The organism is Gordonia sp. C13 (genome assembly GCF_023218005.1).
GTDB lineage: Bacteria > Actinomycetota > Actinomycetes > Mycobacteriales > Mycobacteriaceae > Gordonia > Gordonia namibiensis.
The window spans coordinates 171,450-219,839 of the sequence record NZ_JALPSY010000005.1 but is presented as its reverse complement, the minus strand read 5'-3'; the positions used below and the strand labels follow the sequence as shown (position 1 = coordinate 219,839).

General features: G+C 68.4%; 38 protein-coding genes and 2 pseudogenes (1 of these 40 cut by a window edge). 24 read left to right on the top strand and 16 right to left on the bottom strand.

All coding sequences use genetic code 11. The annotated features are described in order from the left end of the window. Window positions 1-235 precede the first annotated feature (235 nt). Entirely contained in the window at window positions 236-511 is a 276-nt protein-coding gene (locus tag M1L58_RS06975) for a DUF7218 family protein (protein WP_006868395.1), read from the bottom strand. 255 nt (window positions 512-766) lie between these two features. Here M1L58_RS06975 and M1L58_RS06970 point away from each other — a divergent pair, with 255 nt between their 5' ends. Next, the gene (locus M1L58_RS06970; RefSeq protein ID WP_006868394.1) at window positions 767-1,855 is read left to right on the top strand and encodes an S-(hydroxymethyl)mycothiol dehydrogenase; all 1,089 of its coding nucleotides are present in this window, start codon (window positions 767-769) and stop codon (window positions 1,853-1,855) included. Continuing rightward, the gene (locus M1L58_RS06965; RefSeq protein ID WP_248658322.1) at window positions 1,855-2,484 is read left to right on the top strand and encodes an MBL fold metallo-hydrolase; all 630 of its coding nucleotides are present in this window, start codon (window positions 1,855-1,857) and stop codon (window positions 2,482-2,484) included. The genes M1L58_RS06970 and M1L58_RS06965 overlap by 1 nt, the downstream gene beginning before the upstream one ends. Window positions 2,485-2,555: 71 nt before the next feature. Here the strand turns inward: M1L58_RS06965 and M1L58_RS06960 are convergent, their stop codons facing one another. Continuing rightward, the gene (locus M1L58_RS06960) at window positions 2,556-3,161 is read right to left on the bottom strand and encodes a hypothetical protein (RefSeq protein ID WP_248658321.1); all 606 of its coding nucleotides are present in this window, start codon (window positions 3,159-3,161) and stop codon (window positions 2,556-2,558) included. A 131-nt stretch (window positions 3,162-3,292) separates the two neighbouring features. On the opposite strand from M1L58_RS06960, the gene M1L58_RS06955 reads away from it, so the two are divergent. Next, on the top strand, window positions 3,293-4,660 hold the full coding sequence (locus M1L58_RS06955) for an MFS transporter (protein ID WP_248658320.1): 1,368 nt from the start codon (window positions 3,293-3,295) through the stop codon (window positions 4,658-4,660). On the opposite strand, the gene M1L58_RS06950 is transcribed toward M1L58_RS06955, so the two are convergent. Beyond that, on the bottom strand, window positions 4,617-5,189 hold the full coding sequence (locus tag M1L58_RS06950; RefSeq protein WP_248658319.1) for a DUF3592 domain-containing protein: 573 nt from the start codon (window positions 5,187-5,189) through the stop codon (window positions 4,617-4,619). The two genes, M1L58_RS06955 and M1L58_RS06950, sit on opposite strands and share 44 nt — an antisense overlap. Before the next feature lie 227 nt (window positions 5,190-5,416). Between M1L58_RS06950 and M1L58_RS06945 the strand changes: the two genes are divergently transcribed. Further along, window positions 5,417-6,934, top strand: coding sequence for an ATP-dependent DNA ligase (locus M1L58_RS06945; protein WP_248658318.1), 1,518 nt, complete (start codon window positions 5,417-5,419; stop codon window positions 6,932-6,934). A 12-nt stretch (window positions 6,935-6,946) separates the two neighbouring features. Here the strand turns inward: M1L58_RS06945 and M1L58_RS06940 are convergent, their stop codons facing one another. Together M1L58_RS06940 and M1L58_RS06935 are read right to left on the bottom strand one after the other, a co-directional pair. Next, window positions 6,947-7,822, bottom strand: coding sequence for an anti-sigma factor (locus M1L58_RS06940; RefSeq protein WP_248658317.1), 876 nt, complete (start codon window positions 7,820-7,822; stop codon window positions 6,947-6,949). A gap of 178 nt (window positions 7,823-8,000) precedes the next feature. Beyond that, on the bottom strand, window positions 8,001-8,408 hold the full coding sequence (locus tag M1L58_RS06935) for a YccF domain-containing protein (protein WP_006868387.1): 408 nt from the start codon (window positions 8,406-8,408) through the stop codon (window positions 8,001-8,003). A gap of 96 nt (window positions 8,409-8,504) precedes the next feature. On the opposite strand from M1L58_RS06935, the gene M1L58_RS06930 reads away from it, so the two are divergent. Beyond that, on the top strand, window positions 8,505-8,759 hold the full coding sequence (locus tag M1L58_RS06930) for a hypothetical protein (protein ID WP_040536976.1): 255 nt from the start codon (window positions 8,505-8,507) through the stop codon (window positions 8,757-8,759). Here the strand turns inward: M1L58_RS06930 and M1L58_RS06925 are convergent. Then, window positions 8,756-9,319 carry a maleylpyruvate isomerase family mycothiol-dependent enzyme gene (locus M1L58_RS06925; RefSeq protein WP_248658316.1) on the bottom strand — a complete coding sequence of 188 codons (564 nt, stop codon included), beginning with the start codon at window positions 9,317-9,319 and terminating at the stop codon, window positions 8,756-8,758. The genes M1L58_RS06930 and M1L58_RS06925 overlap by 4 nt on opposite strands. A 37-nt stretch (window positions 9,320-9,356) precedes the next feature. On the opposite strand from M1L58_RS06925, the gene M1L58_RS06920 reads away from it, so the two are divergent. From M1L58_RS06920 to M1L58_RS06900, 5 genes are all read left to right on the top strand, one after another. Continuing rightward, window positions 9,357-10,190, top strand: coding sequence for a helix-turn-helix domain-containing protein (locus M1L58_RS06920; RefSeq protein ID WP_248658315.1), 834 nt, complete (start codon window positions 9,357-9,359; stop codon window positions 10,188-10,190). Window positions 10,191-10,290: 100 nt separating this feature from the next. Beyond that, window positions 10,291-11,598, top strand: coding sequence for a GAF domain-containing protein (locus M1L58_RS06915; protein WP_248658314.1), 1,308 nt, complete (start codon window positions 10,291-10,293; stop codon window positions 11,596-11,598). Between the two features lie 296 nt (window positions 11,599-11,894). Beyond that, window positions 11,895-13,418 carry an acetaldehyde dehydrogenase ExaC gene (exaC, locus tag M1L58_RS06910; RefSeq protein ID WP_006868382.1) on the top strand — a complete coding sequence of 508 codons (1,524 nt, stop codon included), beginning with the start codon at window positions 11,895-11,897 and terminating at the stop codon, window positions 13,416-13,418. A gap of 155 nt (window positions 13,419-13,573) precedes the next feature. Then, complete coding sequence (locus tag M1L58_RS06905) at window positions 13,574-13,999, top strand: DUF779 domain-containing protein (protein WP_006868381.1); 426 nt, start codon at window positions 13,574-13,576, stop codon at window positions 13,997-13,999. 102 nt (window positions 14,000-14,101) lie between these two features. Beyond that, window positions 14,102-14,644 (top strand): hypothetical protein, encoded by a 543-nt coding sequence (locus tag M1L58_RS06900; protein ID WP_040536968.1) that lies wholly within the window; start codon window positions 14,102-14,104, stop codon window positions 14,642-14,644. Here M1L58_RS06900 and M1L58_RS06895 read toward each other — a convergent pair. From M1L58_RS06895 to M1L58_RS23310, 3 genes are all read right to left on the bottom strand, one after another. Further along, window positions 14,613-16,145, bottom strand: coding sequence for a dynamin family protein (locus tag M1L58_RS06895; RefSeq protein WP_248658313.1), 1,533 nt, complete (start codon window positions 16,143-16,145; stop codon window positions 14,613-14,615). The genes M1L58_RS06900 and M1L58_RS06895 overlap by 32 nt on opposite strands. Beyond that, window positions 16,145-18,082, bottom strand: a complete 1,938-nt coding sequence (locus tag M1L58_RS06890) for a dynamin family protein (protein ID WP_248658312.1) — start codon at window positions 18,080-18,082, stop codon at window positions 16,145-16,147. Before M1L58_RS06890 ends, M1L58_RS06895 begins: the two co-directional genes overlap by 1 nt. Before the next feature lie 152 nt (window positions 18,083-18,234). Then, window positions 18,235-21,351 (bottom strand): IniB N-terminal domain-containing protein, encoded by a 3,117-nt coding sequence (locus M1L58_RS23310; RefSeq protein WP_282578402.1) that lies wholly within the window; start codon window positions 21,349-21,351, stop codon window positions 18,235-18,237. A gap of 344 nt (window positions 21,352-21,695) precedes the next feature. Here M1L58_RS23310 and M1L58_RS06880 point away from each other — a divergent pair, with 344 nt between their 5' ends. The 4 genes from M1L58_RS06880 (at window position 21,696) to M1L58_RS06865 (ending at window position 27,483) form a co-directional block, all read left to right on the top strand. After that, on the top strand, window positions 21,696-23,414 hold the full coding sequence (locus M1L58_RS06880; RefSeq protein WP_248658311.1) for an Hsp70 family protein: 1,719 nt from the start codon (window positions 21,696-21,698) through the stop codon (window positions 23,412-23,414). Next, a complete protein-coding gene (locus tag M1L58_RS06875; protein WP_248658310.1) occupies window positions 23,401-25,899 on the top strand; it encodes a LuxR C-terminal-related transcriptional regulator in 2,499 nt (832 codons plus the stop codon). The genes M1L58_RS06880 and M1L58_RS06875 overlap by 14 nt, the downstream gene beginning before the upstream one ends. A gap of 244 nt (window positions 25,900-26,143) precedes the next feature. Continuing rightward, window positions 26,144-26,833: a hypothetical protein gene (locus M1L58_RS06870; protein WP_248658309.1), complete on the top strand. Its 690-nt coding sequence runs from the start codon at window positions 26,144-26,146 to the stop codon at window positions 26,831-26,833. 152 nt (window positions 26,834-26,985) lie between these two features. Then, window positions 26,986-27,483, top strand: a complete 498-nt coding sequence (locus M1L58_RS06865; protein WP_006867997.1) for a DUF421 domain-containing protein — start codon at window positions 26,986-26,988, stop codon at window positions 27,481-27,483. 120 nt (window positions 27,484-27,603) lie between these two features. On the opposite strand, the gene M1L58_RS06860 is transcribed toward M1L58_RS06865, so the two are convergent. From M1L58_RS06860 to M1L58_RS06850, 3 genes are all read right to left on the bottom strand, one after another. Then, the gene (locus M1L58_RS06860) at window positions 27,604-28,068 is read right to left on the bottom strand and encodes a hypothetical protein (RefSeq protein ID WP_040536789.1); all 465 of its coding nucleotides are present in this window, start codon (window positions 28,066-28,068) and stop codon (window positions 27,604-27,606) included. Window positions 28,069-28,354: 286 nt separating this feature from the next. Further along, window positions 28,355-29,644 (bottom strand): sensor histidine kinase, encoded by a 1,290-nt coding sequence (locus M1L58_RS06855; RefSeq protein ID WP_248658330.1) that lies wholly within the window; start codon window positions 29,642-29,644, stop codon window positions 28,355-28,357. Window positions 29,645-29,654: 10 nt separating this feature from the next. Then, window positions 29,655-30,293 (bottom strand): response regulator, encoded by a 639-nt coding sequence (locus tag M1L58_RS06850; protein ID WP_006358886.1) that lies wholly within the window; start codon window positions 30,291-30,293, stop codon window positions 29,655-29,657. A 66-nt stretch (window positions 30,294-30,359) separates the two neighbouring features. Here M1L58_RS06850 and M1L58_RS06845 point away from each other — a divergent pair, with 66 nt between their 5' ends. The 4 genes and pseudogenes from M1L58_RS06845 to M1L58_RS06830 all read left to right on the top strand — a co-directional run. Then, window positions 30,360-31,361, top strand: coding sequence for a CoA transferase (locus M1L58_RS06845; RefSeq protein WP_248658308.1), 1,002 nt, complete (start codon window positions 30,360-30,362; stop codon window positions 31,359-31,361). Beyond that, complete coding sequence (locus M1L58_RS06840; RefSeq protein ID WP_248658307.1) at window positions 31,361-31,525, top strand: hypothetical protein; 165 nt, start codon at window positions 31,361-31,363, stop codon at window positions 31,523-31,525. The genes M1L58_RS06845 and M1L58_RS06840 overlap by 1 nt, the downstream gene beginning before the upstream one ends. A gap of 46 nt (window positions 31,526-31,571) precedes the next feature. After that, window positions 31,572-32,609 (top strand): ABC transporter permease, encoded by a 1,038-nt coding sequence (locus M1L58_RS06835; RefSeq protein WP_006868010.1) that lies wholly within the window; start codon window positions 31,572-31,574, stop codon window positions 32,607-32,609. A 111-nt stretch (window positions 32,610-32,720) separates the two neighbouring features. After that, window positions 32,721-33,128: pseudogene (locus tag M1L58_RS06830) on the top strand (ATP-binding cassette domain-containing protein); the annotation flags it as partial. 29 nt (window positions 33,129-33,157) lie between these two features. Here the strand turns inward: M1L58_RS06830 and M1L58_RS06825 are convergent. Together M1L58_RS06825 and M1L58_RS06820 are read right to left on the bottom strand one after the other, a co-directional pair. Beyond that, window positions 33,158-33,343: a hypothetical protein gene (locus M1L58_RS06825; RefSeq protein WP_248658332.1), complete on the bottom strand. Its 186-nt coding sequence runs from the start codon at window positions 33,341-33,343 to the stop codon at window positions 33,158-33,160. 390 nt (window positions 33,344-33,733) lie between these two features. After that, window positions 33,734-34,795: an alpha/beta hydrolase gene (locus M1L58_RS06820; protein WP_006868013.1), complete on the bottom strand. Its 1,062-nt coding sequence runs from the start codon at window positions 34,793-34,795 to the stop codon at window positions 33,734-33,736. Between the two features lie 564 nt (window positions 34,796-35,359). Here M1L58_RS06820 and gltB point away from each other — a divergent pair. The 3 genes from gltB to M1L58_RS06805 all read left to right on the top strand — a co-directional run bounded on the left by gltB (window position 35,360) and on the right by M1L58_RS06805 (window position 42,411). Continuing rightward, window positions 35,360-39,943: a glutamate synthase large subunit gene (gltB, locus tag M1L58_RS06815; protein ID WP_248658306.1), complete on the top strand. Its 4,584-nt coding sequence runs from the start codon at window positions 35,360-35,362 to the stop codon at window positions 39,941-39,943. Further along, entirely contained in the window at window positions 39,936-41,390 is a 1,455-nt protein-coding gene (locus M1L58_RS06810; protein ID WP_248658305.1) for a glutamate synthase subunit beta, read from the top strand. Before gltB ends, M1L58_RS06810 begins: the two co-directional genes overlap by 8 nt. Before the next feature lie 133 nt (window positions 41,391-41,523). Then, window positions 41,524-42,411 (top strand): cutinase family protein, encoded by an 888-nt coding sequence (locus M1L58_RS06805; RefSeq protein WP_248658304.1) that lies wholly within the window; start codon window positions 41,524-41,526, stop codon window positions 42,409-42,411. 1 nt (window position 42,412) lies between these two features. Here M1L58_RS06805 and M1L58_RS06800 read toward each other — a convergent pair. Together M1L58_RS06800 and M1L58_RS06795 are read right to left on the bottom strand one after the other, a co-directional pair. Further along, window positions 42,413-42,891: pseudogene (locus M1L58_RS06800) on the bottom strand (DUF937 domain-containing protein). Window positions 42,892-43,504: 613 nt separating this feature from the next. Further along, window positions 43,505-43,735 (bottom strand): RNA-binding S4 domain-containing protein, encoded by a 231-nt coding sequence (locus tag M1L58_RS06795; protein WP_248658303.1) that lies wholly within the window; start codon window positions 43,733-43,735, stop codon window positions 43,505-43,507. 129 nt (window positions 43,736-43,864) lie between these two features. Here M1L58_RS06795 and lysX point away from each other — a divergent pair, with 129 nt between their 5' ends. The 3 genes in view from lysX to rraA are tightly spaced (at most 34 nt apart) and all read left to right on the top strand, a layout consistent with a single transcriptional unit that may run on beyond the window. After that, window positions 43,865-47,278, top strand: coding sequence for a bifunctional lysylphosphatidylglycerol synthetase/lysine--tRNA ligase LysX (gene lysX / locus M1L58_RS06790; protein ID WP_248658302.1), 3,414 nt, complete (start codon window positions 43,865-43,867; stop codon window positions 47,276-47,278). Between the two features lie 28 nt (window positions 47,279-47,306). Beyond that, window positions 47,307-48,224: an alpha/beta fold hydrolase gene (locus M1L58_RS06785; RefSeq protein WP_248658301.1), complete on the top strand. Its 918-nt coding sequence runs from the start codon at window positions 47,307-47,309 to the stop codon at window positions 48,222-48,224. Window positions 48,225-48,258: 34 nt separating this feature from the next. Continuing rightward, a protein-coding gene (rraA, locus tag M1L58_RS06780; RefSeq protein WP_040536790.1) for a ribonuclease E activity regulator RraA crosses the window boundary here: on the top strand, window positions 48,259-48,390 show its 5' portion. It continues 357 nt past the right edge of the window; 132 of the gene's 489 nt are visible here — the first part of the coding sequence; it begins with the start codon at window positions 48,259-48,261; its stop codon lies beyond the right edge, outside the window.

The following is a 48,390-nucleotide window of genomic DNA, read 5'->3' as shown; positions in this document are numbered from 1 at the left end:
ATAGCGCGCATTCGCTCTACGTTTTGCCGTGGCGGAGGTCACGGTCAGCAGGTCGGAATAGATCGGGGAGGGTCGCAGTTGAACAGCTCGACGGTGACGGATTCAAGCCCCGGGCCTCAACCCTTTGCCGCTTCGAGCGGCCACTCGCCGAGAGGCGCATTGACCGGCATCGTCCATCAACACGCCGAAGCCGCCGACCCTTCTGGGCCGGCGGCTTCGGTGCTGTCCAGGTGTCTCAGTGGTTGCGCAGCTTCTCGATCAGCTCGTCCTTCTTCAGGTCGGAGTAGCCGCTGATGTCGAGTTCTTTCGCGCGGTCCTTGAGCTCGTCGACGGTCCAGTCCTCATAGGACCCGGACTTGCCGCCGCTCTTGCCCACATCCGACCGGGAACTGTTGGCCGCGGCGTTGGCGATGCGCGCGGACTTCTCCTTGGAGTTGCCCTCGTCGCGCAGCTTCTCGTACAGCTCGTCGTCCTTGACCGACGGTCCCGGGTCGCGCTTCTTCTCCGCCATGGTCTGCCTCCTGGTGGTCGACACGAACGGTTCTCCCACGAGGCGTGCCCGGTCGCGGGTACAACCAAACCTGGACCGTCACCGACTGCATGACCGACCACCTGTGGTTAACAGCGTTGAACACGAGTGGACGGCCATGGCGGGTACGGATAAGGTTGTGACGATGTGTCCGGTAAGGGCGGATCCTGTCGCCACGGCTGGGAACACAGACGAGCACGAACGCCGGCAACGCAGTTTCGGAAGGAACCAGAACGCATGTCTCAGACAGTCAAGGGAGTCATCTCGCGCAGCAAGAAGTCGCCGACGGAGGTCGTCGACATCGTGATCCCGGACCCGGGTGCGCGTGATGTCGTTGTGGCGATCAAGGCCTGCGGCGTCTGCCACACCGACCTCGCCTACCGCGAGGGCGGCATCAACGACGAGTACCCCTTCCTGCTGGGCCACGAGGCAGCCGGCGTCGTCGAGTCGGTCGGCTCGGACGTCACCCACGTCGAGGTCGGCGACTTCGTCGTCCTGAACTGGCGCGCCGTCTGCGGTGAGTGCCGCGCCTGTAAGCGCGGTCGTCCGTGGTACTGCTTCGACACCTTCAACGCCAGCGTCCCGATGACCCTCACCGACGGCACCGAGCTGACCCCGGCCCTGGGTATCGGCGCCTTCGCGGAGAAGACCCTCATCCACGAATTGCAGTGCACCAAGGTCAATCCCGAGACCGACCCGGCCGTCGCCGGTCTACTCGGTTGCGGTGTCATGGCCGGCATCGGTGCCGCCATGAACACCGGCAACGTCGGCCGCGGCGACTCGGTCGCCGTCATCGGTTGCGGCGGTGTGGGTGACGCCGCGATCGCCGGCGCCAAGCTGGCCGGCGCGACCAAGATCATCGCCATCGACCGCGACCCGGGCAAGCTCGAGTGGGCCAAGGATCTCGGCGCAACCCACACCATCGACGGCACGAAGGTCGACGACGTGGTCACCGCGGTCCAAGACCTCACCGACGGCAACGGCGCCGACGTCGTCATCGACGCGGTCGGCCGCCCGGAGACCTACAAGCAGGCCTTCTACGCACGGGACCTCGCCGGCGTCGTCGTCCTCGTCGGTGTGCCGACGCCGGAGATGACCCTGGAGATGCCGCTCGTCGACTTCTTCTCGCGCGGTGGCGCTCTGAAGTCCTCGTGGTACGGCGACTGCCTGCCCGAGCGCGACTTCCCGATGCTGATCGACCTGTACGAGCAGGGACGCCTCCCGCTCGACAAGTTCGTCACCGAACGCATCGGCATCAACGACGTCGAGGCAGCGTTCTCGGCGATGGAGGCCGGCAAGGTCCTGCGATCGGTGGTGGAACTCTGATGTCGGCGCTGCGTATCGACAACGTCGTCACCTCGGGCACCTTCAGCCTCGACGGCGGCACCTGGGATGTCGACAACAACGTGTGGCTGGTCGGCAACGACGACGAGGTCATCATCATCGACGCCGCGCACTCGGCGGCACCGATCCTCGAGGGCGTCGGCGACCGCACGGTGAAGGCGATCGTGCTGACCCACGGTCACAACGACCACGTCACCGTCGCACCGGAACTGTCCGAGGCAACGGGCGCGCCGATCCTGCTGCATCCCGGCGACGACATGCTGTGGAACGACACCCATCCCGACGTCTCGCACCAGGATCTCGAAGACGGGCAGAAGATGACCATCGCCGGCACCGAGCTGACGATCATCAACACCCCCGGCCATTCGCCGGGCTCGTCGGTGATCCACCTGCCCGAGGCAGGCGTGCTGTTCTCCGGCGACACCTTGTTCCAGGGCGGACCGGGCGCGACGGGCCGCTCGTACTCGAGCTTCCCGACGATCATCGCCTCGATCACCGAGAAGATCTTCACTCTCGACCCCGAGACCAAGGTCTACACCGGTCACGGCGACGGCACGACAGTCGCCGCGGAGGCTCCGCATCTCGAGGAATGGATCAAGCGCGGTAGCTGATCCGCGTACTGAACGGACAAATCCGGCGCGGGTGGCCATCGGGCCGCCCGCGCCGGGTTCGTCATGTCACGTCAGGGTTGACGCGGTTGCCCCGGCTGACTGCCGCCGGGCAGATGTTGACCGGATTCGTGCCTGCCGGAATGGGTTTCGGGCTTGTGGACGCCCGTACCCGGGGTCCCGGTACCCGCATGTCCGGGGCCGGCGGTCCCGGCGCCGGACGTTCCCGCACCGGGGGTCCCATGTCCGTGCGTGCCCGCGCCGGGCGTTCCGTGGCCCGGGTTTCCGGCGGGGTCACGGTGCTCGTTGCCGAGCGGTCCGCGGTCGCCGCGGTCCCCTCGGACATCGGGATCGAGCTCGTCGGCCCGGGCGAAGGTGCTCTCGACCTCGTCGCGCTTCTCCGCGGCCTGCGTGCCGTGGGCCCGCGCCTGTTCGTTGAGACGCTTGGCCTCGGCGGCCTTGGCGTCGGCCTCGGCCTGGGCCTTGCGTGCCCGCGCTTCGGACTCCTCGGCGATCGCCTCGCGCTGACGCATCTCCGACACCTGGCCGGTCGCGTTCTCGCGGATTTGGTGAGCCTTCGTCCGGCGGACGTCCTGACGCTTACGCAGGAACAACACCAGAAGGGCGAGCAGGACGATCACGACGACGACGGCGACGATTATCCATACTGCGGTATCCATGGGGGCCTCCTCGATTCGTGGCCTCGCACGGGTACCCACAAAGTCCGCCGGCCAACCGGCGCGGCGCGGTGCGGGGCGATGTCGGGACTACCTCATCATGTGACGGAGTCGTCTGGCGTAGCCTGCCACGAATGAGCGAGTCCGCGGTCCGCAACATCGACCATCCCGAACAGCCACCGGTACCCCGGCGTCGAATCGTCATCGCGTCGATGGTCGGTACGAGTGTCGAGTTCTTCGACTTCTACATCTATGCCACCGCCGCGGTGCTGGTGTTCCCGGTGTTGTTCTTCCCGAAGGGCGACGACACGGCCGCGCTGCTGTCGTCGTTCGCGACGTTCGGGCTCGCGTTCGTCGCCCGACCGATCGGCTCGGTCCTGTTCGGCCACTTCGGAGACCGCATCGGTCGCAAGGCGACTCTTGTCGGGTCATTGCTCACGATGGGTATAGCCACCTTCGTGATCGGGCTCCTGCCGACCTTCGACCAGGTGGGTTATCTCGCGCCGGCCCTGCTCGCGCTGATGCGCTTCTGCCAGGGCCTCGGACTCGGCGGAGAGTGGTCCGGCGCAGCACTTCTCGCGACCGAAACCGCGGAGAAGGGCAAGCGTGCCTGGGCGGCGATGTGGCCGCAGCTCGGTGCACCGATCGGGTTCTTCTTCGCCAACGGCATGTTCCTGCTGCTGATCTTCGGTCTCGACTTCGACGCGAAGACCGCGGCCTCCAACCACTCGTTCATGACCTGGGGATGGCGAATTCCGTTCCTCGCCAGTGCGATCATGGTCATCATCGGCCTGTACGTGCGTCTCAAGCTCACCGAGACCCCGGTGTTCGCCAAGGCCGTGGAAGAGGGCAAGAAGGTCAAGACCCCGCTCGCCGAGGTCGTCAAGACCAGCTGGCGTCAGCTGATCGCCGGCACGTTCATCATGGTCGCGACGTACACGCTCTTCTACATCGTGACGACGTGGATCGTCTCGTACGGCACCGGCAAGGTGACCGATGCGTCGGGTGTGAAACTGTCGTTCAGCTACGCCGACTTCCTCGAGCTGCAGATCGTCGCCGTGCTCTTCTTCGCCGGATTCGTGATGGTCTCCGGACGGCTCGCCGACAAGTACGGCCGTCGCGCGTTCCTCCTCGTGATCACGGCGATGATCATCGTCTTCGGTCTGTTCTTCGCGCTGATCCTCGATCCGACGTCGATGAACAACGGGCGGATGCTGTTCTTCTTGATCCTCGGTATGACGCTGATGGGCCTCACCTTCGGGCCGATGAGCGCGATCCTGCCGGAGCTCTTCCCGACCAACGTCCGTTACACGGGTTCGGGTATCTCCTACAACGTCTCCTCGATCATCGGCGCCGCGGTGGCGCCGTTCATCGCGACGTGGATCGTGGCCGACTTCGGCGTCGGCTGGGTCGGTGTCTACCTCGCGGTCGCCGCGTGCACGACGCTGATCGCACTGCTCAGCGTCCGGGAGACCAAGACCGTGGATCTCGCGAAGGTCTGATCACCACGGCGCGGCCGGGGTGATCGGGAAGGTACCTCACCCCGACACGTGCGCCCATCCGCGGTTTGTGGTCGAACAGGTGCTTCGTCGTGTAGGTCGTGCCGTCTGGAACGGCGAACGAGACCGTCGCCCACCAGACGTCGCGGTCGTCGTGAACGGCCGAGCTCAGGTGGGTCACCGTCCCCTCGACGTCCACCCCGGAGATCGCGGCCCTCTCGCGTATCCGACGTCTGCGCCACAACCGACGGGCGAGCATCTCGGCCACCGCGGCGATCGCGGCACCGACACCGATCAAGATGAACGAGGTCGCGCCGACGACGGAAGGCTCGTTCGTCACGGTGTAGGCGAGCGCCCCGAGCCCGTCGGCGATCAGACATCCGGCGACCGGCCACCCGATGATCCGAGGTTCGTGTTCGTCGTCGCCGTGCGACAACACGAGCAGGCCGGTGCAGGCGATCAGGAGCGCGAGCCCCAGGGAACGGATTCGGGGATCGCCGACTCGGACGGGCTGCCGGCCGACTGGGACCATCCGATGTGGAAGAACACCGCCAGCCCACCCGCCCCGCAGATGGCAGCGAGGACGACGCAGATCCGGCCGATGACCCGATCCGAGACCGTCCGGCTCGGCCGGTTAACCCTGTCTCTCGTCATGTCTGCCCCCGATCGGTCATGCCCGTGATCCGTGTACGGTTCGCCCGAGTTTAGTGTCGGCGGCTCGGGGTACCGTCGACCTCGGACGAGGCGGGAGGGTGTGACGTGAGACTGGTCGATGTGGTTCGGACCTCCTCCGATGTCGCACGCGATCGTTCCCGCACCCGTAAGACCGAGGTGCTCGCCGGTCTCCTGGCCACCGCCGCCGACGCCGAGCTGCCCATCGTGGTCGCCTGGCTGTCCGGTGAGATCCCGCAGGGCCGTCTCGGGGTCGGCTGGCGATCGCTGTCGAAGCTGGTCTCCGAACCGGCCGAGGAGCCGTCGCTCGAGGTCGCCGAGGTCGACGCCGCATTCGGTGAACTCGCCGCCGCGAGCGGACCCGGTTCGACGACCCGCCGCGCCGAGATCCTCACCGCGATGTTCGGCGCCGCCACCGAACCCGAGCAGAAGTTCCTGATCGCCTTGCTGACCGGAGAGTTGCGGCAGGGCGCGCTGGCGGGGGTGATGACCGATGCGATCGCCAAGGTCACCGGTGAACCGCTGACCGCGGTGCGTCGTGCGCACATGCTCACCGGTTCGCTCCCGGAGACCGCTGCCCTCGCGCGGTTCGGGGCCGAGGCGCTCGCCGGTGTGGGCCTCGAAGTGGGGCGCGGTGTCGAACCGATGCTCGCCACGCCCGCCGACAACCTCGACGCCGCCCTGGAACTCCTGGGCCCCGACTGCGTCGTCGATTATAAACTCGACGGCGCGCGAATCCAGGTGCACCGCAAGGGTTCCGATATCTCGGTCTACACCCGCACGCTCCGCGACGTCACAGACAACGTGCCCGACCTCGTCGAGGTGATCGCCGGATTGCCCTGCGACGCGGTGATCCTCGACGGTGAGACCCTCATGCTCAGCGACGACGGACGTCCGCGATCGTTTCAGGACACGATGAGCCGCTTCGGCTCCGGGCCGACTGCAGCCGGCGAGCCGGAGCGTCTACTCAAGCCGTTCTTCTTCGACTGCCTGCACCTCGACGGCACCGACCTCATCGACCGTCCGCTGTCCGAGCGTCTCGCCGCCATCGATTCGATCGCACCGCAGCTGCGGATACCCGCGGTGACCCGACCGACCGCCGACGAGGCCAAGCGCCATTTCGACGCCGCGATGGCCGACGGTCACGAAGGTGTGATGGTCAAGTCCCTCGACGGTCTCTACGTCGCCGGGCGCCGCGGAAAGGCCTGGCAGAAGGTCAAACCCACGCACACCTTCGATCTCGTCGTGCTCGGCGCCGAGTGGGGATCGGGCCGCCGGACCGGTTGGCTTTCCAACCTGCACCTGGGTGCCCGCGACCCCGAGACCGGCGAGCTCGTCATGGTGGGTAAGACCTTCAAGGGTCTCACCGACGAGATCCTCCGGTGGCAGACCGAGGAGTTCCCGAAGCACGAGACCCGTCGGGACGCACACACCGTCTACCTCCGGCCGGAGATCGTCGTCGAGATCGAACTCGATGGGGCGCAGCGTAGTTCGCGCTATCCGGGAGGCGTTGCACTCCGGTTCGCACGGGTGGTCCGATACCGACCCGACAAGACGCCCGACCTCGCCGACAGCATCGAGGCCATCCGGGCGCTCCTCAAGTAGCAGTGCGGACGGTCAGCTCAACGACAGCTGCGCGACCGGCGAACTGGTCGGTTGCGTCGAGCCGCCGGGCGGTTCGACGGTGAACGCCAATGCGTCGGCGCTGTTGATCCCGGCCAGCACGGCGGTGGTGACGGGTTCGACGTCCTCGTCGGTCATGGTGCCGGCGGAACGCGTGCCCCCGGGGCCGACGAGCCACATCTGGTAGACCGTGCCGGGTTCGGGCGGCGGCACCGAATTCATCACCAGCACAGCGGTATCCGTGGACTCGGCGACGTAGACGGTGGCGCTGCCGGTGGCGACCGGCGCGCTCGTCGAGCGCAGATCCTCGGCGGAGAACACCTGCTGGGCCGGTACTGCGACGGGTGCGGGGGAGCCCGACTCATCGGAGCTCGACAAGCCGATGGCCCAACCGAGCGCGCCGGCCGCGATCGCGACGACGGCGGCCGCGGTCAGATAGGTGAATCGACGCGAGCGACGGGGCCGACGGGCATCGAGTTCCGCGAGGGGTTCGTCGGGCTCCGACCGAACGGGCTCGGGTACCTCGACCCCGAGATCCCCGTCGGACGGCATCGCAGGCTCGTACGGAACAGACGGAGCCGGTGGGACGTTGCGCGCCGGTGGTTCGTCGAGCCCTGCTTCGGCGCGCGCGGCGGCGAGGACCCGCTCGCGCAACGACGGCGGTGGAGGGGTCGCGGTGGCGGCGCTGACCGCGGCCATCGCCTCCCGCGTCGCCCGGACCTGTTTGGCGAACAGTTCGCGGAAATCCGCGGGAGCGGCGGCGACCCGGGCCTCGATGTCGCGCAGCTCGTCGGAGGTCAATGCGTTGAGCCCGACCACCGGCGCGAGTTCGAGCAGTTCTGCTGATTCGGGATCGAGATGATCAGTCATGGCACACCTCCTTCCCTCGGTGTCGTACCGCGTTCACCTTCTGCTGCTGTCCTTCCGATGGCCGGCAGATATCCGCCCGCATCTGCGGACGCAGGGCCCCGATGCTCGAAGGGGTCCGGTCGTGAACCTCATGCCCCATTCTTCGGACTCGACGCCGTGGTCGGATGGGTCGGGCGACTCAGATGCGTGCGGGGGCGCCACCGGGCATCGGCTGGCCGGTGGGAACGATCTCCGCGCCGAGCGGGAGCAGTGAGACCGGCACCATCTTGAAACTGGCGATACCCAGCGGGATACCGATGATGGTGATGCAGAGGGCGAGGCCGGTGGCGATGTGACCGATCGCCAGCCAGACGCCGGCGACGATGAGCCAGATGATGTTGCCGATCAACGACGCCGCCCCGGCGGACGGCTTGCGCACAACGGTGCGCCCGAACGGCCACAGAGCGTAATTGGCCATCCGGAACGACGCGATGCCGAACGGGATGGTGATGATCAGGATGCAGCAGATGATGCCGGCGACGACGTAGCCGATCGCCATCCACAGCCCGCACAGCAGCAGCCAGATCACGTTGAGGATGGTCTTCATCCGTCCATTGTCCACGTGTGGCAACCCGGTGGGGACGAAAGCGTGACCAGCACTGACTTCGAGGTGTGCGGACCGCTCGCACTACGATTGGTCCTCATGCGGGGACGGTCGACTCGGACGCGGGAAGCGGTGTGGGCGTTGGTCGCCACGCTCGTCCTCGTGATCCGGATCCTGGCGACGATCGCGCTCGTCCTGTTCGTGATCGGATGGGCAGTCGCGGCCGTCCGCGACTCCCTCGACAATGCCTTCCTGTGGCCGGCGATCGGCGCCGGTGCCGCATTGCTGGTGAGCACCTACGTCTACAGCTATCTGCGGGTGCGGTATCCCCGGCGGAACGGCTGGATTCCCTAAGCGGTTCGCCTCCCCAGTCGGGCGAGCAAGGCGGTCTGACGGTCGGCGTCGGCCGGGACGTCGATGCGCTCACAGACCCCCTCGGAGTAGAGCGCATCGCCGAAGCCGTCGGCAGCGGCCTCCATCTCGTCGAGCTGGTCGTCGGTGAACCGATGGTCGAACCCGGCGGCCGAGGCGATGTCCCAGCGATGGGCGATCATGTCGAAACCGTAGAAACGGACCAGGGTTTCGCCGATGGTGGTCGGACCGAAGTGCCCGTCGAAGCCGCGGTCGGCGACGGTCGGATCGGCGAGGCGGGCGGCGACGGCCTCCCGGTGGGTCCGCCAGCCCGACACGGGATCGTCGAGCGAGGGGGCGGGACCGAGGTCGACGTCGTGTCCGGCGAAGAAGTCCCGCTGCGAATCGACGACGTGCGCCACGACGTCGCGGGCAGTCCAGCCGTCGCAGGGTGACGGGTTGGACCAGGCGTCGGCGGGCACGGTCGCGAGGACGGCGCCGAAACCGTCGGCGTAGGAGTTGTAGCGATCAAGGAGTGGTGCATTGTCTGTGGTGGTGGTCATGATGACAGTCAAGCGCCTGTGCAGGGGACGGTGATTGATGAAACCCGACAACTCGGGATCGACGCGACTCGACGACGTCGAGCGCGCGCATCTCGTCGATACGTCGGATGCGAGCTACCGCATCGGCCGGTGGGGTCCCGGCCCGGATCTCGACGAGATGGTGCGCCGGTTCTGGGTGCCGGTCTGGTCGGTCCCGCCGGGGGCGGAGGCTCCGCAGCGCGTGCTGCAGTACCCCGTGTGCCTGGCCGTCATCAGCAACACCTACGCCCGTTTCTACGGGGTGGTCACCGGCCTGTCGGAGACGGTCCTCACCGGTGACGGGTGGGCGGTGGGCGTGATGTTCACTCCCGGGGCCGGGGGTCTGCTCGTGGGCGACGTCGCGCAGTGGACCGACCGGTTCGACGAGCTGTCGGTGGTCTTCGGCGAGCCCGGCGCGGACCTCGCCCGGTGGGTCCGTGCGGTGATGGTTCCTGCACCCGACGACGAGAACGCCCAGCGTGCGGCGACGGACATCGTCGAGGACTGGCTGCGGGGATATCCACCGATGGACGAGGACGGTCGCCTGATCAACGCGATCGTCGACTGGGTCGAGAACGACTCGACAGTGGTCGCGGTCGCGCAGATCTGCGAGCGGTTCCACATCACCGAGCGCAGCCTGCAACGCCTCACCCGCCGCCGGCTCGGCCTCACCCCGAAATGGCTGATCCAACGCCGACGCCTCCAGGAGGCGGCCGAACGGCTTCGCGAACCCGACGAGACCCTGGCCGACCTCGCCGCGCAACTCTCGTACGCCGACGAGGCCCACTTCGTCCGCGACTTCAAGGCCGTCACCGGGATGACCCCGCGGGAGTTCTCCTCGCGGTTCGCTTGACCAGGACGAGTACTCTCTACACGCTGGCGAACCCGGATTGTTGCCGGGATCACACCTTGCCAGGCAGAATTGTCGGCATATGGCGAGCGACGGAGGGCGCATGACAGACGCGGCTGCGGTGGCGACACGCATCCGCCGTGCGTATGAGGATTTCCTCTCCGGTGTCACACCCCCGACAGATGCGGTCCGATCCATCGTCCGTGACTCCTGGGCACGGTCGCTGAGTCGCGGCATCGATCCCAGCGACGTCGGTCCCGCCGACGGGTTGCCGACCGGTGAAGCGGTGTCGACCATGACCGCCGACGAGTTCGCCGAGTATCGGGCCACCCATCCGATCACCGCGGTCCGCCCACTGGTGCAGTCGCTGATGGTCGATGCGATCGCCGACACAGGGGTCGTCGTCGCCCTCACCGACCAGGTCGGCCGACTCCTGTGGGTGGAGGGAGACTCCGCCGCCCGGGACAAGGCCGGCAACATCAACTTCGTCGAGGGCTCGGTCTGGAGCGAGGAGGCGGTCGGGACCAACGCGCCCGGTCTCGCCCTGGCCGTCGACCGCGGCGTCCAGATCGTCGGCCCCGAACACTTCGCCGGCCCGGTCCAGGAGTGGAGTTGCGCCGCGGCGCCGGTGCACGACCCGTTCACCGGGCACGTCATCGGCGTCATCGACGTGACCGGAGGACGCGAGGTCGCGGCTCCGTTCGCGCTCGCGGCGGTCCGATCGGTGGTCGCCGCGGTGGAGCGGGAACTGCAGTCGAGCGCCGTGGATCTCGCCGACCCGTCCACCTTCCACACCGGCGTCGTGCGGTCGAGCGCCGCCCACCTCACCGTCCTCGGCGACGGTCCGCATCGCTGGCGCCGCATCGCAGACGCGACCGGTGCGCGCACCGTGTCCCCGCGCCACGCGGAGATTCTCGTTCTCCTGCAAGCCTTCCCGGAGGGACTCAACACCGAGCAGCTCGCCCTGAAGCTCGCCGAAGAAGGGCTCGATCCGGTGAGCGTGCGAGCTGAGATCTCCCGACTCCGACGCGACCTCGGTGCCGATGTCGTCGCGAGCCGCCCCTACCGCCTCACCCTCGACATCTCCTCCGACATCGGGGACATCCGGGAACGCATCGAAAGCGGAAGCGACCTGGCATCTGTGGTCGATGACCTCGGCCGCGGCGGGTTGCTGGTCGAGTCGACGGCGCCGGGCATCGTCGAGATCTTCGAGGAACTACGCGAAGACCTGCGTTCACGACTCATCGCGGCCGGCGACGTCGTCGCGCTGCGCAAGTGGACGTCGTCGGTCCACGGGCGCGACGACCTCGTCGCCTGGCGTCGCCTCGAACACCGGCTGCCGGTCGGGCACCCCGACCGGGCCGTCGTCGGCGGGCGCATCAGGTTGCTCGACAAGCGTTACGGAGTGTGACGACCTCCGCTCCCTGCGGAGGAACGCCCCCTGCTCCCTGAGGAGGTCCGGAGCCTGCGGAGGACCGCCCCTTGCTCCCTGAGGAGGTCCGGAGCCTGCGGAGGACCGCCCCCTGCTCCCTGAGGAGGTCCGGAGCCTGCGGAGGACCGTCACGAAGGGACACGTTGTGAACGTTGCAACTCTCGTGCAACGAGCTCACACCTACCGTGTGGAACAGATCACATCGGACATCCAGGGGTGTCCCACGTGACAGAGTCCAGCGCCCTCGAGAAGAGGCCGACACGCAAGGAGTGACCATGACCGTCTTCGCAAAGCCCGGTGCCGATGGCTCGGTGATGAGCTACGAGTCGCGCTACGACAACTGGATCGGCGGCCAGTGGACCCCGCCGGTGAAGGGTCAGTACTTCGAGAACCCCTCGCCGGTGGACGGCAAGACCTTCTGTGAGGTCGCCCGCTCGACGGCCGAGGACATCGACCTCGCCCTCGACGCCGCCCACAAGGCCGCACCTGCTTGGGGCAAGACCTCCGCCGCCGAGCGCTCCCTCGCACTGCTGCGCATCGCCGATCGCATGGAGGAGAACCTCGAGAAGCTCGCGGTCGCCGAGACCTGGGACAACGGCAAGGCCGTCCGCGAGACACTCGCCGCTGACATCCCGCTCGCCATCGACCACTTCCGCTACTTCGCCGGCGCTCTGCGTGCCCAGCAGGGCGGAATCTCCGAGATCGACGAAGACACCGTGGCCTACCACTTCCACGAGCCGCTCGGCGTCGTCGGCCAGATCATCCCGTGGAACTTCCCGATCCTCATGGCCGTCTGGAAGCTGGCCCCGGCTCTTGCCGCCGGCAATGCGGTGGTGCTCAAGCCCGCCGAGCAGACCCCGGCATCGATCCTCTACCTGGTGAGCCTCATCAGCGACCTGCTGCCCGCCGGTGTCCTCAACGTGGTCAACGGTTTCGGCGTCGAGGCCGGCAAGCCCCTGGCCTCGAGCAACCGCATCCGCAAGATCGCGTTCACCGGTGAGACCACCACCGGCCGCCTGATCATGCAGTACGCGTCGGAGAACCTGATCCCGGTCACCCTCGAGCTGGGTGGCAAGAGCCCCAACATCTTCTTCAACGACGTCATGGCCTCCGACGACGGCTTCCTCGACCGTGCGCTCGAAGGCTTCTCGATGTTCGCGCTCAACCAGGGCGAGGTGTGCACCTGCCCGAGCCGCGCGCTGATCCAGCAGGACATCTACGACGAGTTCATCGCCAAGGCCGTCGACCGCGTCTCGAAGATCAAGCAGGGCAACCCGCTCGACACCGACACCATGATGGGTGCGCAGGCATCGAACGACCAGTTCGAGAAGATCTCGTCGTACCTGGCCATCGGCCGCGACGAGGGCGCCGAGGTGCTCACCGGCGGCGAGGTCGCGGACCTCGGCGGCGACCTGTCCGGCGGCTTCTACATCAAGCCGACCGTCTTCCAGGGCAACAACAAGATGCGCATCTTCCAGGAGGAGATCTTCGGCCCGGTCCTCGCGGTCACCACCTTCAAGGACTTCTCCGACGCCATGCACATCGCCAACGACACCCTCTACGGCCTCGGCGCCGGCGTGTGGAGCCGTGACGGTGCGACCGCCTACCGTGCGGGCCGCGAGATCCAGGCCGGACGTGTGTGGACCAACACCTACCACGACTACCCGGCACACGCTGCCTTCGGCGGCTACAAGCAGTCCGGCATCGGTCGCGAGAACCACCTGATGATGCTCGAGCACTACCAGCAGACCAAGAACCTCCTGGTCGGCTACGCTCAGAACGCGAAGGGGTTCTTCTGATCCACTAGCTCCCTGAGTAGCCCGGAGCTTGCGAAGGGCCCCAGGTCTGCTCCCTGAGTAGCCCGGAGCTTGCGAAGGGCCCCAGGTCTGCTCCCTGAGTAGCCCGGAGCTTGCGAAGGGCGTATCGAAGGGCAACCCACAGAAGGTGATTGAGAATGACCACCGAACAGATTGCTCCTGATCGGGTGGTCGCCACAGACGCCGCCGTGCAGCTCCTGACCAAGTTGTCGGAGCTGCACGGCGGTCTCATGATCCACCAGTCCGGTGGATGCTGTGACGGCTCGGCCCCGATGTGTTATCCGGTGGGGGAGTACCGGGTCGGTCAGCGCGACGTGCTGGTCGGCGAGATCGAACTCCCCGAACCCATTCCGGCAGTACGGGTCTGGATCAACGGCGACCAGTTCGAGCTGTGGAAGCACACCCAGCTCATCCTCGACGTCGTGAAGGGACGCGGCGCCGGGTTCAGTCTGGAAGCGCCCGAAGGCGTGCGTTTCCTCTCCCGGGCCCGGGCCTTCACCGAGGAGGAGAACGAACTCCTCGCCGCGTCGCCCCCGCTGACGGGTGCGACCGCCGGACCCTGATCCGGTCAGCTCCACAGAATGCGTCGTGGGTGTCGAAATACGATACCCACGGCGCATTCTCGGTTTCCCGGACAGGCGGCTTCGAGCGCATACGATCGAAGGATGTCGATGCCCGGCGATGCCCCACCACCACGACCCCGCGTGGCCGTCACCCCCATGCGGCCCCGGCGGAACACCGAACGCGCCGGGGCTGTCCGTTGGGTCGTCCTGGGGTGGATCGGCACCGTCGCGCTGACCCTGGTGACCGTCCTGTTGATCGTGGCGTCGCTCGACGACCTCCGCGCGGTCCTGGCCGCCGACCTGATCCGCGAACACCCCGACAGCGGCACCGATGCCGGACGCGCCGTGGACATCTCCCTGCTCATCGGCGCCGGCCTTGCGCTCGTGGTCGTCGTGTCGGGCGTCGCGGGAGCGTTCCGTCTGTGGGCCGGCCGTCGTGCGGGGCGGACAATGCTGGCGGTCGGCGCCCTGGTCGCAACTGCGGGCGCGGTGGGATTCCGCCTCACCGTCGATCCGTCGACGCCCGGGCTCGCCGACGCCGGCCTGTCTGCGCCGGTGCTGTGGCTGCCGGTGGCCGCGGCGGTGATCGCGCTGATCGCCACCGGCGTCGCCTTCACCCGCGCGGTGAGTGCATCTCTGCGCTGAAACCGGTTGTGCCGGCAGCTGTCTGTGATTCGTCGAGGCGCGCCACGATGCCCTCGGCACTGCGCGCGGCCACCTGGCAGGCCGACGCGACGTCCGGTGCGATCAGCGGGTGGGCGGCGAGGGACCGCCACGTTCGAACGGCTTCGATCGCCAACGTACGAACAGTCGGCGGATCGGTTCCGGCGGGGAGACCCAGACGTGTCGCGGGATCGATCCCCGAGCCGCCGATCAGGCGGGTGAGATCGGCGATCTGATCCGCAGGCAGGTCGAGTCCGCCGCCGCGGATGGTGGTGAGGAGTCGCAGTTCGCGGAAACCGTGCACGTCGGCGAGCTCTCGTCGGACCGACACCCGTAGCTGAGCCGCCTGAGTCGCCACGGACGTCGCCAGCAGGTGATCGAGAGTGACCAGTGCCGAATGGGACTTGAGTTCGTCGGCGCGCTGGGCGAACTGGGTGTCGATGATGGCACTCAACTCCGGCAGGCCGCTGCGGTCGAGGAGCTCCGCGGCCAGCGCGGTCGACGACGTCGCGCCGAAACGGATGAGCGTGACCGCCAGCCGGATGCCGAAGACGCCGAACCGCTCGGCGAGTGATCGCCGGAGACCGGCGGGGATGTCGGGCAGGATGTCGGGCCGCGCGAAGCGATCCACCGTCAGCAACGCCGCCTCGAGCTCGGGCCCCGGCGTCGAGGCCAGTTGTGCCAGTGCGCGGAACTCGACCTCGCGTAGCGTGCGGGCCGCCAGGGCGAGCAGCCCCGCGACGGGGACCACCGCCTGGCAGAGGCCGGTCCGCTCGAGTTCACCGGCGAAGCGCCCGGCGATCTGTTGGGCGGAGATCATCGCGTCCATCCGGCCGGCGCCCAGCTCGTCGGCCCGCGACACGACGCCGATCACCCCCAACGGACCCGACGACCCGCCGATCGCGGTGCCGATACGTCGCAGCATGGCCGTGTCCGTGGCGGTGAGAGATCGCAGCAGGTAGACGACCGCGTCGACCCCCGACTGGCCCCGGTGCTCGTCGCCCCGGGGTGCCAGGAGGCGGATCGTGGAGTCGGACAGCTCCGTCGACAGCGACGCGGTGCCCGGTGTGTCCACGATCGTGGTGGATTGCAGTGCACGGGCGGGCCATTCGACGTCGAGATGGTCCACGTGATCGGCGGTGAGGCGGCCGAAGTCGAAACCGAGGCGTCCGTCGACACGGGTCACCGGGATCGGTATGGCTCGACCGTCGTCGACGTGTGCGGTCACCGACGGCGACCGGCCGCTGCGGTACCAGGTCACGACCCGCGTGCACTCGGTGGCATCGGTCGGGGCGATGTCCTGTCCGACAAGCGCATTGAGCAGTGTCGACTTGCCGGCCTTCAGCGAGCCCGCCAACGCGACCCGCACCGGTTGATACATCCGGTGCTCACAGAGATCGAGTTCGGCCTGCGCACGCGGGTCATCGGCGAGGGCGCCACGAGCGGTGTCGAGAAGCGCACGCGCACGATCGATCCCGGCCATCAGCGGGACTGCCCGAACGCGTGGCGACCGACCTTCGGTTGGGCCGGTTCGGGGTGGGCGGTCACGACCTGCTGAGGGTCGAAGTGATCGGCGGCCTTGCGCAGGGCGGCGACCGCTGCCAGCCGGGACTCGAGCTCGGCGGCTCGACGGGTCCGCTCGGACTCGGTGGAAGTGGCGGCAGACTGTGCGGCACTGAGGGATTCGGAGATGGAGCGGGCCGTCTGCTCGGCGACCGAGCTGAAGTGGTCGCGCAACACGCGCTGGATGACCCGCAACCGGTCCCGGGACTCCTTGCCCACCTGGAAGCTGACGTCGTCGGTGAACGCCCGCACCGCCACCTTCGCCTTGGCTCGGCGTTCGAGCACCTTGGCCTGCTTGTCGTCACGGTAGGCCTTGGTGCCCAGCAGGAGTCCGGCACCCACCGACACCGGGTTGATCAGGGCCATGCCGACCATCGTCGAGATGAGCCCGAACATCAGCACGCCGCCGTACGATCCCCGCATCCCGATCAGCAGTTTCTGTGTGACCCCGACCTTGCCGCTGTCGAGTTCGGCGAGTTCGGACACCGAGTCGAGGACACCGGTCAGATCGGCGATGTCGAAGTCGGGAAGCGAATTCTGGCCTGCCGCCGCGAAATGATCGGCGACCCGTTCGGCCAGCCAGACCGACCGCTCGTGAGCCCAGACGAAGTTGTCGCCGATCACCGTCGCCGTCTGTTCGGTCAACCATTCGGCGAGTTGTTCCCAGTCGGTTCCCGGGTCGCCCTCGTCGATGGCGCGTTCGGCCTCGCGGGTGACCGCTCGGAGCCGGTCGCGGAGATCGTGGTCGATGTCGGCGGCGAGGTCGGCGACCCCGTCGGCCAGGGTCTGCTGCCACTGCGCGGATTGCCGGCGCATCGCCTCCGCGTCGGCCTTGGCCTCGTGGAGCGCTCGGACGGCTTTGTTCGCGGTGTCCGGATCGCGCAGAGCGGCCAGTTCGCTGCCCAGGGTGAGTGCGAGATGTTCACTGACCACACGGAGATCGGTGGCCACCGCCCCGCGGGTCGCCTGTCGGGCGGTCGCCACCACGTGATCGCGGAGGTATCGGTAGAGATCGAGGAAACCGGCTTCGGCGTTCAGCTGTTCGTCGCCCAGGCGCAGCGCGTGAGAACGCAGCACCGACGACACCGGCAGCAGGGGAATGTCGATTCCGGCGCCCCGGAGGTGCGCGCGGTCGGCGTCGGCGACGGCCCGCCAGTGCGGGTACAGGTCGGTCTTGGTCAGCAGGCAGGCGACGGTCGGGCACAGGCCGATCACCTGCTGGAGGAAGGACATCTCCGGCGCGGTGAACTCCTGGCTGGCGTCGGACAGCACCAGCACCGCGTCGGCGGCCGCGACCATGCCCAGCGTGGCTGCGGCATAGGGGTGCCCGTGACCGCCGACCCCGGGGGTGTCGACGAGCACGAGTCCGTCCGCCAGCAGCGGACCGGGTGCACCGATCTCCAGTCGCAGCACCTCACGGCCGCCGGCGAGGGGCGAGTCGGGGGTGACGGCGCCGATGGCGTCCATCGGGACCGGGACGCGACTGTCGGCGGACGGACCGTCGACGACGAGGTGGGCGGTCGGTTGGGGCGCGTGCGAGATCACGGTCGGCACCGCGGTCGTCTCGTCGTCTCCCACCGAGCACACGTCGAGGTCCAGCAGGGCGTTGACGAAGTGGCTCTTGCCCTGTTTGAGCTGACCCACCACGACGATTCGCAACCGGGGGTCGGAGATGCGGGTCCGCGCGCCGTCGAGGCGGGTGACGAGATCGGTTCGCCCGGCTTCACGGGCCACCTCCGACATCGTGCTCAGCAGATCGCCGATGGTCGACGGTGCGGTCGGGGTGGCGGCCGCCGACGCCTGCGCGACGTCGACCGTCCGACCGCTGGCCGGGAACTCGGCGGGTGAGCTTGTCATGGTGTCCTCACGGTAGTTCTGTGTCGACGCACGCGGTCGGCATTGGGGAGGTGTTCCGGCGCGTACCGCAGAGACGAGGTCGGCCCCGGCACCGTCGACGTCCAGTGGGACTGGCGTCGGGCGATGCCGGGGCGAAGCCGTCGGGTCCGGCGTCAGCCGGCGTCCGGTCCGGCGTCGACGTCTCCGGATGCAGCGGTACCGGCTTCCGCGTCGGCACCCAGCCCGCCGGTGAGACCGCCGGTCAAGCCACCCGTCAGGCCGCCGGTGAGATCACCTGCGAGACCTCCGGTAAGGCTGCTCGTCGTGTCGGTCACCCCGCCGACCGTCGAGTCCAGGGCGCCACCGAGTCCGGCGTCGGTGTCAACGACGCCGTCGAGGTCGACGCCGCCACCGGCTTCGCCGCCGCCGGTGAGTCCGCCGGTCAGGCTGCCGGAGAGGTCGCCCGGGAGGTCGGTGCCCAGGTTGCCGATCGCATCGGTTGTCGCGTCGAGGGTGCCGCCCAGCGTCGAACCGACCGCCGCGGTCGCGTCCCCGCCGACGGTCGCGGCGCCGTCGGCCGCACCGGAGACGGCGGTCGTCAGGTCACCGGTGACCTCCGCAGGGAGCGAGCTGTCCAGGCCCAGTCCACCACCGAGGCCCAGTCCATCACCGAGGCCCAGTCCACCACCGAGACCCAGTCCACCACCGAGACCGAGGTCGCCGCCGAGGGTCGAACCGAGCCCCGACTCCAGGGTCGTTCCGAGTCCGGCGAGTCCGCCGCCGAGTCCCGTCTCCAGGCCACCGGTGAGGTCGCCGACGGCGCCGCCGGTGAGGCCGCCGGTCAGGATCGGGCCGCCCACGTTGATGCCGTCCTCCGGCGAGATCACCAGACTCGGGTTGAGGACCGCACCGAGCTCACCCGTCAACGCCCCGTTGAGACCGCCCTGCAGTGTCGACTCCAGGGTCGTGACCAGACCGTTCGTGGCCGCCAGATCGACGTCGAGCGCATTGCTCAGCGTGCTGGTGAGCGCACCGCCCAGATCCGCTCCACCGGCCAGCCGTCCGGCGAGTTCGCCGCCGAGGTCGCCGGTCAGCGCGGTACCGAGAACGGCACCGAGTGATGCGCCGAGGTCGGCTCCCACATCGCCGCCGGCTCCGAGGACCGTCCCCAGCGTGGCGGTGAGGTCGCCGGCCGTCTCGGTGACCAGGCCCAGGTCGGCGCCCGCCCCGAGTGCGGCGTCCAGTGCCCCGCCGAGCTGGGTGATGAGGGCGCCGTCGACCCCGAGGGCCCCACCCAGGTCACCGGCCAGCAGTTCACCGACACCGAGACCGGCACCCGCCGCGGCGTCGATGATGCCGTCGACACCCGCGGTCGCACCGAGTACACCGCCGAGCGCGGTACCGAGTTGGGCAGCGAGTTCGCCACCGCCACCGAGTGCGGCCCCCAACTGGGCGGCCAGGTCGGTGGTGAGGCCTGCGTCGAGGAGACCGGCGAGGTCGGTGCCGAGCACGCCACCGAGGCCGAGCGCACCGCCCAGCGCGGCCCCGAGATCGGCGCCGGCAGCTGCTCCCAGGACGCCGCTGAGCACGGTGCTCAGGGCGGAGTCGAGTCCGACGCCGGCCGACAGCAGTCCGCCGAGTGCGCCACCCAGCTCGCCGCCCAGGCCTCCGATCACGTTCAGCCCGCCTTCGAGGGCGCCCCCGACGGAGCCCTCGAAGACGCTGCCGAGTCCCGCGCCCAGTCCCAGGCCGGTCTCGAGTCCTCCGCCGAGTCCGGCGGTCAGGTCGGCGGCGAGGCCACCGTCCAGCGCGGCGGCCAGGGTGCCGCCGAGTGCGGCGCCCAGGGCACCTGCGGCGTCGCCACCGGCCTCGAGGCCTGCGGCGAGCGCGCCGGCGACCGTGGACCCCAGGTCGCCACCCGCGGCGAGGGCCGCGTCGAGGTCGACGAGACCACCGGCCGCGAGCACCGATTCCAGGGTCGCGGCGAGACCGGCCTGGGCGCCTCCACCCACTCCGAGAGCGGCGGTCAGGGCGCCGGCGAGAACCGCGTTCGCACCGGCCGCGCCGGTCAGCGCCAGTCCGCCGGCCGCGGCGGCGGTGGAGGTCAGGGCGACGCCCAGCGCGGTGCCGACCGACGCGGCAGCCGAACCGCCCGCCGCCAGGGTCGAGCCGAGGGCGCCGGTGAGGGTCGTACCGAGTTCGCCGGACAGGTCGGCGACGGCCTGTGCGTCGAGCAGTCCGGACAGCGTGGCGGACAGGTCGCCCGCGACGTCGAGCGTCGAGGTGAGGGCGGCGGTGAGGTCGGCCGACAGGTCGGCATCGAGGCCGAGCGCACCGGCGAGGACCGCGGAGATGGCGCCGCCAGCACCGAGTCCGGCAGCGAGGGCGGTGGCGAGGTCGGCGCCGAGCGCACCGCCGGCGCCGAGGGTCGCGCCGAGGAGTCCGCCGAGGGTCGCGCCGAACTCGCCCGCGAGTTCGCCGCCCGCGCCGAGTGCCGTCGACAGCTGGGCGGCGAGGTCGCCACCGAGTCCGAGGCCGGCGCCCGCGGCGAGGAGGGCGTCGAGCGATGCGCCGAGTTGACCGGCCAGCGCACCGTCGGCGTCGATCGCGCCGGCGAGCGCACCGGCGATCAGCGGTCCGGCGCCCGCACCGAGTTCGAGGCCACCGGCGACCAGGGAGTCGAGGGCGGCACCCAGCGTGGCGCCGAACTGCGCCGCCACCGCGCCCCCCGCGCCCAGCCCGGCGGACAGCGCCGCCCCGAGGGCGACGGCCAGCTGACCGGCCAGGTCGAGATCACCGAAGGCGATACCGCCGAGGTCCAGGTCGGCGAGGGAGAGGCCGGACAGGTCGACATCCCCGAGCCCGATACCGCCGAGGAGACCGCCGAAGTCGAAGTCGCCCAATCCGATTCCGCCCAGTCCGATTCCGCCGAGGTTCACCCCGCCGAGGTCGAGGCCACCACCCCCGACGTTGATGCCACCGAGATCGACGTCACCGAGGCCCAGCCCACCGAGACCGAACCCGATACCGCCCCCGGCGCCACCGCCGACGGCCCCGCCGATCGCTCCGCCGCCGGCACCGATGGCACCGCCCAGGCCACCACCGGCAGCGCCGCCGGCAGCCAGGCCGGAGTCGGCGACGAGCGGCGCCGCGGCCGAGATGTGGGCGGGCGTGATCCCGGTGAGCCCGGCGCGGTCGATCGCGGCCTGGGGGTCACCGCAGTAGGTGTTGAACGCGTCCTCGTCGCGGAGCAGACCGAGGATGAAGTCGAGTACCGCATTGGTCGGCATGGCGTCGTTCCTTGCGTCGGAGAGATCGCAGTTCGATCCCGTGTCGAGTTCGACGCTAGGCAGCGGTGGGCTCCGGGACATCGGGGCAAATCCCTAGTCCTGTCACGGACCCGGTGAACGGGGGATCGACCCGGGAGTCCGCGTGCACCGGTAGGGGGCAGGGAGTTTTCCCCTAATCGCGGCCGAAACGCTAACGGTCGGGTCATGGCCCGCGACACACTCTGTGACGTGCAGCGCCCGCATCGGCCGCGGCACGCGCCATCAGACGAACACCCACGCCGCGCGAGTGGCCGGACGGTGATCGCCATCGACCACCCCGCGGGTGGGAACAGGAGCTGACCGACATGGGCATCACGATCGGTGTGAAGGTCGGGAGCGCGAACAGTGTCGCGGTCGTCGCCACCGAACACTCGTGGGAGAACTCGCTCTCCGTCGAGACCACCGGCCTGGTGGGTTCCGGCGACTTCCTGGACCGTGTCGGCGATCCGGTACCGGTGCTCGACGACCGCGGACGGAGCCGACCCGCCGCACAGATCCACGCCGAGGCGGTCGCCGCGCTCCTCACCCGACTCGACCTCGCCGATCCGGTCGATCACCTGGCCGTCGTGCATGCGGACACGTGGACGTCGCAGGCCGTCGACGAAGCCCACGCTGCCCTCCTCGAGCGGGACGACCTGCCGACGGGCGAGATCAGCTGGGTGCCGGAGTCGCGCGCGACGCTGGCCGCCGTCGAACACAGCGAGGGTGCCCTCGGCGAGGGCCTCGTGATCGGCTACGACCTCGGCGCATCGGCGCTGACCGTCACCGTGCTCGCCACCGGCGACGAACCCCGTGTGGTGAGTCGGCCGTTGCGCCTCGACTCGGTCAGCGGAAACGAGTTCGACCGGCTGCTGCTGGCGCACACGCTGCGGGTCACCGGTGTCGACGCCGAACTCGCCGACCCCGGTCGTGCCTCCGCGGTCCTCGACGATCTGACCCGACTCCGCACCGAGTGCCGAGCAGCCAAGGAAGCCCTGTCGGTCGACACCGACGCGGTCGTCGACGTCCGGGTGGGGGAGACGACCACCGTCGCCCGACTCGTTCGCGACGACGTCGAGGAGTTGGTCCGGGGACCGATCGCGGAATCGGTGGCGCTGATCCGCGAGGCCCTCGCGAGTGCGGGGGCAGACCAACCGGGAGGACGCCCGAGCCCGGTGACGGCGATCGTTCTCGGCGGCGGGGGCGCGTCGATCCCACTCGTCACCGAGATGCTGTCGGCAACCCTGCGCACGCCGGTCCTCCTCGACCCCCAACCCGGTTCGGCGTCTGCGGCCGGCGGTGCACTGCTCGGTATCGCCGCGCTCGGCGCGCGTGCCTCTGCCGCGCTCGAACCGACCACGGAGATCCCGGGGCAGGCGCTCGCACCGTTGCCGGGGGAACGTCCGCTGCGCGAGATCGAGCCGGCGCCCAGTACTCCGGTCGCGACTCCGGCGCCGCGTCTGACCCGGCGTCGGCGTGGAATCCTGATCACGGCGGGCGCCGCGGCGTTGGTGCTGGTCTCGGCGACCGGACTGTCGGTGGGGACGGGTCTCGTCGGGTCCACCGGCGAGGCGACGCCGCCTCCCGCCGGTGCAGTGACGACGGTCGACGCGACTCCGGGGAAACCCGGCCAACCGGCGCCGACCGTCACCGAGGCCACTACCGGAACCCGGGCCGCCGCCACCGGCACGGGTACGCGGGCCGCGGGAACCGGCACCGGTACGGGAACCCCGGCCCCGCGACGATCGACCGCGGCCGCCCCGGCGGGTACCTCGGCCCCGGGAACCACCAGCGCGCCCCGCGGCGGTCAGGCACCCTCGACCGGTGGACAGGCCCCCGCTCCGGCGGCCCCGCCTCCTGCGCCGGCGCCCGTCGATTCGGTTCCCGCGCCCGTGCCCGATCCGCAACCGAGCCCGGATGTCTCCGAGCAGCCGAGCACCGGGGGCGGAGGCGGGGGCCGCTCGGGCGGTGTCCTGCAGGTGCCCGGCCGGATTCTCGACGGCACCGGTCAGGTCCTGTGTGGCGTCACCCGTGTCGTCTGCTGAGGCCGGGCGGGCGACTGTCTCGCCCACCCCGACCAGCGGTGATCGCCGGGATCCCGCGTCGACCTGGGTCGACGACATCCTCGGCCGTGCGCGCACGAGGTTCCCGCTCTGCGCGGTTGTCGTCGGCATCCCGGAAAGCGGACGCAGCGCGCTGCTGAACGTCGTGCACGAACGGTTGCGCGAAGTCGACATCCCGGTCAGCGTCGGCATGCCGGCCGGTGGCGACACGGTCGGCCCGACGCTGGTGCTGGCCGACGACCTCCACACCTGGCCGGGTGACCTCGTCGCGCGGATGGCGACGATGATCGACGCCGGAACCATCGGTCTGATCGCGACGACCGAACCACGGGAAACCGACCCGGCCCTTCGCGCGGTGCTCGACCTCGCCCGCCGCTCGGGCGCGGTCCTCGAGCTCGGCACGATGAGCACGGCGGACGTACTCGTTCAGGCGGCTCGTGCCGGTCTCACGCTCACGCCGGCGACCGCGTCGCTGATCCGACGACGCTGCGGTGGTGCGCGCAACGTCGTGACCGCTGCGTTGCTCTCGATCCGGGAGGAAGCGACGGCAGCGGTGCCCGGAGAGACCGTCGAAGAGCTGGTGATAGTCGAGCGCGTGGCGCGCGACCGTCACCATCGTCTGCTCCGGGGCCTCGACCCGACGACACTGTCCGTCCTGGCCCTCGCTTCGCTGCGGGCGCCGTTGGACCCGGGGAGCCTCGCCGAGACGCTCGACGTCCCGTACGAGGCAGCGGTCGAGGCACTCGACCGTGCGCGGGGGACCGGCCTGCTGCGCGGTGCCGACGTATTCGTTTCCGCGGCAGGTGATCCGCTACGCGCGGTTGTCGGAAATCGACGGCTCGACCAGCTCCGCCGTACGTCGGTGGCGGTACGTCTGCGGGCAAGTGAACTGACCGTCGACGACGCGTTGCACGCAGCGGAAGCGGGGATCGAGGACCCGCGTCTGGTCGACACCCTGCTCGCCGGTGCGGCTGATGCCACGGCGGCACGCGCGGTGGTCCTGCTCCGTGCCGCCGATCGTCTGGAACCGGGGCGTGACGACGTCCGCCTCCTGATGGCCCAGCGCGCCTTGGTTTCCGGTGATGTCGACGGCGCGGGCGAGGTCGCGGACCTCCGTCTCGAGTCGGCTCGCCCCACGGAGAAGGGGATCGAAGACTGGGTGGGGATCGCGGCCCTCGTCGCGGCCCAGCGTGGTCTCGGTTCTCATGCAGCTGATCTCTACCGTTGGCTCGGCCCGGAGAACATTGCGGCCGAATCCCTTTCGGCCGTCACGGCATTGGTGGCGGTCGGGGACAGGGCATCTGCCGCGGCGGTCGCCGCCGCTGATGCGGGGCGCCCGCCGGTGGGTGCCCGAGCAATACGGTCACGGGCGGTCCGGGGTCTGCTCGCGTCGGTGTGCGCCGACCACGAAGACGGTGACGACGCGGTCGGTCTCGTGGTCCGCGGGCTCACGTCGGCCGTTCCGGGCGGGCGCGATCCCTCGACCGGGAGGACCCTGCATGCCGCGACCGCACTGGCGCTGAACAGCGGTGACCTCGATGCGGCCCGCGCGCTTCGGAAAGCTGCGGGTGACTCCGCCGCAGGAGCTCTGCTCGAGGCCGAGATCGCGCTTACCAGCGGGGACCTCGATGCGGTCACTCGTCTGCTGCCGACCGAGGAGCCCGCCGGGGCAGCCGACCGATTGCGGGCGCATGCCGTCCGCCTCGGCCACGCGCGCCGCAACGGCGACACCTCGGCACTCGCCGCGCTGTGGCCCGAAGCGCCGGCGCTGCTCGCCGCGACCGAGATCGACCTCTATCTCCTGCGGTCCCTCGCCGAGTTCTGGCAGGCCGCTGCACGACTGGACGTCACGGCGTCGATCGACCGGCACATCAGCGCGGCCGATCGGTTGCTCGAATCAGTGGGCAATCCGGTGACCTGGGCGGCACCGTGGCATTTCGCCGGAGTCCAGGCGGGGGTCATCGCTCGTGATGCCGAGCTCGCAACCGAGCGTCAACGACTGCTCCAGGGAGTTGCCGGGAGCAACGCGACCGCCTCGGGCCTCGAGGCGGTCGCCCGCACCTGGATGGCGCTCACCTTCGAGCCGGTCGGCAGCGTCGACGACGCGCAGGTGGCCGCCGCGGTGGCTGCCCTTCGGTTGCGTGGACTGACCTGGGAGGCAGGGCGTTTGGCGGGGATCGCGGCGCTACGCACCGACGACCCGGGCAGGTCGGCGGGCCTGCTGGAGACGGCCCGGTCGGTCGACGCCGATCGTCGCCGTCCCCGCCCCGTCGACGGCCTGCTGACCGAGCGCGAGGCCGAGGTCGCACGTGAACTGTTGCAGGGTTTCACCTATCGGGAGATCGGGGCCCGACTGTTCATCTCGGCGAAAACCGTAGAACACCATGTATCCCGTATCCGACGCCGTTTGGATGCGGGTTCGCGCTCGGAATTGATGGCCGCATTACGGGCCGCGGGATACAGCTGATTTCGCGATTTCATCCCCAAGAAAGAATACGATTCATACCCACCTAAGGGTGCAATTCATACCTCGTAAGCACAATGTGACGCTCGCGTGCTCTGTCCGAGTTGTCGCAAATCGATGTTATTCGATCGGAAATTCACCAATTTCAATTGTGTGATGTGTTCCTCAAAAGGGGTGGTAGCCCTTGTTTTCGTTTGTTACGTTCGCCGATGTCCATAAATCGAAATAAATGGAGGTCGGGAAACACATGAAACGTAATCTCATTCGTGCAACCACTGTCGGCGCAGCTCTCGGAATCGCGGGACTCATCGCACCTGGCGTGGCAAATGCCGCACCGGTGGACGAGAACAATTGCGCAAAGGTCTCGACGCCGGGCAACACCGCCGGTTGGGGAAATACCTTCTCGGATGAGCAGGGCCAGGCCGGAAAGTACTCCGACGTCAACGTCAACGACGAGGACGGTTCGCTGCAGTTCGTGACCACCGCGACCACGCCGCGACAGGCCTCCTATCACGCCGCAGGCCAGTTGCCGCTCGCTGACGTGGCCAAGAAGCCGCTGACATTCCACAAGTCGGCGGGCCAGGCGAACTGGCAGATCCGCGTGACCGGAGCAGAGACCGGTCAGGGTAACGGCTTCGCGACTCTGGTCTGGGCCGCCCCCGAGGGCAAGACGTTGGCCGACGCGACCGATTCCGACCAGTGGTGGGCGACGCGAAACCTCCCCGGTATCCCGCGGGCTCAGACCGCAACCCTGGCTCAGCTCATCCAGGCTGCCGGTGACGACGCGGTCGTCGACCACTACGGCATCTCGAGCCAGCCAACGGACAGCACCGGGACCGTGAACATCGACAATGTCTCGTTCAACGGCTGCACCACGAACTTCAAGGCCACCGATGACGCCGGTGGCTTCGGCTCGCTGGAAAATCTCTTCCCGTGATGTCGGCCTGATTCGACGCAACGCTTTGCACGGACCCGCGACCTGGTCGGTCGCGGGTCCGTCATGCTGCGTCGGGTGTTTGGCACCAACATCACGTAGGTACTTCTGCGACACGCCGTACACGAGGGCCGAGGCGGCAGAAGGGAGCTGCGGTGAACTGGTCGTCGATCTTCGGTTTCTCGGTGCCGGTCGAGGAGTCGATCGTCCGCGGGACCGTGACGTTCTTCGTGGTGTTCGTCCTGATGCGCGTGGTGGGGCAGCGGGAATCAGGTGGGCTGGGTCTGACCGATGTGTTGCTGGTGGTGTTGATGTCCGAGGCGGCCGCGGCCGGGCTGCAGGGCAGCCGTATCTCCTCGGTGTCCGACGGCACGATACTTGTCGCGACCGTTCTGTTCTGGAGCGTCAGCCTCGACGCGCTCGCCTATCGGTTCCCGCGTATCGCCGGCTGGGTGAAGGCCAGGCCGCGCCCTCTCATCGAGGACGGCACATTGAACCGAAAGGTGATGTTGCGCGAGTTCATGACCTACGACGAGGTGATGTCCCAGTTGAGGTTGCACGGGGTCGACGAGCTCGCGTCGGTCGAACGCGCCTACGTCGAACCCAACGGGATGATCAGCATCATCCGCGTCCCCGGACCGTCCCCCGACTGAGTGCTCTCCCGCCGAGCCTGTTCTCCGTGCCGGTTGAGCTTGTCCGAAACCACCGCAGGCCCCGCGACCTCTCGGTCACGGGGCCTGTGGTGTTTCCAGTGATCAGCAGGCGTCCTCCACTCACCACTGGTCGAATCCGACATTGGCTTGCGGGAAGCCGGTGTCGATGTTGCTGTTCATCCAGTACTGCTGCGACCGGGGACCCCAGATACCGCTCATGTCGGTGTTCACGTTGAACTTGTGGTTGGTGAGCTGGTAGTTGGCGGTGGGGCCGAAGAGGCCGATGCGGTACATCGCGTTGACGTCGAGATGATTGTTGAACGGTGCGACGGCCGTGATGGTTTCGGTGGCACCGGGGTAGAGGACCTTCTTCGGTGCGTTCACCCACTGGCCACCGTCGGCGTTGCTGCCGATCAGGTACTCGGGCTTGTCGGTGTGGTTGGTGATCGTCATCGCGACCGTCGGCTCTCCCGGGCGGGTGATCGGCATGGTGCCGGCGTGGGCTGCTCCGGAGGCACCGAGTGCGATGCCGGCGGCTGCGGCGAGTCCGAGGGTTCCGGCTGCGATGCGGGACGCGATCTTCATGGGGTTCTCCCAGTCTCTGGTGAGGGTTTTTGTGTGGTTGTTCCGGGCTGTCCCGGTGACACCAATGACTTTCGTCGGAAAACACCCCGCCCGGATTCCGCCGACCGGGTGATCCACCGGTGGATTGCCGCATCCACCGATCGGTGGACACAAGCCCAGACCGGCGCTGAAAACCGCCCCTGGGATCCGCCCCCGCAATGCACCCTCCACAGCCCGGCCGACGGCATTGTGACAGCGAGGCCGCTGCACAGGGCTCTTATCGGGGTCGCTTTTCGGCGGGCCGGGGTCAGACCTCGCGCGCGGGCACCTCGACCACGACGGCGGTCCCACCGCCGGGCCGGTTCTGCAGGGAGAATGCACCGCCGACCCCCTCGATACGTACTCGCCGCGAGGCCAGGCCGATGTGGCCGGCGGCCTGGCGGCGCCGGATCAGTTCCTCGACCTCGATCTCGTCGGGCAGTCCGACGCCGTCGTCAACGACGACCAATCGCGCGACCCCGTCGTCGAACTCGGCCGTGACCTCCGCGGTGTCGGCGTCCGCGTGTTTGACCACGTTGGTGAGCAGCTCGCGTGCCGCGGCGAACAGCAGCGAGTCGGCGGTGGTGCGCAGCTCGGTCGGCCAGGCGGCGGTGTCCACCGAGATCGACGGTGCGCCCGCGCGGCTGCCGTACGACGACGCGAGGTCGGTCAGTGCGACGGCGAGCCCGGCCTGTTCGAGGACCGCGGGATGCAGTTCGCTCAGGGTCGAGCGGAGCAACCGTGCCGAGTCGCGCAGGGCGCCGTCGACCCGGTCCAGGGTCACGGGATCGGCCGAGCCCCGCAGTGTCGCAAGCTCTTGCCGTGCGGCGAGCACATATTGGAGTGCGCCGTCGTGGAGGCTGTCGGCGAGGTCACGGCGTTCGCGCTCCTCGATCTCCATCGTCGCGTCGAGGAGTCGGGCGCGTTCGGCGGCGAGTGATCCGATGGTCGTCACCCGGGATCGTTGTAGCCGGGACAACAGGACCGCCCCGACCGCGAGAGCTGCGACCACGAGGATGCGCAACACGATGATCGACCAGGGTTCGCCGTTCGAGTCCCGGGCGAGGATGTTGGCGACCGCGTAGACCACCACGGTCGACGCCACGACCATCGCGCAGAGGCGCGGCTGCAGCGAGATGGCCGCGATCATCGGGACCAGAGCGAAGCCGGCGATCAGCGCATCGGTGGTCCAGCTGACCTCGTTGGACATACCGGCGACGACGGCCAGGATCGTCAGCAGCAGAAGGTCGATCGGCAACGCGATCCACGAGTAGCGGACCATCCAGGACTGGTGACTCCGGGCCACGACCGCTCCGGCGACACACCATGCCGCATAGAGAACGGCGGTGACGACGCTGAACACAGCCGCATGGTCGGGCGGATCCAGACAGACCGTCAGGAGCACGAAGAGTGCCAGGAAGAGTCGCAGGAGCACCTGGATCCGGATTCCGCGGATCGCGTGGTCGACGAGGATTCGGTGGATACGCGGCTCGTCGGCGAACTCGCCGAAGCCGAGATAGACGGTCAGACCGGCGATCTCGACGTCGGAGTTGCGCATCACCCGCCGGTTATTCGAGAAGGCCACGACGCATCGCCTCGGCCACCGCGGCGGCACGGTCGGAGACTCCGAGCTTCTCGTAGAGACGCTGGGTGTGGGTCTTCACGGTCGCGGCCCCGATGTACAACTCGGCGGCAACCTGCGGAATCGACTGTCCGCGTGCGAAACCGGCGAGGACCTGCCGTTCGCGTTCACTCAGGGCCGGTGCGTCCCGCTGGGTCTGGGCTCTAATCTCCCCGGCCAGGCCGGCCGCGAGCCCCGGGGGTACCACGGTCTCGCCCTTGGCGACCCGGGTCACCGCGCCGACGATCTCGTCGCGGTCGGCATCCTTCGACAGGTAACCGGCGGCGCCCTCCTGCAGCGCCCGGAAGACGATGGGTCCCTCGGTGACCGCGGACAGCAGGAGGACACGCGTCGGCAGCTTGTCGCGGGTGACCGCGTGGGCCAGCTCGACACCGGTCATCCCCGGCATCTGATGGTCGACGACGGCGACGTCGGGGTTCTCGCGCCGGATGAGTTCGAGGCCGGCGGCGCCGTCAGCGGCCTCGCCGACCACCCGCACCCGACCGCTTTGCGTGAGACCCCGCGACACCCCGTCCCGGAAGAACGGGTGATCGTCGACGACGACCGCGGTCACGAGGGTTTCCATCGCCCCAGAATACGGGGCATACAACGCGTTTCACCCGGTTACACGGGTTTCGGGGCCTTACTCGGCGTGCTGCTCCTCGATGAACTCGAACAGACGGAACTCCGAGCCCGGGTCGGTGCGCGAGGCGGTGGTCGGCGTCCGGTTGCCCGCGTCGGCATGGATCCGGGCCGTGGTGACCCGATGCGTCAGTGGGGCCGTAAAAGCGCTCAGGGACAGTCACTCTGGTGGCCTGTCGTCGGCCGGAACAAGAAGTCGGTGACCTGCAACCTGCGGACCCCGGAAGGCCAGCAGATCGCCCGCGACCTGATCGCGACCGCCGACATCCTCATCGAGAACTTCGGCCGAGGAGTGCGCCGCGTTCACCAAGGCGGTGTACGACTCACCCGACCTGAAGTCGTACAGCGTCGCCACCCTCCGCATCGAGAACTTCGCCGGGGCCAGACGAACAAGTTCAACGAGGGCATGGCGCAGGCCATCGCACAGAAGGCCGACGCGATCGTCCTGCTGGGCATCGAGCCGGCCATGCTGTCCGGCTCGCTCAACGACGCTGCGCGCGCGGGCATCCCGGTCATCAACGCCCTGTCGGGTGACGCATCGGCGCCGCTGGCCAACCGCGTCTTCGCGAACGTGAGCGCCGACTACACCGCCGACGGCGCCTCCCTCGCCGCATGGACGCTGGTCGACTCCAACTGCTCGGCGTCGACGTTCTTCGCGCAGCCGACCGCGATCGAGATCTACCAGAACATGGCCAATGGAGCCGAGAAGGTCTACCGCGAGAACTGCCCGGACGACTGCTCGCTGGACATCCAGGAGATCGACCTGGCCAACGCCGCGACCGACCTCCCGCAGAAGGTCGAGACGGCGATGAAGCGCAACCCGGACACCACCTACGTGATGACCAACTGGGACTCGGGGCGTCACCTTCGTCGAGCCGACCGTCGCCATGACCAACCCCGACGCCAAGATCCTCGGCCGCGACGGCATCGCCACCAGCCTCGACTCGATCCGCTCGGGCAAGGGCCAGGACGTCACCATGGCGGCCGCCGGAGGCGTGGCTCGGCTGGGTGATGGTCGACAACGCGGTGCGCGCGGTCACCGGCGCCCAGCCCTTGGACATCGTCATCCCCACCCGTCTGGTGGACGAGACCAACATCGGCGGCTCGAACGCCGAGGTGAACCCCAATTACAAGGATTTCCAGAACTCGTTCAAAGAGGCCCGGTCCAAGAACTGATCCGCGCGCGGGCTGAGCATGCCCGCGGCACACACACGGAGACATCATGAGCAATGACCTCGGCACCGTTGCGGCGCCCCCCTCACGCCCACCGGCGATCCAGAAGTCACCGACCGAATCGGTGGCCGGCTCCACAAAAGCCCGCCAGAGCACATCGTTCGTGGAACGCTATGCGCTGGTAGGACTCCTGGTGCTCGCGTTCGCGCTGTGCGCCGTCTTCCTGCCCGAGTTCCGGTCGACGGGCATCGTCTCGGCGATGGTCAACTCGCAGGCGATCATCCTGCTCCTCGCGCTGGCCGCGACCCTGGCGCTGCGGACCGGTGACTTCGACCTCGCCATCCCGGGCGTCATGGTCACCAGTGCGTGTGTGGTCGCGGTCATGTCGACCAACGGGTACTCGCCGGCCGCGGTGATCCCGGCTGCTCTGGCGGTCGGGCTCATCGTCGGCCTGATCAACGCCCTTCTGGTCGTGAAGGTCGGGGTGGACTCGTTCATCACGACACTCGGTATGTTCACCGCCCTCTCGGGCATCGGATACGCCATCACGGGTTCCAAGATCGTCACCGGCGTCCCGGACTTCTACGTGGAGCTCTCGCGGGCCAAGCTCCTGGGCCTGCCGATGACCACCTGGTACGGCTGGCTGCTCGTGGCCGTGCTGTGGTTCGTGTACCAGCGCACCCCGATGGGCCGCTACATGCTGTTCATCGGCGGCAACCGTGATGCCGCTCTGCTGGCGGGTATCTCGGTGGCACGTATCCGCACGATCACCTACGTGGTCTCGGGTGTGGCCGGTGCCCTGATCGGCATCATCCTGGTCGGCAACCTCGGCGCGATCGATCCCGGCATCGGCAGCCAGTACCTCCTGGCCCCGTTCGCCGCGACGTTCCTCGGTGCCACCGCGATCACCGTCGGCCGCTTCAACGCGATCGGCACCCTCGTCGCGGTCTACCTCCTGGTCGTCGGCATCACCGGCCTCCAGCTGGCCGGCGCGGCATCGTGGGTCAGCCCGCTGTTCAACGGTCTGGCACTGATGATCGCCGTCGCCCTCGCCAAGCTCGTCGGCAAGCGTCGCGGAGCCGCGTGATGACGCCGGAGTCGGCGGCCGCCACCCTCCCGGGTCGGGGAGGGGGGCGGTACCGCGGGTCCCGCACTGCAGATCGAGGGTCTGTCGAAGCAGTTCGACGGCAACTACGCGTTGCACCCGCTCGACTGGGAGGTCAAGCGCGGCGAGGTTCACGCCCTGTGCGGACAGAACGGCAGTGGCAAGTCGACGATGATCAAGTGCCTGGCCGGCTACTACCGGCCGGACAGCGGTCGGGTGCGTCTGTTCGGTCGCGAGCTCGACCTGCCGGTGCGCAACCCGGCCGAGCACGGCATCGCCGTCATCCATCAGGACCTGGGTCTCGCCCCGGAGATGACGGTGCTCGAGAACATCGGCGTCGCAACCGGTTACGGCACCCGCGGCTTCGGCTGGGTGCGTGATCGCCAGGAGGCCAAGGCCTGCCGCGAGATCGCCGAACGTCTCGGCATCGAACTGCCGCTCAACACCTTGGTCGCCGACCTCAGCCCGGCGCAGCGTGCGCTCGTCGGTCTGGTCCGAGCGGTTCGCGCGCTCGGTGACGGGCACGAAGGTCACCTGTTCATTCTCGACGAACCGACGGCGTCGCTGTCGCACAGCGAGGCGGCACAGGTCACCGCCATGATGCGCAGTGTCGCCGAACTGGGTTCGAGCGTCATCTTCGTCAGCCACCGGCTCAGCGAGGTGCTCGACGACTGCGACTCCGTCACCGTGCTGCGTGACGGCAAGCGGGTTCTCACCCGGTCCACCGCGGGACTCACCCGCTCGGACCTGGTCGCCGACATCCTCGGCCGGCGGCTGACGGACTACTACCCGGATCCGCCGGAACGCGCCGGTGCCACACCTGCACAGCTCGTGCTGGAGAACGTGAGTGGCGTTGTGGTGAAGGACCTTTCGGTCGGTCGACGACCTCCGGATCGGGAAGGCAGAACGGCGATCCCGGCCGGAAGCGCGACGGTGCCGCCGGGCGTGTCCATCACGTCGACGGGTCGAGGATCACTCCATACATGCCCACCATCCCCCGGTGGTGGAGCGATCCTCGTGGGTCCTCGTCCGGATGGACACCGCACGGCCGGTGACGATCTCCCAATGTCGTCACCGGCCGTTGTGTCTTTTCCGGGTTCGGCGCCTCAGCTCGCGGAGTCGGTGCGAGTGGGTGCCGTCACCGTGATGAACCGGGCCGCGGTCTCCACGGCCTGGCGGGCCTCGGAGGACAACCGCGGCATCAGCTGGAAGACATGCCCCTGGTCCGGCCACGCCTGGATCACCGAAACGCCACCGGCACCCACGATCTCGGCGTGGGTGGCCCGGGCATCGGCACCCATGACCTCGAGGGCCCCGTACTGGATGAGCGTCTTGGGAAGCGTCATCCCCGGAGTCAGGCGGATGCGCATGCGCGGATGGTCGGGGTCGGCGGTCCGGGTGTACAGACGGAGGATCTTGCGCGCGGTGACCGCGTTGATGATCGGGTCGTGGACGCCGCTGCGCTGATTGTCCACTGCCAGATCGAAAGTCGGGTCGTAGAGCGGGGAGAAGAGCACCATCGAGCCGGGCTGCGGGGTGCGGGTCGCGTGGTTGACGGCGAGGATGTCGAGCGCGAGGTGTCCACCGGCGGAGTCGCCGGCGATCACGATGTCCTCGGCGCGATAACCCTGTGCGAGAAGCCATCGGTAGCCCCGGATCGCATCGTTTCCCGCGCAGGGCCACGGATGTTCGGGACCGAGCCGGTAGTCGAGGCTGAATGCCGACAGCTCCGTCAGATTGCCCAGTCGCGCGACGAGCCCGCGGTGGGTGCGCGGGGAACAGACCACATATCCGCTGCCGTGGAGGTAGTAGATGACCCGGCTGCCCGGTCGCGGCTCCGCGGCACGACGACCCGTCACCCATTCACCGCGGATCTGGCCTCCGCGGAACGTCTCGCGTACCGGCACGACGCTCGTCCCCGACGGGGGCGGGTTGAGCCGTTCGATGGTCAGGTTGAGTCCGGGGCGGGCCCGCTGGATCATCTGCGCCGTCACCCGCGGATGGCTTCGCCGCGCGGCGAGCATCATCGGCCAGGTCACGCGGGCGAGGTAGGCGTTGACGGCACGTGACCGACGGGATCCGTGCGGGTCCACACCGAGTCGGCCGAAGGGGTTCTCGTCGTCCGCGGGCAGGAACGGGGCACCGCCCGGCACAGAGGTGACGCTCATCACCCGACGGTATCGGCGCAGGATGTCCGAAGCGCGGCAATCGGCCGGGGCGTCACCGGACCGGGACCAGGCCGCGATCGAGTGGCTGCCACGATGGTTCCGTGTCGTTACGTGCGAGGGCCGGCGACTTGCTCGGCAGGCACATCGCGGTGATGTCGGTACACGCCCGATTTCTCCTCTGACGTGCAGTAGGGCGGTCGTTGTGGTAGCCGGATTTCGATAGTGGGCACCCCACGTGGAAAAATGACACACAATGCTCATACGGCAGCCCGCGGGCGCCCTCTGTAGTGCTGCGCGTAAGCCGAGATGAGCAGGGTGTTCGGGCCCCGACGATGCGGCCCGGAGGAATCCGTCAGCAACGGCGCTGACGGGGCCCACCGCCATGTGATTGTCCGCTCTGCCCCGGGTCAGCGCCCAGGGGCGGCAGAAGACGCAGCTGTGGGGGACAGCGAGGTCCGCTAGGCGATCAGGCCGGCAACGGAGCCGGTGATACAGGCGGGGGTGGCCCCCAAACATTGACGACGGTTAGTGCGTGCACCCCTTCGCACGCAAAGTGAGGCGAATATGAAGCAGGCTCCGGGACCGGTCGGTCTCTACGACCCACGCAACGAGCACGATTCGTGCGGCGTGGCGTTCGTCGTAGACATGCACGGACGACGCAGTCGCGACATCGTCGACAAGGCGATCATGGCCCTGGTCAACCTCGAGCACCGCGGTGCCGCGGGTGCCGAACCGAACACCGGTGACGGTGCCGGGATCATGATCCAGGTTCCCGACCGCTTCCTGCGGGAGACGGTCGACTTCGAGCTTCCCGCCGAGGGCAGCTACGCGACCGGTATCGCCTTCCTCCCGCAGGGCTCCGAAGACGCTCGGCTCGCCTGCGAGGGCGTCGAGAAGGTCATCGAGTCCGAGGGTCTGACCCTGCTCGGCTGGCGCGAGGTGCCCACCAACGAGAACTCGCTCGGTGCGCTCGCCCGCGACGCGATGCCCACGTTCCGTCAGGTCTTCATCGGCGGCGCCGAGGGCATGGAACTCGAGCGCCGCGCCTACGTCGTGCGCAAGCGCGTCCAGTACGAGCTCGGCAACAAGGGCGCCGGCGCCGACGGCCCCGGTCGCGAGACCGTCTACTTCCCGTCCCTGTCGGGCCGGACGTTCGTCTACAAGGGCATGCTGACGACCCCGCAGCTGCGGGAGTTCTACGTCGACCTGCAGGATTCGCGCGTCGAGAGCTCGCTGGGCCTCGTCCACTCGCGCTTCTCCACCAACACCTTCCCGTCGTGGCCGCTGGCGCACCCGTTCCGCCGCGTCGCCCACAACGGTGAGATCAACACCGTCACGGGCAACGAGAACTGGATGCGGGCCCGCGAGGCGCTCATCGACACCGAGGCCTTCGGTGCCGACGCCGCGTCGAAGATCTTCCCGATCTGCACCCCCGGTGCCTCCGACACCGCTCGCTTCGACGAGGTGCTCGAACTGCTTCACCTCGGCGGCCGCAGCCTGCCGCACGCGGTCCTGATGATGATCCCGGAGGCCTGGGAGCGTCACGAGTCGATGAAGCCCGAGCACCGCGCGTTCTACCGCTATCACTCGGCGCTCATGGAGCCGTGGGACGGTCCGGCGTCGGTGTGCTTCACCGACGGCACCGTCGTCGGCGCCGTGCTCGACCGAAACGGTCTGCGCCCCAGCCGCATCTGGGTCACCAAGGACGGCCTCGTCGTGATGGCCTCCGAGGTCGGCGTCCTCGACATCGACCACGCCGACGTCGTGCAGAAGATGCGTCTGCAGCCCGGCCGCATGTTCCTCGTGGACACCGCCGCCGGCCGCATCGTCGACGACGAGGAGATCAAGGACGAGCTGGCCGCCGAGCACCCCTACGCGGAGTGGCTCGAGAAGGGCATGGTCGCCGTCGACGACATCGAGGCGCAGCCCCATGTGCACATGCCGCACGACCGGGTCGCCCTGCGCCAGCAGGTCTTCGGTTACACCAGCGAGGAGCTGAACCTCCTCGTCGCGCCGATGGCCAAGACCGGCGCCGAGGCACTCGGTTCGATGGGCACCGACACGCCCATCGCCGTGCTGTCCAAGCGTCCGCGCATGCTGTTCGACTACTTCCAGCAGATGTTCGCGCAGGTCACCAACCCGCCGCTCGACGCCATCCGCGAGGAGGTCGTCACCAGCGTCGGTTCGACCATCGGCTCCGAGGCCGACCTGCTCAACCCGAGCCCCGTGTCGTGCCGCCAGATCGAGCTGCCGCAGCCGGTCATCGACAACGACACGCTGGCGAAGCTGGTCCAGATCAACGACAACGAGTCGCTGCCGGACTTCCGCAGCGTGCACATCCACGGCCTCTACCCGGTGGCCGAGGGCGGTGCCGGACTCCGCAAGGCACTCGACGAGATCCGTGCGAAGGCCAGCGCCGCCATCGAGGACGGCGCCAACCTGATCGTGCTGTCCGACCGCGAGTCCGACGAGAACCTCGCGCCGATCCCGTCGCTGCTGCTGACCGCCGCGGTGCACCACCACCTGGTGCGCGAGCGCAAGCGCACCCGCGCCGGCCTCATCGTCGAGTCCGGTGATTGCCGCGAGGTCCACCACGTGGCCACGCTCGTCGGTTTCGGTGCGGCAGCGGTCAATCCGTACATGGCCTTCGAGTCGATCGAGGACATGGTCGAGCGCGGCGTGCTCGGCGACGTCGACTTCGCCACCGCGAAGAAGAACTACATCAAGGCCGCCAGCAAGGGCGTGCTCAAGGTGATGAGCAAGATGGGCATCTCGACCATCGCCTCCTACACCGGCGCACAGCTCTTCCAGGTCATCGGCCTGTCGCAGGCGACGGTCGACGAGTTCTTCACCGGACTCATCAGCCAGCTCGACGGCATCGGTCTCGACGAGATCGCTGCCGACGTCGCCGCCCGCCACGCTCTGGCGTTCAGCGACCGACCCTCGGAGCGCGCGCACCGCGAGCTCGAGGTCGGCGGTGAATACCAGTGGCGTCGGGAGGGCGAGTACCACCTGTTCAACCCGGACACGGTGTTCAAGCTGCAGCACTCCACGCGCACCGGCCAGTACGGGGTGTTCAAGGAGTACACCAAGATGGTCGACGACCAGTCGACCCGTCTGGGCACGCTGCGCGGCCTCTTCGACTTCAACTTCGGTGACCGCGACCCGATCCCGATCGAGAAGGTCGAGCCGGCCAGCGAGATCGTCAAGCGGTTCTCGACCGGCGCGATGAGCTTCGGCTCGATCTCGGCCGAGGCCCACGAGACCCTGGCCATCGCGATGAACCGTCTCGGCGGTCGCTCGAACTCCGGTGAGGGCGGCGAGGATCCGCGTCGTTTCCATCACGACGAGAACGGCGACTGGCGTCGCAGTGCGATCAAGCAGGTCGCGTCGGGACGTTTCGGCGTCACCTCGCACTACCTGTCGAACTGCACCGACATCCAGATCAAGATGGCGCAGGGCGCCAAGCCCGGCGAGGGCGGTCAGCTCCCGCCGCACAAGGTGTACCCGTGGGTCGCCGAGGTCCGTGGCTCGACGCCGGGCGTCGGCCTGATCTCGCCGCCGCCGCACCACGACATCTATTCGATCGAGGATCTCGCCCAGCTGATCCACGACCTGAAGAACGCCAACCCCAAGGCGCGCATCCACGTGAAGCTCGTCAGCGAGGTCGGCGTGGGCACCGTCGCCGCCGGTGTGTCGAAGGCACACGCGGATGTCGTGCTCATCTCGGGTCACGACGGCGGCACCGGCGCCTCGCCGCTGACGTCGCTCAAGCACGCCGGTGCGCCGTGGGAGATCGGTCTCGCCGAGACCCAGCAGACCCTGCTGCTCAACGGTCTTCGCGACCGCATCGTGGTCCAGGTCGACGGTCAGATGAAGACCGGCCGCGACGTCGTGATCGCCGCACTGCTCGGTGGCGAGGAGTTCGGTTTCGCGACCGCACCGCTCGTCGTCTCGGGCTGCGTCATGATGCGCGTCTGCCACCTCGACACCTGCCCGGTCGGCATCGCCACTCAGAACCCGCTTCTGCGTGAGCGTTTCGCCGGCAAGCCGGAGTTCGTCGAGAACTTCTTCCTGTTCATCGCCGAAGAGGTCCGGGAGCTGTTGGCACGCCTCGGCTTCCGCACGCTCCAGGAGGCCGTGGGCCACGTCGAGGCCCTCGACACCACCAAGGCCCTGGCGCACTGGAAGTCGGAGAAGGCGGGCAAGCTCGACCTGACGTCGATCCTGACGATGCCGGAATCGCCGTTCATGAACCAGGATCTGTACTGCTCGGGCGTCCAGGATCACTCGCTGGAGAAGGCGCTCGACCAGCAGCTCATCGCGCAGAGCCGCGATGCGATCGACCACGGCACCCGCGTGTCGTTCACGTCGAAGATCACCAACGTGAACCGCACCGTCGGCACCATGCTGGGCCACGAGGTCACCAAGACCTATGGCGCACAGGGCCTGCCGGACGGCACGATCATTGTCGACTTCACCGGTTCGGCGGGCAACAGCTTCGGCGCCTTCGTCCCCAAGGGCATCACGCTGCGCCTCGAGGGCGACGCCAACGACTTCGTCGGCAAGGGCCTCTCGGGCGGTCGCCTGGTGGTCCGTCCGGCGCGCAACGCGCCGGCCGACTTCGTCGCCGAGGACAACATCATCGCCGGCAACGTGATCGGCTTCGGTGCCACCGCGGGCAAGATCTTCCTGCGCGGCATCGTCGGCGAGCGCTTCTGCGTCCGTAACTCGGGTGCGACAGCGGTCGTCGAGGGTGTGGGCGACCACGGCTGTGAGTACATGACCGGTGGACGCGTCGTGGTGCTCGGCGAGACCGGCCGCAACTTCGCGGCGGGTATGTCGGGCGGTATGGCGTTCGTCTACGACCCGGACGCCAAGCTGGCCGACAACCTCAACACCGAGCTCGTCGACCTCGAGCCGCTCGAGGCCGAGGACATCGAGTTCCTCGCCGCCATCATCGACGAACACCGCGCCGAGACCGAATCCCCGGTCGCCGCAGCGCTGCTCGCCGATTGGGACACTGCCCAGACCAAGTTCGCCAAGGTCATGCCGCGGGACTACAAGCGCGTGCTGCTGGCCATCTCCGAAGCGGAGAAGACCGGGCGAGACGTGAACGAAGCGATCATGGAGGCCGCACGTGGCTGACCCCAGAGGATTCCTCAAGCACCCCGAGCGGGAGCTGCCCGACCGTCGCCCGGTCGAGCTGCGACTGCTCGACTGGAAAGAGGTATACACCGACTTCGACAAGGATCACCTGAAGACGCAGGCGAGCCGCTGCATGGACTGCGGTATCCCGTTCTGCCACAACGGTTGCCCGCTCGGGAACCTGATCCCCGAGTGGAACGACCTGGTCTACAAGGACCAGTGGCGCGACGGTATCGAGCGTCTGCACGCGACCAACAACTTCCCGGAGTTCACCGGTCGCCTGTGCCCGGCACCCTGTGAGGCGTCGTGCGTGCTCGGCATCAACCAGCCGCCGGTGACCATCAAGCAGGTCGAGGTCGAGATCATCGACAACGCCTTCGACAACGGCTGGGTCACCCCGGTCCTGCCGTCGGAGAAGACCGGCAAGTCGGTGGCCGTCGTCGGCTCGGGCCCGGCCGGACTCGCTGCCGCACAGCAGCTCACGCGTGCCGGACACGACGTGACGCTGTTCGAGCGGGCCGACCGCATCGGCGGTCTGCTGCGCTACGGCATCCCCGAGTTCAAGATGGAGAAGCGCCACATCGACCGCCGTCTGGCGCAGATGGAGGCCGAGGGCACCGTCTTCCGCACCGGCGTCAACGTGGGCGTCGACATCACTGTCGAGCAGCTGCGTGCCGACTTCGACGCGGTCATCCTCGCCAACGGTTCGACCATCGGTCGCGACCTGCCGATCCCGGGCCGCGAGCTCGACGGCATCCACCAGGCGATGGAGTTCCTGCCCCAGGCCAACCGGGTTCAGCTCGGCGACACCGTCGAGGGTCAGATCACGGCCAAGGGCAAGAAGGTCATCATCATCGGCGGTGGCGACACCGGCGCCGACTGCCTGGGCACCTCGCTGCGTCAGGGCGCCGAGATCGTCCACCAGTTCGAGATCATGCCGAAGCCGCCGATCGAGCGCGCCGAGTCGACCCCGTGGCCGACCTACCCGCTGATGTACCGCGTGTCGTCGGCCCACGAAGAGGGCGGCGAGCGTGTCTTCTCGGTCAACACCGAGCAGTTCCTCGGCGAGAACGGCAAGGTCACCGGCCTGAAGGCGCACGAGGTCGTCATGCGTGACGGGCGCTTCGAGAAGATCGAGGGCTCGGACTTCGAGCTCGAGGCCGACCTGGTCCTGCTGGCGATGGGCTTCGTCGGCCCGGAGCGCGAGGATCTCCTCGACAAGATGGGCGTCGAGTACGACGCCCGCGGCAACGTCAAGCGTGACAACAACTTCGCCGCAGTCGGCCAGCCGGGCGTGTTCGTCGCCGGTGACGCCGGCCGTGGCCAGTCGCTGATCGTCTGGGCGATCGCCGAGGGTCGTTCGGCCGCCGCGGCCGCCGACGAGTACCTCACCGGTGCGTCGGATCTACCGGCCCCGATCGTGCCGACCCAGGTCGCCCAGCGCTGACCTGACGGCCACCACGAACGAGAACTCCCGCTCACCGAAAAGGTGGGCGGGAGTTTCGTTTTCTCGGCTACACACCCGGGGGGCGCGGTCATACACTCGGGCTATCGCAATCCATCCACCGAAGGGGCAGCCCATGCGTCGAATCCTCGCCATCATGTGCACTCTGCTGTGTGCGGTCTTGGGAGGGTTCGGGTTGAGCACGCCGCGTGCGGACGCGGCGCCGGCCGGTTGCCCGAAGATCTACGTCCTCGCCGTTCCGGGAACCTGGTCCAACGGCGTCAGCCCCGGCGTCCTGGGCGCGGTCACCTCCGGCCTGGGGCCGGAGACCAGGGTCCAGTACGTCGGCTACGACGCGACCGCGTTCCCATGGGAGAAGGCGATCTACGGCAAGTCGAAGGCCCAGGCCGTCGCCAACACCCGCGGCCTCGCCCTGCAGATGCTGGCACGGTGCCCGGGCACCCGGATCGCACTCGTCGGGTACAGCCAGGGCGCCGACGCCGCGGGCGACCTCGCCTCGGAGATCGGCACCGGCCGCGGCATGATCCGCCCCGGTCAGGTCGCCGGCGTCGTGCTGATCTCCGATCCCCGACGCTCCCGCAAGGACAACGTAGTCGGCCCGGCCCTGCGCGGTGAGGGCAGCGGCGGACCCCGACTCGACGGGATGGGCTGGCTTCTCCCGCGGGCATTCACACTCTGCGAGCCGACCGACATGTACTGCAACACGCCGCGGGACTTCTACATCACCCGTATCGCCGGCTACTTGGCCGAGACCAGTGATCCGACGCCGAGCCAGATCCTCCAGTACCAGGCGGAGGCGGCCGTGATCGTGCGTGAGTTGCTCACGCTCGGCGGCCCCGGCGCGATCGTCCAGGAACTGGGCAACAAGCGGGCCCGCGAGCAGATCATCTCGTTCAACAAGTTCCTGCAGTCGGGCTCGCACGGCACCTACGGCGACTTCCAGGTGAAGCCCGGCGTCAGCGCGGTCACCTGGGCCAACCGTTTCCTCGCCGGTCTGGCCTGACCTACTTCCGGCCGCCCAGGATCGATCCGAGGATACCGCCGAGGAGGTCGCCGCCGCCCTGCTTGGCGCCACCGCCGGCTGCGCCCCCGAGCATTCCGCCGAGCAGGTCGCCGAGTCCTCCGGCAGCACCGCCACTGTTGCCGCCACCCAGCACACTGCCGAGCAGATCGCCCAGGCCGCCGGTGCCGGCCTGAGAGGTACCGCCACCTCCGCCCAGCACCTTCTTGGTGATGTAGCTCAGCACGATCGGGGCGAGGATCGGGAGCAGTTTCTGGACCAGGCCCTGATCGACGGCCGCAGCCGGTGGGCGCCGACGAGCTTCTGTGCCGACGCTTCGTTCGCGGTCTGCGCCTGCAGTCCGGCGAGCAGAGCAGGGATCGCCTGCCCGGCGGCAGCGCGAGCGGAATCCTCGTCGACGCCGAGCTGCTGGGCCAGTGTGTCGTAGGGGAGGCGGGACAGGAGGTCGTCGATGTCGGACATGTTCGCGCTATTTTCGGTCAAGAACAGTGAAGGTCCACGTGAACCTACTGGATCCGGCCCCCACCCACCAGAGCCCGAGGTCCCGGCGGGTCCCGCCGCCGACGGGCGAATTGGTCCGGATGGATGGCATACGCCGCCGGGTTCGCTGCGTAGCATTGGTGCTGGTAGATGCCGTGTCGCTACCCGGACCGTAACGCCCTGCATGCCATGATCGATCTAGTCGGCAGGTACGACGGTCACGAATCCGGGACACCGGGGACGTGGAATCTCACATGTCGACGGGGCTCGGGGTGAGTGGTGCAAACCACGAAAATTCCTGGAGACAGCGATGAGTACTGTCGCTACAGTAGATCAAAGTCAGAGTCCGTTGTAACGAATGTGAATGCACCAGGAAGTGATTGGTCATGAAGTTGGCTGACACATTTCACTCGCCCCGCCGGGGCTCATTGCTGAATTCGCTCACCGGGGGGCGACTCGGCGGCCGTCGAGTTCACTCATCGACGTTCCCCGCCGAAGCAGAACGACTCATCACTCCCGCCGAGCTCAGCCGGCTCGGCGTCCGTTCCTGATCCGGGGGGATCAACACCGGGGGTTTCGGTGTCCGGGGGGATTCTCAAACCTCTTCGCGGGCGACCCGCACACTCATCCCGCCCACCTCGACCACATCGCCGAGCGTGAGCTGACGACCCCGCCTGGTCTCGACCTCACCGTTGACGGTCACCAGACCGTCGGCGATGACCTCCTTGGCCTCGGCGCCGGATTCGATGAGGTTGGCCAGTTTCAAGAACTGGCCGAGGCGGATGCAGTCGTCGCGGATCGTCACGTCGTACACGGTCCCGATCATGCCCCGTGTGCGCGGAGTCGGCCACACCGGTACGAGCGCACCGGTACACCGACGCAGATATGTGCCGCCGCATGATCGAATCAGCGTGGAGTGCCGGAGCGTTACCGCGCGGGCGACTACCGTCGACGCATGGCCACCGACACCCCCCTTGCGCCGGTCGACCCGTCCAGCCCCGACGAACATCCCGAGGCACTCCGGCGGACACCCACCGCGGCTGACCGCCGCTCCCTCGTCCTCCTCGACAAGATCAGGCGCCCTACCGGATTCGGTCGCAACGCGCCGCACATCGCGGGCACCGTCGTCGGCGTCCTGGCGACGATCGCGTTGTTGTCCAGCCTCATTCCGGCATTCCGGCGGCTGATCCACGACCCGCGGCGCTACGTCGACGACTACATCATCACCCTGCCCGACACGAGCTTCGCGTGGGCGTTCGTCCTGGCGTTGATCGCCGTCGCGCTGTCGGCACGCAAGCGGATCGCCTGGTGGATCAGCGTGATCTACCTCGTGTTGTTCATGGTCGGCAACGTGCTGTACCTGATCCCGTCCCTCGAGGACGATCTCGACGTCACGGCCTGGGACCGCACCAACATCTACATCGGTCTGGTCATCGACCTCGCCGCGCTGGTCTTCCTGCTGTCCACCTACCGGCAGTTCCACACCCGCGTCCGCCGCGGTGCGATCCCGGCGTCGCTCGCCACTCTCGTCGTCGGTCTCGGCATCGCGACGCTGCTCGGCTGGGCGCTGGTCTGGGCCTTCCCGCACACCCTGACCCGGGCAGATCGGTTGCCGTACGCGTTCAACCGCGTGGTCGCCTTCGGTGCGATCGACCAGGACGCCTCCTTCGACGGTCGCCACACGCACGTCTTCGTCAACGGTCTGCTCGGTCTGTTCGGCGCGCTGGCGCTGATCGCCGCGGCGGTCGTGTTGTTCCGGTCGCAACGACTGCGCTGGCTGATCACCGCGGAGGACGAGTCGTTGATCCGCGCGCTCATCACCCGGTTCAACGACGACGATTCGCTCGCCTACTTCTCCACCCGCCGGGACAAGGCGGTCGTGTTCACGCCGGACGGCCGCGCCGCCATCACCTACCGGGTCGAGGTCGGCGTCGGCATGGCCGGTGGTGACCCCATCGGTGATCCGGAATCCTGGCCCGACGCCATCGCCGAATTCCTCACCCTCTGTGAGAAGTACGGCTGGCACCCGGCCTCGATCGGGTCGAGTGCACGCGGCGCCGCGGCCTACGACGCCGCCGGTTTCATCTCCCTCAACATCGGCGACGAGGCCATCCTGCACACCCGTGAGTTCAGCCTGAGCGGCCCGGCGATGAAGGCCGTGCGCCAGGCCGTCACCCGCACCCGGCGCGCCGGTGTGACAGTGCGTATCCGGCGCCATCGGGAGATCGGTGACGCCGAGATGGCCAAGGTCGTCGCCCGTGCCGACGACTGGCGCGACACCGACGAGGAACGCGGTTTCGCGATGGCGTTGTCGCGCATCGGCGATCGCGCCGACGACGACTGTCTGCTGGTCGAGGCCGTCGTCGGCGAGGGCACCCCCGACGAGAAGGTCGTCGGCATGCTCTCCTTCGTCCCGTGGGGCCGTCGCGGCGCCTCCCTGGACCTGATGCGACGCGATCGCCACGGACCGAACGGCGTCGTGGAGACGATGGTCGCCGAATTGTGCCGCAACTCCGAACAGTTCGGCATCACCGAGGTCTCGCTCAACTTCGCCGCCTTCCGGGCGTTCTTCGAGCAGGGGCCGCAGATCGGTGCCGGCCCGGTCATGCGCGCCGGCTACTCCGTCCTGATGTTCGGTTCGCGGTTCTTCCAGATGGAGTCGCTGTACAAGTCGAACGCCAAGTACCTGCCGGACTGGCAGTCGCGCTACCTGTGCTTCGAGGACAACCGCATCCTGCCGCGCGTCGGACTCGCCGCGATCGTCACCGAAGGGTTCATCACCCTGCCCAAGTTCGGGCGGGCCAGGCACTACTCCGAGGGGCAGCCGTCGATCCCGGCCGGCGTCGACGCGCCGGCGCTGATCGCCGAACTGGAAGCGGAGGCAGCGACTCCCGAGGGTGCCGTCGTGCACCGCCCCGAGCAGGTCCGGGTCCGTCTCGACAAGATGGACCGGCTCGTCGAGCGTGGTTTCGATCCGTATCCGCCCGCCGACCAGCCGACCCACACCATCGCGCAGGCGCGATCCGAACCGGAGGGCACCGTCGTCACCGTCGCCGGCCGCGTCACGCGTCTGCGTGACTTCGGCAAGGTGGTGTTCGCCGACATGCACGACTGGTCGGGCGAGGTTCAGATCCTCGTCGAGGACTCGCGGGTCATCCCGGGGACTCCCGACTTCGGTACCGACGTCGACCTCGGCGATCTCATCCAGGCACGCGGTGTCGTCGGCACCAGCCGCAAGGGTGAACTGTCGATCCTGATCGACGCGTGGCGGATCAACGGCAAGTGCCTGCGTCCCCTGCCGGACAAGTGGGCGGGCCTCACCGATCCCGAGGCCCGCGTGCGCCAACGCTACGTCGACCTCGCGATCAACGAGGAGAGCCGGAAGAACCTCGCGATCCGCAGCCTGGTGGTGAAGTCGTTGCGCGACTTCCTCGCCGCACGCGGCTTCCTGGAGGTCGAGACGCCGATCCTGCAGCAGATCCACGGCGGCGCCAACGCGACTCCGTTCCAGACGCACATCAACGCCTACAACCTCGATCTCTACCTGCGGATCGCGCCGGAGCTCTACCTGAAGCGCCTGTGCGTCGGCGGTGTGGAGAAGGTCTTCGAGATCGGTCGCAATTTCCGCAACGAGGGAGTGGACTTCAGTCACAATCCGGAGTTCACGAGCCTGGAAGCCTATGAGGCACACAGCGACTACCTCAAGATGCTCGACCTCACCCGCGAGATGATCCAGCACGCGGCGACGGCGGCCTACGGCGAACCGGTGATCATCCGCACCGACGCCGACGGAAACGAAGAGCGCGTGGACATCTCGGGCGAGTGGCCGGTGAAGACCGTCCACGAGGTGGTGTCCGAGGGCGCGGGGGAGGAGATCACCCCGGAGACCTCGGTGGAGCAGCTCCGCGCCGTCTGCGACCGTCTCGAGATCAATTACCGCCCGGACTGGGATGCCGGACAGATCGTGCTGGAACTCTACGAGCACCTCGGCGAGGACCGTACGACCTTCCCGACGTTCTACACCGATTTCCCGACGTCGACGTCGCCGCTGACCCGCGCGCATCGCAGCAAGCCCGGCGTCGCCGAGCGCTGGGACCTGGTGGCGTGGGGTGTGGAGCTCGGCACCGCCTACACCGAGCTCACCGATCCGGTGGAGCAGCGCAAGCGTCTCACCGAGCAGTCGATCCTGGCCGCCGGTGGCGACCCGGAGGCGATGGAGCTCGACGAGGACTTCCTGCAGGCCCTCGAGTACGCGATGCCACCCACGGGTGGTCTGGGCGTGGGCGTCGACCGCGTGGTCATGCTCATCACCGGCCAGTCGATCCGCGAATCGCTGGCATTCCCGCTGGCCAAACCGCAGGACGCCTGAGCGCAGGCACACTGGTCGGGTGAACCCGATGACGCGCACGGACGGCGACGAGGCCTCCGCGCCAGGCGACTTCGTCACCGTGGGGGAGCACCGGCTGCATGTGCTCGACGAGGGTTCGGGCCCGCCGCTGCTGCTGATGGCGGCTCTGGGCAGCAACTGGTTCGACCTCGATCCGCTGGTGGCCCGGCTCTCCGTGTCGTGGCGGGTGATCCGCTACGACCGTCCGGGTTACGGGTTGTCGAGTCCGGTCGGGCGCCAGCACCTCCCGACCCTGCTCGGCGAGGTCGAACGGATGGTCGCGGTACTGGACGCCCGCGGTGTGACCGAACCCGTTGTCGTGGTGGGGCATTCGCTGGCCTCGCTCTATGTGGAGGCCTTCGCCCGGCAGTACCCCGACCGGACGGCGGGAGTGGTCGTGCTCGACGGCTCCTATGTGCTTGTGCCGTGGCGCCTGGTGCCGTTGTCGTTCCGGGTCGGGAACGCGCACCGCCTGATGGGTGTTGCGCGAGCGGTGACGAGCCGCGTCGGCATCCAACGCTGGCCGAGCCTGCAGGTGTGGAAGCGGGTCGTACCGGCGCCTCCCGAGGGTCGGGGTGAGCAACAACGCCGTTGGGGAGCCCGCATCTTCGGACAGCCGCCGTTCCTGCTGGCAATGCTCGTCGAGAACGCCGCCTTCGGTGCGATGAACAAGACCCTGCGCGGTCTGCGGCGAACCGCCCCGATGCCCCGCGTACCGGTCGTCGTGGTGGTCGCCTCGTCGACGCTGCGCGGATGGCGGGTGTTCTGGGAGTGGAAGCAACGGCGCTATTCGGAGATCCTCGGCGCCGACGAGATCGTGGTCCTTCCGCAGGCCAAGCACTTCCTGGTCTCCGAGCGGCCCGACGAGGTCGCGGAGATCATCGACGGCCTCGGTGGAGAACGGCAGCCCGAACCTACCCGGGAGTAACCCGAAACTTGCGGTAACACCTAAACTGGTCGGCATGAGTGAGCTGACCTTCACCCCGACGGCTGATCTCGTCGACGAGATCGGGGCCGACGTCCGTAGTTGCGACACCCAGTTCAACCAGTACGGCGGGAACCGCGAGTTCGTCGGCCGCGTCACCACGGTCAAG

Bases quoted from the DNA above. Each gene is read 5' to 3' on its own strand.
- M1L58_RS06785 (WP_248658301.1), top strand. From the start codon at position 47,307: ATGACGCGCACGGACGGCGACGAGGCCTCCGCGCCAGGCGACTTCGTC.
- M1L58_RS06930 (WP_040536976.1), top strand. From the start codon at position 8,505: ATGCGGGGACGGTCGACTCGGACGCGGGAAGCGGTGTGGGCGTTGGTC.
- M1L58_RS06920 (WP_248658315.1), top strand. From the start codon at position 9,357: ATGAAACCCGACAACTCGGGATCGACGCGACTCGACGACGTCGAGCGC.
- gltB (WP_248658306.1), top strand. From the start codon at position 35,360: ATGAAGCAGGCTCCGGGACCGGTCGGTCTCTACGACCCACGCAACGAG.
- M1L58_RS06835 (WP_006868010.1), top strand. From the start codon at position 31,572: ATGAGCAATGACCTCGGCACCGTTGCGGCGCCCCCCTCACGCCCACCG.
- M1L58_RS06925 (WP_248658316.1), bottom strand. From the start codon at position 9,319: ATGACCACCACCACAGACAATGCACCACTCCTTGATCGCTACAACTCC.
- M1L58_RS06915 (WP_248658314.1), top strand. From the start codon at position 10,291: ATGACAGACGCGGCTGCGGTGGCGACACGCATCCGCCGTGCGTATGAG.
- M1L58_RS06900 (WP_040536968.1), top strand. From the start codon at position 14,102: ATGTCGATGCCCGGCGATGCCCCACCACCACGACCCCGCGTGGCCGTC.
- M1L58_RS06855 (WP_248658330.1), bottom strand. From the start codon at position 29,644: ATGCGCAACTCCGACGTCGAGATCGCCGGTCTGACCGTCTATCTCGGC.
- M1L58_RS06955 (WP_248658320.1), top strand. From the start codon at position 3,293: ATGAGCGAGTCCGCGGTCCGCAACATCGACCATCCCGAACAGCCACCG.
- M1L58_RS06940 (WP_248658317.1), bottom strand. From the start codon at position 7,822: ATGACTGATCATCTCGATCCCGAATCAGCAGAACTGCTCGAACTCGCG.
- M1L58_RS06850 (WP_006358886.1), bottom strand. From the start codon at position 30,293: ATGGAAACCCTCGTGACCGCGGTCGTCGTCGACGATCACCCGTTCTTC.
- M1L58_RS06870 (WP_248658309.1), top strand. From the start codon at position 26,144: ATGAAACGTAATCTCATTCGTGCAACCACTGTCGGCGCAGCTCTCGGA.
- M1L58_RS06960 (WP_248658321.1), bottom strand. From the start codon at position 3,161: ATGGATACCGCAGTATGGATAATCGTCGCCGTCGTCGTCGTGATCGTC.
- M1L58_RS06890 (WP_248658312.1), bottom strand. From the start codon at position 18,082: ATGACAAGCTCACCCGCCGAGTTCCCGGCCAGCGGTCGGACGGTCGAC.
- lysX (WP_248658302.1), top strand. From the start codon at position 43,865: ATGGCCACCGACACCCCCCTTGCGCCGGTCGACCCGTCCAGCCCCGAC.
- M1L58_RS06795 (WP_248658303.1), bottom strand. From the start codon at position 43,735: ATGATCGGGACCGTGTACGACGTGACGATCCGCGACGACTGCATCCGC.
- M1L58_RS06895 (WP_248658313.1), bottom strand. From the start codon at position 16,145: ATGGCCGGGATCGATCGTGCGCGTGCGCTTCTCGACACCGCTCGTGGC.
- M1L58_RS06905 (WP_006868381.1), top strand. From the start codon at position 13,574: ATGACCACCGAACAGATTGCTCCTGATCGGGTGGTCGCCACAGACGCC.
- M1L58_RS06820 (WP_006868013.1), bottom strand. From the start codon at position 34,795: ATGAGCGTCACCTCTGTGCCGGGCGGTGCCCCGTTCCTGCCCGCGGAC.
- M1L58_RS23310 (WP_282578402.1), bottom strand. From the start codon at position 21,351: ATGCCGACCAATGCGGTACTCGACTTCATCCTCGGTCTGCTCCGCGAC.
- M1L58_RS06860 (WP_040536789.1), bottom strand. From the start codon at position 28,068: ATGAAGATCGCGTCCCGCATCGCAGCCGGAACCCTCGGACTCGCCGCA.
- M1L58_RS06975 (WP_006868395.1), bottom strand. From the start codon at position 511: ATGGCGGAGAAGAAGCGCGACCCGGGACCGTCGGTCAAGGACGACGAG.
- M1L58_RS06880 (WP_248658311.1), top strand. From the start codon at position 21,696: ATGGGCATCACGATCGGTGTGAAGGTCGGGAGCGCGAACAGTGTCGCG.
- M1L58_RS06970 (WP_006868394.1), top strand. From the start codon at position 767: ATGTCTCAGACAGTCAAGGGAGTCATCTCGCGCAGCAAGAAGTCGCCG.
- M1L58_RS06965 (WP_248658322.1), top strand. From the start codon at position 1,855: ATGTCGGCGCTGCGTATCGACAACGTCGTCACCTCGGGCACCTTCAGC.
- M1L58_RS06935 (WP_006868387.1), bottom strand. From the start codon at position 8,408: ATGAAGACCATCCTCAACGTGATCTGGCTGCTGCTGTGCGGGCTGTGG.
- exaC (WP_006868382.1), top strand. From the start codon at position 11,895: ATGACCGTCTTCGCAAAGCCCGGTGCCGATGGCTCGGTGATGAGCTAC.
- M1L58_RS06805 (WP_248658304.1), top strand. From the start codon at position 41,524: ATGCGTCGAATCCTCGCCATCATGTGCACTCTGCTGTGTGCGGTCTTG.
- M1L58_RS06950 (WP_248658319.1), bottom strand. From the start codon at position 5,189: ATGGTCCCAGTCGGCCGGCAGCCCGTCCGAGTCGGCGATCCCCGAATC.
- M1L58_RS06840 (WP_248658307.1), top strand. From the start codon at position 31,361: ATGGTCGACAACGCGGTGCGCGCGGTCACCGGCGCCCAGCCCTTGGAC.